The following is a 57671-nucleotide window of genomic DNA, read 5'->3' on the forward strand; positions in this document are numbered from 1 at the left end:
TAATAACAAACCAGAGTATGCACGAAATGCATGCGAGGCATCTCTGCGACGTTTGGGAGTTGATTATATTGATCTTTACTATGTCCACCGGATCAATCCTGAACAACCAATCGAGGAAACCATAGGCGAGCTTTCCCGGTTAGTTGAAGACGGCAAAATCGGAAATATCGGCCTTTGTGAAGTCAACGCGAAAACGCTGCGCCGCGCTCATTCTGTCTATCCGATAACCGCAGTGCAAACAGAATATTCTTTGTGGTCTCGCCATGTGGAAGAGGAAATTCTGCCAGTTTGTCGCGAGTTGAATATTGGTTTTGTACCTTATTCCCCCTTGGGGAGAGGGTTTTTAACTGGCCGCTTTAACTCAAAACAGGAATATGAAAATAGCGATTTCCGGTCCCATCTTCCTCGTTTTGCAGAGGCAGCAGTGCCAGTTAATCGTCGCATTTCAGAGGTCATTACTAAATTTGCAACCAAAAAGAATTGCACACCCGCCCAGCTCTCTCTTGCATGGCTACTTGCAAAGGGAAACGACATCGTTCCGATTCCGGGAACAAAAAGGTTGACTTATCTGGAAGAAAACACCGCTGCCACCAACATCAACTTGCCCCTTGAGGATGTTAAAGCGTTGGAGTCTGAAATCGAATGCCTTCCCGTTATAGGCGAGCGTTACACTCCAGAAGGGATGAAAGGCGTGAATGTATGAACAGGCAACCATCATCCTATTTTTTGGGCGGCGCTCTCTCGTTCTGTTAAATCCAAACTGTAAGCGGACTTGATGTCTGCACAAAACCGTGTGGGCTTTTTATTAGCCTTGTTGCAGAAAGAAAGTTCAGCTTACAGCTCGGCCTTACCCGCTCAACTCAGGTCGCATTGACGCGTTCGAACGTCGGCCGTTCAAGGTCTGTCATCCGATTGAGGACAGAGACATTGATTTTGGCCTCCGTCTTCTGGTTCGCAAACTTACGGGACTTCAAACTTGTCCCGATGATTTGTTTATAGCGCGCCATCAAGGTCTCGCCTCTTGAACGCCGCCCATACTCTTTCTGCTTCTGCCACCCTATTCTACCATGTTTCTCAATGAGAAGAATTTCTCGGTCACGGGCCGTAGGAGCGGTCGCAGCCTCTGGGCTGGGGATTGCTGTTTTGGGCGGCGGTATGATGACCTCAACGCCGTCAAAACGGTCAGCTATTTCCTGGCGTGTCGGAGTGCCATCATAAGCTCCATCACCGAGAACCGTGCCAACCGATCCCTCTATCTGGTCCAGAAAATCCGGCACAACAGTTGGATCGCCAACGGTATCTTCCGTCAGTTCAGAACAGATAATTTTGCCGGTATCCAGGTCCAAACCAAGGTGAAGTTTGCGCTGTTTTCTGCGTTTCTTCTTGGTTCCGTGTTTGTTTTCCTGCCACTCACCAGCCCCAAACATCTTTATACCCGTGCTATCGATCACAAGAGTTGTCGGGCCAGTATCCTTTTCAGATTTGACTTTGGAAGGGTACAACCCACCAGCTCTACGTGACAGGGTGCTATAGTCAGGAACAGCCAAATCAAGCCCCATCAAAGCGAACATTGACTGAACAAATCATTGTGTCTGCCGCAAAGCTAAACCAAACACGGATTTGACACTCAAACAGGTTTCAATGGCAAGATCTAAATACTTGGCGGGTCTCCCGCTACGGTTGCTCACTGGTGCGAGCCAGGCACGGCAACGCTGTCTTTAACCCAGACTGTGATGTCTCCACGCCGACGCAGGCTTTCATTACACCCCGACCAGTTCGTCACCTTATATTCGATTTTCGCGACCTTGTGACGACGGTCGGCATTGTGTTCAAACGGCATAAAGGAAGTCTTCAAGTAAGCGTCCGGCGAACCCGATTTATTTAACTTGAGCCGCTTCAGTTACGCTGGTTTACCAACGTAACACCAAGGCATGAGGTCGTTGATGCGGTTGATCTTGTGGTCGGCAATTTGAGCCAGCACCCAGGTGAGCCACGCTTGTGGGTCGACGTTATTGAGCTTGGCAGTTTGTATGAGTGTGTTGGCGATTGCAGCAGCCTCTCCCCCGCCTTGTGATCCCATGAAGAGATAATTTTTTCTTCCCAATGCTATCGGCTTCATCGCGCGCTCGGCTGCGTTGTTGTCCAGCTCCAGATGGCCATTATCAAGATAGGACCGTGCTTTTGGCAGGCGGGTGAGTGCATAACGGATTGCTCCTGCCAGTGGGGACTTGCCGGATATTCTGGAAAGCTGAGTATGCAGCCAGTTCTCCATATCGTCGAAGACAGGTTTGGCGCATGTCTGCCGGAGGTTCACTCGCTCCGGGGGCGGCTTCCCGCGGAACTGCTTCTCGATTTCATAAAGTTTTGCGATCCTCTGAATGGCCTCACCGGCAATGCTTGACCCTTAAGAGGCGTGGACATCAACGAATTTGCGCCGAATGTGTGCCATACAAGCTATTTCGCTGGCCTAGTCTTCTCCAAACAGTCCTTTAAAGCCAGCATAACCATCGGCGTAGATCCAGCCTTTGTAGCCCTTCAAGTGACCTCGCGGATGCTCGCCTTCGCGATCAACGGTGAGCTGGCACCAGCCAGAGGCGGCGTTTTTCCTGCCCAAGGTCGCTCATCTCTCACATAAGCCCAGATGCGAGCGGTTTTGGTCTTCTTATTGCCCGGAGCCTGAAGTTTGACTGGCGTGTCATCGGCAAAACCCGCGTTTGCCTGCCGCACCATTCGGCCAATGGCATCAACCAGTGGCTCAAGCAAAGCCGTGGAGCGGCCAACCCAGTCGCTCAAGGTGGAGCGGCCCAGATCAATGCCTTCCCGGTCATAAATCTAGGACTGGCGGTACAGCGGTAAGTGATCACAGAACTTCCCTACCAGAACATGAGCCAGCAGACCTGATCCAGGACGCCCGCGCTCAATTGGCCGGGAGGGAAGCGGGGCTTGAACAACCTTCTCACAGCATGAGCACGACAAGCGCGGGCGAATGATCCGGTTCACCACAAACCGTCCCGGCATATACTCAAGTTCCTCGGCGACATCCTCCCCAAGCTGTTTCAGTGCACCGTCAACGCAGCGTCAATTGTCGCCTGGAACAAGCACTGTATCAGTGCGCTCCAGATGTGCTGGTAACGGTTTGCGGCTGTGCTGGCGCTTCTCACTTTTGTCTCCTGAGCACGCTGGATTGCACTGGTCCTCAGCAGCCTCAGCAATGGCTTTGTCCTCAGCAAGATTAAGGTTGAACTGATCGAGGGCTTCTGATGTGGAGCCAAACCGATGCCGATTGGCCCATGCAGCTGGTGCTAGAGTTGCTCAACCTTCAAACTCAAAGCCTTCACTTCTTCCGCTAGAAGCTTGTTCACGGCTTTCAGTTCAACCGGATTGTCCGGGGTGATATTCAGGTCCTTGAACATGACCATTTTATACAAGAATTCCCTCATAAAGGTAAAAAGAAAGCATCTTAAACTATTGCGACCATTCACCTATCCAGAAGTCAGAGGCGTCCATGTCTTAATCGGCGTACGCCAGTCGATCCCCTCGGCGACCACGAAAGACAAACAGGTGGCCTGAGTAAGGATCTTCAGCCAAAATCTGTTCTGTTTGAGCGGCCAAAATATTGAAGCCCCGGCGCATGTCGCTAACACCTGCCGCTAGCCAAACACGGGTATTACTGGGAACCGGGATCATGTGCGCAGCTCCCGTAAGATTTACCCGATCAGATCAGGGCTAACCCGACCACTTAGATTGATGTGATGACCACCCGCAAGCCGGATTTCAAGACAAACTGGACCGGTGTTGCCAACGGCTTGCTCCGCACTCACCACAACGGGCTTTGACACGCTCTCCTCGACAACGCAGGCAGGAACAAAACTTGGCTCTGACGTGTATGCTGAGTTCCCTTCAAGAGTAGAGTTGAAACGCCGGTCTTTCAGCCAGTAATACAGCCGTGCTTTTCTTATGCCATGCTGCCTGGCCACATGAGAGATCGGTAAACTTCCTTCCAGCGCTTCTTGACATACCGCCCGCTTGTCGGCCTCACTCCAGCGTCGTTCTTCACTGTCCTTCATCACCTAAATCCATGCTGACAAAACTGCTCGCAGGATAGATGAGCAAACAAATAACCGTTAGGTCACCTTCACCGGACGCTCACACAATGACAATAAGTGTTAGTTTGATCTAACACTGTTCCTATCTGGCAGGCTGATGCTTTGTGCCTGCCAGATCACTTCAATCAAGATTTGTTGGAAAAGCCAAGCGCTTAAAACAACTCCCTGAGGATCTCGTCAGGGTGAACGGGTAAGCTATGTCTAATGTACTCATAATGAAGCTTATGGAACCTTTATCTCAGAGCTACAACGATCCTTACGTTGTTGAGCTGCGCATGAAGCGTCCGGAGCTGTTGTTTTAGAACAGCGCAAAGCAGATCTTCTGGAGGTTGAAGCCGCTGATCTGGGCTTCAATCAGTTGCGCCGGATCTGTCAAGCACTGGCCAATTTCAATGGTCTGAGTTTTTCCGAGGATGCACACCCAAAATTCTCTGTCACGCTGCCAGAACGACACCGCTTTGAATGCTCGCTTGGACCAAGCACGCTCACCGGTGTGTCGATGGCTGTCCGCTGTAAACATCGCTACCAGATCAATTTTAAGGATATGGGCCTTTGCGATGTAATGGTGGACCGCGGATCGTAGTCACGGACAAATTGCGGAGCTATACCAACCCCGTCCAGACCCTGACTCCTGATGCAGATCACCGGGCTCGCAATGGATTGAACAACAGGATCGAAAACTCTCACCGTCTGACGAGAAAGCGGGAGAAAATAATGGGAGGGTTCAAATCGCCCCGGCAGGCACAACGGTTCTTGTCTGCCCACGATCACATCAACACCATCTTCCGTCCCCGCCGCTACAAACTTTCCTCTCATTCCTACCGCCACGCAAGGGTTGATGCCTTCGCCCTTTGGACGGATTACACGGCAGAAATGACCGCCTGAAATTTGACTGAACGCGGCCTTTGCAACTCACCTCAAACAACTTGGCAATACCGTTTGTACTCAGCTCCTTTGCATGAAGACGCAAATTTCCCTCGCTAGGCACATATAAAGCGTGAGTTACAAATAAGGGGTTGATGAAGAAGACACCCACAGAACTCTAACGCGGCTCAGTGGGGTTAAACAAAGAGAGTGCGAAAATAATTTCATAAACTTACAGCGCTTGTAAGTAAAAGCCATTGACTGGGATTTTTCCGTAGCTTAAGGCGGAAGTGTACTTATGCTTCGTTAGAGATTGCTGTGAAATTCGCAAAAGCCAAAGCAACGATTTTAGCTGCGCTATTTATTTTGATGCAGCTTGTTGCCCCTCCCGGCATGATGGTGTCCGGAGGTGAGGACGGCTTTGAGATTGTCATTTGTAGTTCTCAAGGAATGAAAACCATTCTCATTGACGAGAATGGTAACGAACTCCCTCAGGTCGATAAAGCCAGCGATAGTAATTGTGGTTTTGCACATTCGGTTGCCAAGGCGATCAAGGTTTCGCCAGAAACCACATTTGCCCGCTCTGGCGTAAGCTCGCTGTCCGTTTCAATTCCGCAAAGCGTAACGTTATTTGAAACGACCTTGCGTACCGGTGCGCCTAGAGCCCCTCCCGTCTAATTAGAATCTGAGCTCATCCCTTTTCTGATCCATCTATTCCACAGCTCCGCTCAATTGGTGGAACTCACAGGATCAGTATATCGGCTATTTGATCAAATAGCGTTGCTCAGTGCATTCAAAATTCCCCTATGAATACATATAGATACTAATAGAAAGAGGGAACCATGCGATTTCCTATGGTTCAACGTATTGGCTTTGTCCTTTCGCCAAGCTTCAGGGCCGCTGATATCATTGGTGTACAAGCTGTGTTGGGCGCAATTCCGCTGCATCGTTGCTACTACATCTCGAAGGTACTTGAGCCTGTAAAGGGCAGAGCAAATTTCCCAATAGTACCCAACACGACTTTCGAGGACTGTCCTCAACTGGACGTTTTGGTTATTGGAGAAATGTCTGAACATGCACTTAATGATGCAAACTTACTGGCATTCATTCAGGTGAGAGCAAAAACTGCTCAGCATATAATCGGCATTTCCAACGGCGTATTAGCCCTTGCAAAAGCTGGTGTACTCAATGGAAAAAGAGCAACAGCAGATGCTTTGACGTATCCTAAGCTCTCAATCTATGATGCTATCCCAGACGGACTGGGGAAGCCGGTAGAAGACGGAAATATCATAACTGCCGGACCATCAACAGGCGCTACCGAAGCTGCTTTTTTGACTATGAAAAAGCTGGTCGGTAATCGCATTACACAATTGCTTGAGTTGACCCTTGAATACGATCCAGAAAAGCAATTCAAAAAATCAGACAAAAGCGACAACCTAGCAAACGTATTCCAAAACACATCAAAAGCACTCAAGGTTGGAGTGCTTACGCCACCTGGAATATATGCGCCGGATATCGTTGGAGCCGTCGATGTATTTGGCTGCCTGCCTAACGTGGAATTTCATTATCTTTGGAAAGAGAAACAAGAGGTATTTGGCCTTTTGTGTCCGTCTCTTGTAGCCGATACAACTTTTGACGATTGTCCTCAGCTGGATGTTCTCATCATGGGAGCCTCAATTCCAAAACATTGTGCGGATTTGGACGTGTTGAAATTTATCCAGAGGCAGCAAGATGGGCTTTCAGCGGCAGTTACGATATGTGCAGGTGCTCTCATTGCTGGAGCTGCTGGTCTTCTGATCGGCAAGAATACCACATCAAACTTCCACCATACCAAGTACCTTTCTGAACTAAAGGCAATTCCAAGCCAAAAATCGGTTGAATCTGATGGGATAATCTACAGCGCTGGACCGGCGATTGGTTCTTACGAAGCTGCGTTACGTGCGGTCCGCGACATCTATGGCGAGTTGGCCGCAGAATATATTGAGAATGTCCATTTGGAGTACTCACCTCACCCTGTTTACGGACAAGGCTCACCTGAGAAGGCAGGGAAGCTGAAAACTGCAGTGAGCAAAGCCATTTTGTCCCCTCTCAACCCTTTCTTCAGGTCCGCAATTCGACGTGGATTTAAAGCTGCTAACAAAGCTTAAGGCTCTGATTTTGTCCTGCAAACCGTCCTCATTATTGGCCTACTTAGTCGCAATTGTGTTTGTGATCCTGCAGCTTATTGCGCCTCCAGGCATGATGCCTCGGGCCAGTGAAGATGGTTTCGAGATCACGATTTGCACGTCACAAGGCCTACAAAAATTCTTCATCACAACATCAGATGAGCAGGAACAAGGTACAGAAAAAACAAACACTCAATTCTGTGCTTTCTCGTTCGCCTCCTTTATGTTTCCGGAAGCTGTAATACCCGGTAATTTTGTGGTGGAAGCCCACATATCCCAGCTAAGCTTCTTCCAAAATATCGCTGTAAACTACAATTTCCGGCGAAAAAGCCATACGCCAAGGGCTCCTCCTTTCTTTGTCTGATCTTTCCCTTTTGAAGACAATGATTGGAAATAGAATGAACAAGATCAAGCAACTACTCAGTGCCAGCAGCATTCTGGCAGTGTCTCTTCCTGTGCTTGCGGCAGGGGTAACCTCAGCCAGTGCTGAGGACATCCAGAACCTTCGCATTGCTGTGAAGAAAGATCGCTACAGCGTTGATGCGAAGAAGTTTAACTTCACAACCCGACGCCCCGCAGCTCAGATTGTAGAGACTGCAGTAAAGCCAGATGAGAACTTTAAGCCTCAGGGCCTGTTGTTTGAAACATGGGATTACAAAGACGGCGTTTACAACATCAAACTACGTGAAGGCATTAAGTTTCACGATGGGCAAACCTTCGATGCGAAAACAGCAATCGATGCCTTGAAACTTTATGATCAGGGCCGTTCTGATTTTCTACAGATCGATCAAAACAGCTTTTCCCAAACCGAGGCCTATGAGTTTTCGTTCAAATCTGAGATCAACTCCTCGCTTGTTATAGAGAACATGACGCACAGAGGCGCATCATTATTCTCGCTTAATGGTGATCGAGCTGAAAACCCAATTGGTACAGGTCCATACCTGCTGGATGAATACAAGCCTAAGCAATCAATCAGCCTGAAACGAAATGATGCATATTGGGGAGAGAAACCAAAGGTTGAAAATATCAGCTATCACTTCGTCCCTGATGATCAGGTGAGATTACTGGCTCTCCAAAACAACGAAGTTGATATTGTTGCTGAAGTAACGCCGCAGATGCTGCTTTCTCTACCCAAAGATGGCTCCGTCGTTATTCATCAGTCCCGCCCAATTCGTTATGTTGCTCTGTTGACCAACCTTCACGGCAAGGCACCCTACGACAAGCTAAAAGATCTACGTGTAAGGCAGGCTCTGGCCTATGCAATCAACCGTGAGCAGCTGGCTGAGGTTTTATTTGACGGTAAAGGCGTTGTTGCAAAAGGTATTCTACCAGATTGGATGTTCGGACTTGGCGATGACCATGTCGACGGATTTGACTACAACATCCAAAAAGCTAGCGCTCTTCTCGATGAAGCCGGTTGGACAAAAGGCAGCGACGGTATGCGGAGCAAAGACGGTGAACCGCTCAAGCTTCGTCTTGTTGCAGCCTACCCAAATGTTTCCAGTGTGAGACCAATGCCAGAATTGCTCGAACAAATGTTCCGCAACATCGGCATTGAAATCGATCTGGTTCAGGTTGATGATTCAGGCGTATATGACGACACCTATCTGGCGACAGGTGAAGCGGATCTTTACATGGAGTTTGCCTCCAACAACAATACAGATCCAACCTACCTTCTTTACAATCTATTCCATTCAAAAACGCCTTGGGGCTACCAGTACACAGCACCCGGCGGAGCGCTGGATACGATCCTGGACAAAGCGCGTCAGGGCCAAAATCGTGAGGAAGTCATTGAGCTTGTTCGCGAAGCACACCGCGAAATTGTTCAGACACAACTTGCTGCAATTCCGATCTTGATGGTGCCAAACTTCAATCTTTCTCGTCCGGGCTTGAACATCCCTATGTTCGAACATGCTGACTGGATTGACTACGGTCAGGTCACCCAAACCAAATAGATACCGTGCCGCACAAGCCACTCTTTGGTTTGTGCGGCCTTCTATGAAAGAAAAACAAATGAAGCTATTTGTTTTCAGGCGCACGCTTTCTGGAATACCAACACTATTTGGCATGACCCTGATTGGCTTTTTAATCATCGGGCTGACACCTGGTGACCCCATTGAGATGGAGCTGCGCCGATTAGGCGTCACTTTTTCAATAGAACAGATTGAAGCATTAAGGGGTGAGTATGGTTTAGATAAGCCTCTGCTCCAACGTTACTTCATTTGGCTGGGGGATCTATTCCGACTGGATCTCGGTGTATCCATCGCTTCTGGAAGGCCTGTTCTGGACCTGTTCAAAGAGCATTTTCCCATCACCGCTACCCTGTCCATATTGGCGTTTGTCAACGCAGCGTGGATTTCACTTGTGCTGGGTGGGATTACCGCTCTGTCTCAACGCACCTCAGTGTCATCGAGCCTCTATATCCTGACTGTCGTTCTCGTATCCGTCCCCTCATTCTGGCTTGCCCTCTTTCTGCTTGGCATTTTTGCTTTAGGGTTGGGTTGGTTCAAACTTCTGCAGTTTGGTAATATGCAGGATCTGATCCTACCAGTAACGACATTGGCGTTGGGTAGCGCTGCTGCAATGAGTCGACTGGTTCGCGAGCGTATTTTAGCCGTGATGAGCGAAGACTACATCCGGCTGGCAATTGCAAAGGGGCTGTCCCGCAAAGTCATACTGGGTCGCCATGTTCTTAAATCTATCCTCCCGCCACTTATTACCAATTGGGCAATCTCATTTGGAGCATTGCTGGGTGGCTCTGTCATTGTCGAAAATATATTCAACCTACCCGGTCTTGGCCAATTAGCCCTGCAAGCAATTGCTGAACGGGATTTTGCAATACTACAAGCCTATCTGCTCTTCATGGGACTTGTCTTTTTCATCACAAACTTTGCTGCGGATCTGGCAAATTACTGGCTCATGCCGCAAGTTATAAAGGGTGAACATGGCTTACGTTGACACCTCATCACCCTTCTCCATATCACGCGTAACACGACTGATCAGGGGCAAAACAAGCTTCATTTTTGGATGCATACTCTTATGCGTCTTTATCACCATTGCGATTGGCGGAGACGCATTTGCTCCAAACCCACCCAATCAAATTGACCTTCTCCATCGGCTAGGCTCCCCAAGCCTAACTTATCCGTTGGGAACGGATCATCTAGGCCGTTGCATTCTTTCTCGCCTGATATCTGGCACTGCCTTATCCCTAGGAACGGCGTTGGCAACAGCAGGTCTCATACTGTCTCTCGCACTTCCTGTGGGATTGGTCAGTGCGCTCATGGGCGGTTGGATTGATGCGATTTTGATGCGTGTGGCGGACATATTTTTAGCATTCCCGACGCTTGTCTTCGCCTTGGCGATTATTGGATATCTTGGCGCATCCTTAACCTCAGCGGTTATAGGGGTCGCTCTTGCATGGTGGCCTAGTCTTGCCCGTCTCATTCGCACACTGACCTTAGATGCTGCATCAAAGGATTACGTGCTTGCATCCCGCCAGTGCGGACAGAAGCCCATGAGTATTGTTATCCGGCACATCTTTCCACAAATCTTGCCTCCTCTACTTGTCGTTATCAGTCTGGAAATGGCGTCCTTATTGCTTGTCTTAGCATCCCTGAGCTTTTTGGGCCTTGGTGCCCAGCCACCCGCCGCTGAATGGGGCGCGATGCTCAATGAGGCAAGACCATTTTTCGCAGAGCGACCGGGAGTGGTTCTGGCTCCCGGGCTCGTCATCATTCTTGCAGTGCTGAGCTTTAATCTGGTTGGAGAAGGAATTCGCTTTCAGCTGGACAAAAGGAAGCCCTACCAATGGTGATCGATAAACTTCTTCAAGTTCAAAATTTGACGGTTTCAACCAATGCCAGTCAAATGACCAATCTGATTGAGAACATTAGCTTCGATCTACATGTTGGCCAGAGGCTGGGGTTGATCGGGAAATCTGGCTGCGGAAAGTCTGTTACCTGCCATGCCATAACAGGGGCCTTGCGGGCACCACTAAAAGTATCCTCTGGCTCAATTCAGTTCTGTGATCAGAGCCTTTTGGATTTATCTCCTCGCGAGAGGTTGAAGACCCGAGGAACTGGGATTTTCTGCATTTTCCAGAGCCCCGGCAGTGCTTTACATCCAAGTTTGATGATAGAGACACAATTGTTGGAAATTACTAAAAAAGCATTCCTATCAAGACAAGAAGCTCATCAGGTCATTTCCCAGTCTCTTGATGCTTTGAGCCTCCCAAAACGTTGCCTGAACCAATACCCCAGCGCTTTGAGTGGAGGTATGAAGCAACGGGTTATGATGGCTATGGCTCTTATCATGAAGCCGACCGTATTGATTGCCGATGAACCAACCACAGGGCTTGATGTAATCACGGAATATGAAACGCTGGAAGCATTGGATGTGGTTCTGCAAGAAACGGGTTCTGCTCTCCTTTTCGTAAGCCATGACCTTCGGATTGTTCGGCAAACATGTTCGTCTGTTCTGGTGATGGATGGGGGACATATTGTCGATACATGCGATTTGAACCAACCGTTCGTTCATGGGTGCCATGAGGTCACCACAGAAATTACGCAGGCTATGGAGAGGCTTCAACTATGACCATTCGTGTTAAGAACCTGTCCATTGCATTTGGCGCCGCTCAAATCCTGTCCAACGTGAATTTGGTACTTCATCCCTCCAAAGTAACCGGTCTGATCGGCCGTTCCGGGTGTGGTAAATCTACTCTGGCCAAAGCCATGACGGGTATAATCCCTGTACCCAAGAACAGTCTGTTTATGAATGGGCAGAATTTTCAACCACAGCTGAGCAAAACCGGGCATCTGATCCATTATATGTGGCAGGATCCTTTTGCAGCTTTAAGCCCCTTTCTTAATGCTCTGGATATTATCTGCGAACCCTTGAAGGCCATCCACAAACTGCCACGCGCAGAACGGTTGGAAGCGGCTCAAAACCTGCTTCAGATGGTGGGATTAGAACAGCATTGTGAGAAAAAGCGACCTCATCAGCTGTCAGGAGGTCAATGTCAACGTATAGCACTCGCTCGTGCCTTGGCCGTAAAGCCGAAATATCTGATTCTAGATGAGCCATTATCAGCTCTTGATTTAGTAACGCAGGAAAAGGTTGTCTCGCTCATCCGTGATATTCGTAAAAAGCTTAACCTAGGCATATTGATCATTTCCCACGACTTACAGACTCTGGCACAACTGGCAGATGAGATCGTCGTTATGGACAACGGCGAAGTCGTTGAGCATCAACCAGCAAAAGATTTTTTTGATACACCTCAGCATGCTCTTTCAAAAAAGTTCGTTGAAATTTCACGGTCTACCTCACGGTCTTCGTAGCTTGCGGACGTCAGACGTGATGATTTGTGTACTCACTTTTGATCCTATCTATGCATTGATAGGACGGTGGAACTTTCCTTCTCAACTAAATATCACTTGCAATCATTTTGCGCACTCTACATTATCCGCGCCGATGGTTCCTGAATGCCAAAGGCAATAATTCAGGATGAAAAGGGAACACGGTGAGGTGTAGCCAACAGGCGCTGATTCCGTGACTGCCCCCGCAACTGTAAGCGGTGAGCATAACCAACAAAGCCACTGAGTGCGTGCACTTGGGAAGGCTGGTGACGCTTCGACCCGCAAGTCAGGAGACCTGCCATCTTAATGTCAACCCAACCCGGGCGGGGTATCCCGGAAGGAGACCAAGATGTTTGCAGTGGCTTTTGCCGTTTATAAGACTGGTTCCCTTGTGCCCCCGCATATACGCGGAGCAAAACGTGAACCAATACGTCCTTCCATATCAAACAGTCCCATCGTTATTCAGGCGGTGGATTAAAATCCACGCTTATAATCTGCATATTTGTAGAGATTACACATGATGGTCGCTGCCGATTTGCGGGTAGAAAACGCCAGCTGGGCGCCGCGCAAAGGGGCCCCTCTCCTTCTGCATCCTCTCAGTTTTGAGGTGGGGGCTGGACGTGTGCTGGGCGTTGTTGGGGCCAATGGCGCAGGCAAATCTACACTGCTGCGCATGTTGTACCGCTTCAACCGTCCTGTCTCGGGCCGTGTGTTCATAGGTGATGAAGATATCTGGTCCCTGTCACCTCGTGTGGCAGCGCAACGCGTTGCTGCAGTGCTACAGGAGCAGCCAACGGATTTCTCACTCAATGTGCGGGAGATCGTCAGTTTAGGCCGCAATCCTTACCGTGTCGGACTGGTCAACAACGGTGCCAAGGATGCGCAGATCATTTCCAACGCTCTGAACAGGCTGGACCTACAGGATTTAGCAGGTAGACGCTTTGGTACGCTCTCTGGTGGAGAGCGCCAGCGGGTAATGGTCGCCCGTGCGTTAACACAGGAACCGCAGGTGCTGGTGTTGGATGAACCCACCAATCACCTCGATATCCGTCATCAGTTGGAGATTATAGAGCTGATCAGATCGCTGAACCTCACCATTGTTACCAGCCTGCATGATCTCAACATAGCAGCACTGGTGTGTGATGACATTCTGGTTTTAAAAAAAGGGCATGCACTCTGTTTCGGTCCTCCAACACAGGTGCTTACAGAAACCGTCGTTTCTCAGGCGTTTCAAGTTGATGCCAGTTTTGAGCAGCTCTCCAAGTCAGGGCTTCCTCATTTTACTTACAAATTGAATTCCCAAGGATAATCACGATGAAACGCTTTGTACTTGCTCTTTCTCTCTTGCTGGCGCCTTCAGTAGCAATGGCAGAAACAACCGTAAAGAGCTGTAGCCGGGAAGTAACGTTTGAAGCTCCTCCGCAGCGTGCTGTTTCCAATGATGTAAACCTCACCGAGATGATGCTGGTACTGGGTCTGAGAGACCGTATGGTCGGTTACACTGGCATTTCAGGCTGGAAAACGCTGGATGAAGAAATGCGGGAGAATGTGACTGAGTTGCCTGAGCTTTCTGAACGTTACCCAACCAAAGAAGTTCTGATTGGCGCAGATGCCGATTTTTACTTTGCAGGTTGGAACTACGGAATGAAGGTTGGCGGCGAAGTCACGCCAAAAACCCTCGCCCCCTTTGGCATCAAAGTTTATGAGCTGACCGAAAGCTGCATCCATATTGGTAAGAAGCCCAAGGTCAGCATTGATGACATGTACAACGACATCCGCAATCTGGGCCGTATTTTCGGGGTAGAGGAAAAAGCAGAAGAGCTGGTTGCTGGTTACCGTGCAGATCTTGCTCAGTTCAATGTTAGTTTAAAAACCGGTGATACTCCAATCAACGTCTTCGTTTACGACAGTGGAGAGGATTCTCCTTTTACAGCAGGCCGTTACGCCATGCCAACAGCACTCATTGAAGCTGCCGGTGGGCGCAATGTTATGGACACACTGGACAAAAGTTGGGCCAAGGTCACTTGGGAAGCTGTGGTGGATGCCAATCCAGAAGTAATCGTAATCGTCAACTACGGTGAAGTAACAGCTGCGCAAAAGCGTGAGTTCATGATGATCAACCCAGCCTTCGCAAACCTCGATGCCGTGAGGAACGACCGCTTTGTTGTGCTGGAATATGTTGAGGCCACGCCAGGACCACGCAACATCAAAGCAATCAAAAAGCTCGCAACTGCTTTTTGGGGAGAATAAGCATGACGGTGGGGCTGATTTCGCCAACTCAGCATGTTGATACACCGCATAGGGGTATGAAGTCCGTCTTGCTAGGTGGAGTGCTGCTGCTCGTCCTCTCTATCTCTTTTGCAGTCAGTGTTGGGGCAATCTCCATTCCCATTGGTACCGTTTGGGGTGTTCTGGCAAACAAGATCAGTCCTGAACTGATTGACGCAAGTTGGTCCAAAGGGCGTGAGGCTATTCTCTGGGAAATACGTTTTCCCAGAGCGTTGCTTGCAGCAATGGTCGGGGCTGGGCTGGCAATGGTTGGGGCTTGTCTTCAGGCTGTGACCCGTAATCCGCTGGCAGACCCGCATTTACTGGGCATTTCAGCAGGGGGAGCATTCGGGGCCATTTTGGCACTGTTGCATACTGGCCTTTTTATTGGCTTGCTGACCGTCCCACTCTTTGCCTTTCTTGGTTCACTCCTTGCAACACTTATTGTGCTTGCCGTCGCACAACTTGCCAGCGCCACGAGCGCAGACCGTTTGGTACTCACCGGTGTGGCGGTTTCCTTTGTCGTTATGGCTCTGGCGAATATCCTGATCATGCTCGGGGACCCGCGCGCTACTCATACAGTTGTATTCTGGATGCTAGGGGGATTGGGGTTGGCTCAATGGTCCCACCTTGCTTATCCGCTGGTTATTCTTGTCGTCTGCGGGGCTTGGCTGTGGAGTAGGGCCAGTGATTTTAACGCAATGACTGTGGGAGATGAGACAGCAACAACCCTCGGCATTCCCGTTGCCCGCTTTCGGTTAATGACCTTTGTTGCTGGCGCGTTGATAACGGGCGTGATGGTGGCATTTTCCGGTATGATCGGGTTCGTCGGGCTGATGGTCCCTCATCTCGTACGCATGGTTGTTGGTGGAGATTACAGACGTGTTTTGCCAGCCTCCGCACTGTTTGGAGCCGTCTTCCTTTTGTGGGCAGATATCATTGCGCGCACCATCATGAAACCAGAAGACATGCCCATCGGTATCGTCACCGGCCTTATCGGCGGGTTGTTCTTCATCTGGATGCTCAGCAAAAGGCAGAGCTCTTAGGGCGCGGTTACTTAGAGAGGCTTGGTCCTTTGGTCTTTATAGTGAAATTCCCGCCTGAGATTTCGTTTTGGTGGTTGCAGGGGCGGTGTTGCAGAATACCTCTTTTGGCATTTATGTTTCCTGATATCTTCTTTTTCAAAGACCTGTTTTCATGCCATTCAAAAGAACGGTCGAATGTCTTGGCAGAAGCAAACCGGTTACGGCCGAAGGTCCCGAGGTGAAACTTTAGTGGGTTGCTTCAAACAGGTGATCTGGACCACGCTAATGTCACGAAAGTTGAACAATCAGAGAACGGAGGCGAAAGTCGGCGTCACCGTTCCCAACAAGATGACAGCGCTTGGACGCACCGCATTCGAGCGTGCTTTATGACGACCAAGTTCATGGGGTTGGGCAAGCTGCATGCGCAAATCGAATATTGCAACACCGCCGTGCAGCACCACCTGTCTTGGTCTATGGCGCCAGGCAGATAGAAAGGCGCCATAGATCTGAACTAAAGTGATTTAGCAAAGAGGGCTTTTACCTCTTCCCGTGTCGGGATACGGGGATTGCCCGGCAAGCATGGATCTTCCATGGCTTTACCTGCCCAACTGTCAATCACATCCACTTCGATCCCCAAAGCAGCGAAGCCTTTTGGAATCCCAACAGTCTCAGAAAGCTCGCGAATAAGCGTTAAACACAACGCCGCGCCTTGCTCCGCTGAAAGGTCGGTCACATCACCGCCAAGGGCTGCTGCAACATCTTTATATCGTTGAGGCACTTGCTCTGCGTTGAATTCACAAACCAGAGGCAGTAGGATCGCATTACACACACCATGCGGCAGATTGTGAGTTGCACCGGGTTGGTGCGCCATTGCATGAACCAAACCAAGGCCAGCGCTGTTAAAGGCCATTCCCGCAAGGAACTGACCGTATGCCATGTTGGAGCGGGCCTCGATATTTTTGCCTTCTTTCACCGCAACCGGAAGCCATTTTCCGATCAACCGGATAGACTCCAACGCACTGTGATCTGTTAACGGGTGCGCACCCGGAGTAACATAGGCCTCAACTGCGTGGGTCAACGCATCCATACCAGTCGCGGCAGTCACGTCCGCAGGCAGACCAGTCATCAGCAGCGGGTCATTCACTGCGATATCAGGGATCTGGGTGTTATCGATGATCACCATTTTGACTTGGTTTTCTTCATCAATGATCACCGAATTGGAGGTCATTTCTGCGGCTGTACCTGCCGTTGTACCGATGGCTACAAATGGAGTGCCGGGATTTTGAACCTTTTCCACGCCGCTATAATCAGTAATATCGCCCGGATTTGCAGCCATGATGCGGATTGCTTTGGCCGCATCAATAGAGCTGCCGCCGCCAATTGCAACAAAGCAATCACAACCCTGCGCTTTGTAGACTGCTGTTCCTTCACGAACCTGCGTGGCAGTCGGATTTGGAGTCAGCTTGTCAAAGATAACGTAGTCAATGCCGTTTTCTTTCAGAGCAGCTTCCAGGCTGCCCAACAAACCAAGCTTGACCAACGCACCATCAGAAACAACCAGTGCCTTTTTTACAGCAAACTTCGTCAGGTGAACTATTGATTCCGCAACAGCACCTTCACCCATTAAGGTGATGCGAGGGAGTTTGAGGGCAAATACCATGATCTTCTCCTATTATTATTTGATTTTGGAAATTTATTGAAAACCGGACTTGGGGCCGGCTTTAACCGTTAGGAAAATTTGTGCAGGCCCTTCCTTCAGTCAGAAGAGCCTGCCGCGGCCTCAGTATTTTCAGCCGCGCTTCAACAGCACGTCCTTTTCGTAGGTCTCAACTTTATCCAGCCATTCAATACCGCCTGACATTCCATTCTGCTGGCAATAGTAATCCCACACAGCACTCCAAGGCATGACCTTGAGATCTTCCATGAGTGCCAACCGCTTGGTATTGTTGCCGGAAAGCTCAGCATCTTTCAGCAGTTTGGTTGGTTCAAGGAACGCCTTCAGCAGTGCCTTGCGCATGTTGCGAGTGCCGATCACCCAAGCGCCAATGCGGTTCACCGATGCATCAAAGAAGTCCAGACCGATGTTGACCCGCTGACCCAAACCACAACGGACAATCTCACTGGCGATCGCTTGTGTTTCATCATCAAGTAATACGATGTGATCACTGTCCCAGCGCATCGGACGACTGACATGCAGAAGCATTTCATCAACGAAAAGCGAAACAGCGGAGATCTTGTCTGAGATAACCTCAGTTGGATGGAAGTGCCCGGCATCAAGACACAAAAGCAGATTTCGTGTAGCCGCGTAGGCGAGATAAAATTCAGAGGAACCTGCCGTATATGCTTCAGCACCAATGCCGAAAAGCTTACTCTCTACAGCGTCCTTGTGAAACTCACGGGAGATATCCTCCTTCAAGATCTCATCAAGCGACTCCATCAAACGGCGACGTGGACCAAGCCGATCTGCGGGAAAATCCTTGGACCCATCCGGAATCCAGATATTCATAACAGATGGGGTGCCAAGCTCGCGCCCGAAGTATTCCGAGACTTTCCGGCTCCGCTTACAATGCTCAATCCAGAACTCACGGATCTCCGCGTCAGGATGGCTAAGTGTCATGCCCTGAGCGCTTTTCTCATGTGAGAACAGAGAGGGATTGAAGTCCAGACCGATGCCCTTCGCTTTAGCCCATTTCACCCAATTCGCGAAGTGCTTTGGTTCCAACTGATCGCGGTCAACATATTGATCGCTCTCAAGATAAAGCGCATGCAGATTAAGCCGTTGCTTGCCCGGTATGAGGCTCATGGCGAAATCAAGATCAGCTCTCAGCTCAGCCGGGTTGGTGGCCTTGCCCGGATGACACCCTGTGACCTGAATACCACCGGAAAGTTCTCCATCTGGGTTTTCGAAACCTGCAACATCATCGCCCTGCCAGCAATGCAAGGAAATAGGGGTTTCATCCGCCGCTTTGATGGCTGCGTCAACATCCACACCCAGTTCTTTGTAGCGTTCTTTAGCGATCACAAAGGCATCTTCAACTGCCTGTTTTTTGGAGGTCATAGGTATCTCCCTAGGTCTTTGCTTATTTTTTGAATGTCATTTGCACGAACAGCGAAGGCGTCGAAGCAATTGTTTGATTGAGGTGAAAAATGCGTACTGCTGAAGCTCTGGGATATAAGTTGGCGTCCAGCGGGCAAATCCTTGACCGCGCCAAGTGCAATAAGCTGACACATCAGGTTGCCCGTGGCAGAGGCCTCAGCCGGACCGGCAATCACTGGAATCTCGCATGCATCTGCACATAGTTGATTGAGGAACAAATTTTGACTTCCGCCACCAACCACATGGATGGCTGGAATAGGATGACCGCGCAGGTCTGCCATATCGTTCAACACACTGCGATACAGTACAGCCAGGCTTTCAAAAATCGTTCTTGCAAGGGCACCAGCGGTCTGAGGAACGTCTTGATTGGTCTCCACACAGTAGGCCTTGATTTCATCAATCATCGACGCCGGGTTCAGGAAACGTGGTTCATTGGTGTCAATAAAACACCGGAACACAGGAGCCGCTTCCGCCAGTTTGACCAGTTCAGCAAAGCTCGCGATCCCAAGTTCCTCACGGAGCATTTGGGCGAACCAAAGTCCCGATACGTTCTTGAGAACTCTGAACTTTTCTACCCCACCCTCATTTGCAACATTGAGCAAACGCGCTGCATCGGAAGTCAAAGCTTCAGGCTCTTCAATCCCAATGAGGGACCACGTTCCCGAGCTGATGAAAGCTGAATCTGGTTCACTCATAGCAACAGCGGCAACGGCAGCAGCGGTATCATGACTTGCTATTGAGATCACGGGTATGGAATGCCCCCTCACCTCGTAATTGCCGATGACGTGATTGGGCTGCGAGACCGGTAAAAACCAATGCCGAGGGATCCCAAGCGCTTCAATCAGATTGGCATCCCACATCTTGGTTTTGCAGTTGAGCAGCTGAGAGGTGCTGGCGAAGGTGTACTCGCAGTTTGTCTCTCCGGTCAGAAGGTATCCCAAATAGTCAGGTATAAACTGAAGGTTAGATACGTCTCCCAGCCACGCAGGCTTTGAATTCAACAAGGCCTTTAGCTGATAAATCGTGTTAAACGGCAGAAACTGAATGCCTGTGGCGGCATAAATAAATTCTTCACCTAGGTCCGCAACGACCTCTTCCATAACACCGGCGCTACGAGCATCCCGGTAGGAGACCGCTTTTCCCAGACGGTTCCCCAATGCATCAGTAAGAACGAAATCAACGCCCCAAGTATCGATGCCTATTCCATCAGGTGTAATCCCAGAATCTAAAATAAGATCAATGCCATGACAGATCTCTTGGTGAATTCTGTCGATGTCCCATTCGCATCTATCACCGGACACCAGATGATACCCATCAAACCGATGCCATTCTTTCAAACTGATGTGTTCCCCATCAAAACTGCCAAGAATGACACGTCCGCTGGAGGCACCTAGATCAACCGTAACTAATTGTTTTAACATGCACACTTCCTCCCGATGCGTGCGCCTCCTATGAGGCTTCTTCTCATCGAGGCCGAGGCCTTATGTGGAGTGGAGGGGTAGCGAGATAGCTTCCCCCGCGGGCAGCAATCACAAATTAAAGGTCTCTTTCAAAAGCAGCATGTCTGCTTCTGAAACACCTTGTGGCTCAAACCCTGCGGAAAGGCACATGAGGTAAAGCTTGGCACCCTTGTTTGCCACGTCCATAAAATCAAAGGCTTCTGCTACATCAACACCAGTTGCCACAGCGCCGTGTTTCTCCCAAATTGCAACGTCGTGGTTGCGCAATTTTTCCATGGTTCCCACTGCAATATCCTGACTTCCCGGCATGCAGTAGGGCACAATACCAATACCCTGAGGTACAAATGCCCGGACTTCCGGCAGCATCTGCCAACACACTTCAGTGAAGTTATTCTCATTACTAGAGCATTTTGGTAGGTGAGAAAGCGCAATTAATTCAAGTGGATGAGAGTGAACTACACAACGGTGGTTAGAACCGGACCGCTGCTTGTCCATCATTATTTCCACATGAGATATGAACTCACTGGTTGGCTTGAAGTGTGGATCCCCACGACCACCCCAAAGCAGGTGATAGCCTTCAGCAGTCTCATCAATTTTTAAAATACAGCCGGCCAGATGGGGCTCGCGTAATTCACGGATGCGTTCGCCTGTTCCCTTCACGAAAAACACATGGCCCGCACTGTCTTTTGGAAAGCCTGCACCGTCACCAACAATGGTCAAAGGATTGTGTGCGAACTGTGAAAGCTCAAGCTCAACTCCTTCAAAATACTCAGTTAAATCCAGCGAGATATTGCCGCCATTGCGTTCAGCCCACTCCCGTTGCCATAGGTACCCAGCAACTTCGACCACTTTTTTAATTTCTCGCTCAGCCTCTACGGGTAGCGTTTCGATGTACATTATTTTTCCTTCACATCTGACCGGTTAAGGTCAATCGTTGGTTGGTGAACAACCGTTATTTCAGGTGAAAAACTTGCTTCAGCGGTGTTGTGACAGGCGAACCATCTGGGTAGGTTTCCATGATATCTGCCATGAAGGCCCACCATTTTTGAACAATGGGATAGCTACCCAGATCCTGGGCACTCAACTCACCGGAGACGCTGTGAACGGCGAGTAACTCATTGGTGGAACTATCAAAATGGATGGTGAAGTCGCTGATCCCATGAGAGGCGAATAGCTCTTTTAACTCAGGCCAGAGGTCTTCATGCCGCTTTTTGTAATCATCTAAATACCCCGGCTTTAGTTTCATCTTGAAAGCGATTTTCTGTGACATTTTTTTGCGTTCTTTTGTGCGTTGCTTTGCGTTTTCTTGCGTTATTGAGTAGGAGCAACCGGCAACTGAGCTGCCAATTGCACACTTTTGCGCGCGGTCAGCGCAGTGCCATCTGAGCCATGATGAATTTGGTAATTCGGGGCAGGACGATGACCCCGATCAGAAGGCAACCCGTGAAGATCGTCATCACGATGCCGGGCACGTTGAGCAGGCCAAGCCCGAAGGTCACGAGCCCCATCAGCAGAGCTGCCAGCGTGACACCAAGAATGGTTCCTGAACCACCCAAAATGTTGACACCGCCGAGCACAACCATGGTCACAATCTCAAGCTCCCAACCCTGCGCAATGGAAGGCCGTGTTGATCCGAGCCGCGAGGTGAGAAGAACCGCTGCGATCCCACTTGCCAGCCCGCTGAGCAGGAACAGGTTGAACTTGACCTGACTGACTTTGATGCCGGAGAAGGCTGCACACGTCTTGTTGTTGCCGATCACAAAGATATTGCGACCAAAAGTGGTTTTGTGCAGCAAGACCCAGAAGAACAGACCAATGATGAGGAAGAAAATCATCTCGACGGTGAAAGCGCCAAACAGATAGCCCTGTCCGAACCACGCAAAGCTTTCGGGGTAGTTTTTGTAAACCGTGTCGCCCAGAATAATGTAGCTGATGCCACGGAACAGGCTCATGGTCGCAATCGTCACGATAATGGAATGCAATCCAATTTTGGCAACCAGAAACCCGTTGAAGGCTCCGCACCCAAGACTGGTCAGCAATCCAGCAGCGATGATCACCGGAGTGCCAAAACCTGCCGTGGCCACAGCCCCCATCATTGTAGAGGACAATGCAATGTTGGCTGCAACTGATAGATCAATCTCGCCGGAGATGATTACCAGCGCCACGGCAAACGCTATTATCGATTTCTCGATAAAGTTGTAGGTCGCATCTGATAGGTTCCAGACATCCAAGAAGTATGGAGATGCGAGCGTGTTAAGGAAGAAAACGAGCAGGACAACACAAACCAGCAGGGTTTCCCATCTGGCCATCTTCCCGACCAAACTCGTTTCCAAAGTGTTCGGAATTTCGGCGCCGCGACGGCGAACGTTTGAGACGTTCATGATCATGCCTCCGCTCCCTTATTCTTGAGAATAGTCCGTCCTTGCTTGCGTTCAGACTGCGCATTGAACACCACAGCAAGGATGATCACGGTGCCTGAAATTGCCATTTGCCAGAACGGTGAGATATTGATGACCGGAAGAGCATTGTTGACCACACCAAGGAACAAAGCCCCCAGAACAGCGCCGCCCACGGTGCCAATGGCACCAGCGATGGAAATGCCGCCAATCACACAGGCTGCAACCGTTTGCAGTTCAAACCCGGCTGCAATATCTACATAGGCCACAGCATATCGACTCACCCAGAAGTACCCGCAAAGACCAGCGACCATTCCAGAAAGGCAGAAGGCTTTGAACTTCACCTTGCCCACAGTGATACCCATGTAGACAGCAGCGCTTGGATTATCGCCAATCGCATAGAACTGGCGTCCAAGGCGGGTGTAACGAGACAGCACATACATCCCAGCCACCGCTGCCAGACCAAACCAGGTCAGCAATTGCATGCCCAAAACCTCAGTTCGTGGGAAGGCGAGGAAACTCTCAGACATCTGGTGAGAATTGATCCAGCTGCCGCCAGCAAGCACAAACACCAGCCCGCGATAGATTGCCATGGTGCCAAGGGTCACCACGATGGGCGGAATATCGAACTTCCACACAAAGAAGCCGTTGATAGCGCCCAGAAACAGACCCAGAGCGAGTGCGATCACCAGTAATGCGACAATGGGAAGTCCGGGATAGGCCGCATTCAAACTCGCGACGACCATTCCAGTCAGCGCGATATTTGCCCCGACGGACAGATCGATACAGCGAGTTAGGATGACGAACATCTGCGCACAGGCGAGCATCATCAGAATTGAAGTATCGTTGAGGGTCCCGAGCACATTTTTCAGGTAGATGAAGCTTGGGGAGCGGAATGAGATTGCCAGCACCATCACCATAATGATCGCTGCCAATAAGTATTCACGCCTTTTGAAAATTGAATTCAGCATAAGATTAATCCAGCCCGATCAGTTGATGTTGCCTGTTGCCAGGTTGACCAGTTTTTCCGGTGTGGCATCTGCCTGATCAAATTCGCCAACGATCAGACCTTCACGCATCACGAGAACGCGGTCAGACATTCCCAACACCTCGGGGATTTCAGAGGAAATCATAAGAACTGAGAGGCCTTCTTCAGCCAGTTCGCTCATGAAGCTGTGCACCGCTGCCTTGGACCCGATATCAATGCCCTTGGTTGGTTCATCCAAGATGATGACCTTAGGCAAGGTCGCCAGCCATTTGCCGATGACAACTTTTTGCTGGTTGCCGCCAGACAGCGAACCCACGGACTGGTTGAGGGCCGAAGCTCGCAGATCAAGCCGGTCGGCATATTTGCGCGCCACGTCATATTCATGAGCAAGATCCAGAAAGCCTTGTTTGCTTGTGGCTTTGAGCGAGGACATGCCGATATTCTCAGCAATGCTCATTTCCAACGTAACGCCCTGCTTGCCGCGATCTTCGGGCACATACACCAAACCGGCTGCAATAGCCTGATCTGGCGAGCGGATGGTGATCTCCTGACCTTCGATGTGAAGCTTGCCATGAGAGGGGTGAGTTGCGCCAAAAAGGGACTGCGCCACTTCTGTTCGTCCAGCACCCACCAACCCGTAGACACCCAGAATTTCGCCACGCTTCAGCTCAAAATCAATGGAGTCAAACTCTGTCGGGTGGCAGTAGTTCTCAACCTTCAGCACCACTTCAGTGCCGGGCCTGTTGTTTTTTGGGAAGGCGCGATCCACCGAGCGACCAACCATCTTCTTAACCAGATCAGCACGTTCCACATCTGCCAGCATTCCAGCGCCAACCAACTGTCCGTCACGGAAAACGGTGTAGCGGTCAGCAATGCGGAAAACATCCTCGAATTTATGCGAGATAAAGAGGATCGCTTTGCCTTCGCTCTTCAGCCAATCAACGATGTCGTAGAGCTCTTCAGCTTCCTTGTTGCTAAGCGCCGCTGTTGGCTCATCCATGATGACGATCCGCGCATCAGTTGAGAGCGCCCGGGCAATTGCCACCATGTGTTTGTGGCCGATGGTGAGGTCTTTTAGGATTGTCCTCGGGCTCATTTGTGTGCCGAGTTTTTGCAGAACTTTGGCAGCATTGGCTTCCATACAGCCCCAGTCGATCAAACCAAGTTTTGTGCGTGGTTCCTGACCAAGGAAGATATTTTCGGCAACGCTGAGCTCGTCAAACAGAACAGTTTCCTGGTGAATGGCGGTGACCCCTACCCGAGTTGCATCGAGAGCATCAATGAATTTGATTGGTTCATTATTGAGAAGGATTTGGCCTTCATCGCTCTGATAAACACCGGTGAGGATTTTAACGAGTGTTGACTTGCCTGCTCCATTTTCGCCGATCAGGGCGGTAACAGAACCTGGATACAATTTCAGCGACACATCATCGAGTGCTTTGACCCCCGGAAACGTTTTGGAAATACCGCGCATCTCTAAAACACAATCGGCTTGGCCCCGGTTATCGGTGCTGGCATTAGACCGCACTTCGCCGATGGCTGCCTGCAACCCGCTATTTGCAGAGGGTGCACCAACATCCTTATTTATCGACATCGATCGATACTTTCTTTTTTATTTTGAAGGAGATCGGGCAGGTGAACACCCGCCCGATGGTGCGAAGGATCAGAAGATTTTCGCGAACTCTTCCACATTAGAAGCATCGTAGATGAATGGGTCAGACATGCCAGCGGCGCGGGTTCCATCCAACTTGATTTTGCCAACACGGCCGATTGAGATTTCGGCACCTGGTTCCGCTTTCGCAGTCCCTTTTACCAAATTGTAGGCGATGTATGCAGTTGAGTAGCCCAGATCGATTGGGTTCCAGATTGCAAAGCTTTGAGATGCGCCAGATTTTACGTGACCAGCCATTTCGGAGGGCAAGCCCAGACCGGTAACAAAGATTTCGCCAATTTTGCCTTCATCAGCAACAGCTTGAGCTGCTGCAACAATGCCGACTGAGCTCGGTGAAACAATCACATTCAAATCTTTGTAGCTGCGGATAAGGCCTTTTGCTTCGCGGTAACTTTTTTCCGCAAGATCATCGCCATAAGCGATGGTCAGCAACTCCATCCCAGGGTATTGCGGCAGTACCTTTTTCATCTCCTCAATCCAGATATTCTGGTTGGTGGATGTTGTTGTTGCGGAAAGGATTGCAAACTTGCCTTTGCCGTCTTTCATGGCATCGCTTGCAAGCTTCACATTCATCCAGCCGATGAGATCATTTGAGGATGGGTTCAAATGAACGTCACGTCCGTCAACAGCAACTCCAGAATCCCAGCTAACAACCTTGATGCCACGCTTCATGGCGCGTTTCAGGGCTGGAACCAGTGCATCTGTATCATTCGCGGAAATTGCAATGGCATCAACACGTTGCGCAATAAGAGCATTGATGACGTTGATTTGACCGACGGCTGTTGTATCTGTAGGCCCGGTATAGATAATTTCCAGATCGCCAAGTTCGGCCGCGGCTTCCTGAGCCCCCCGGTTTGCTGCTTCAAAGAAGCCGTTTCCGAGCACTTTTGCGACAAGACCGACGCGTATTGTCTCTGCATAAGCGCCGGAGGCGCTGAGCATGGCTACACCGGTTATTGCCGTGACCAAAAACTTGTTTAACTTAGACATTTAACACTCCCAATTGTATGTCTAGTACCTGAATTTTCTACACATCTGTCAGGTGTCAGTGATCCTCATGGATCACTACAGTTATCAGTCTCACCCCGGCTTCCTCCACAAGCCGAGCTGCCTGATCACTCACCTTCTCATCTGTGATGACGGTGTTAATCTGCTCCAACGCGCATTGCACCATACTGGAGCGTTTCAGGAATTTGGAACTGTCGACACACAGGATAGTATCCTCTGCGCGTTCCATGAGCCGGCGCTCTTCCTGAATAATGAGAGGGTCAGATTCCATCACCCCGAGGGGTCCAACACCCTTAGCGCCGATAAACATGCGCCGGGCGGAGAAATTACGAATTACATCGCTTTCAAAAGGTGACAGAATGAGACCCTGATCTCGGTAAACCACACCACCCACAATAATGACGGTGTTTGTTGTTTCTTTAATAAGAAATTCCGCTATCGGAAATGAATTTGAGAGCACCCGTAGGTTACTGTGACGCAGATAGTGCGCCATATAAGAGGTGGTAGAACCGCCGTTTATTATGATGGAGTCGCCGTCATCGCACAGCCGCGCCGCTTCCCGCGCAATGGCCTTTTTCTCAGCAACGTTTTCAATAACGCTTTCATTAAACAAGCCGGTTTCCAATGGAAGCACCGCATCAGCGTTCATTGCTTCCACACCACCATGTACCCGGTTAATCTTCCCATCCGAACATAGTTTGGAAATGTCACGCCTAATTGTCGCTTCTGATGCGCCAAGTCGGCCAACAAGGCTTTGAACGGTTACAACGGGACCCGCTCTTGTAGCCTCCACTATGAAACGATGTCTTTCTTTCTCGTGCATGTGCGCTCCTATAGATCCATAGTCGTGTCATTTCCTTGCGGAGTCAATCATATTAATTCAATTTCAGTCATATTCAGTCAAAATTTTATCATAAACGTTCCATTCATACGAGGAGGGATCTTGTGAGACGTGTTGAATAATTCGGGCAGCTCAGCTTACAAGATTAACTTTTTGGGTTAAATTGAGCAGTTTAATGCCGCATAAGTTTAATGCTGAGTGCCGTGACAATATCCCCAAAGTGCTCTACCACGGGACGAACTGGCATGACTACAATGAGAGCCCGCGTAAGCATAGTGATGTCACTGTATGGCCTAACAGACCCCAAGCTGCAAAAGTGGCCAAAATTCAGGACAATTAAAGAACATGCTGAGCAGAGCGAGCAAAAATTTGCTCTTTGGACGAACGGGCCAATAGCGGCCATCCGAGGGCTTCCATCAAGGCTTGTTGCTATTCGCGTAAGAAGATTTTCTGAGTGCTTTCCTGTGCAGTCATTTATGGATCTACGCATTCACTTAAAGGCGACGTGAAGCGGGAGTACAGAACCTATTCTTGCCGGCCATGATTACAAGTTTGTTGTTCGGAGCTATTAACGCGTATCTCAAGCAGATAAGCGCTGCTTATTTCGACACTAATGCATGCTTCCGCCTGAACTTTTTTTCAGGATGTCTGCCAGAACGTGGGATGGGACGGGCAGCATGACCTGCCCGAGGGACTTGAGCGTTTCAGCGAAATTTGCGGCAGCTTGTTCAACTTCTTCGCATCTTTGTGGGCAAGTGATGTGCTGCAGACAGAGGTCCACTGTATCGACACCGTGCTGCAAGCCAGCGATTAGACCCATGGTCAAACATTCTTCGACACAAAGATGCTGAGAATCGTAAGGGTAAGAGCGAAGCGGACATGCTGCGCAGCGCTTCAGTGTGCGCACGTATTGAGATAGGCTGGCAAGCACTACTCCGGCATTTTGAAGACCGAGCACTTCGCTGTAGAGTTCCCAAGCCATCTCCCAGGGCGTGATGGAACCTGTCTCAAAACCGGATGACCAACGGCGATACCCCTCCAAAACCAGTCTTTCTGGTTGGCGTTCTAGGTAAACATCATTTGCCCCAACATCCATGGGTAGCGCCTCTTTTGTGCATCTGGCGGTTGCTTCACTCGGCCAGTAATTTAAATATGAGTATCACAGTATAGTTTATTAGAGTATGAGTGTTCAAGCGGCAGTTTCATCTTGTGGAGCATTTTGCGATTTATCTGGCACTGATACACGGCCAGTGCGATCAGGCAGTCGTGGGCTGGGAACGGCCCTTCTTTCAGTTCCATCAAGGGCTGAACTAGCTGGATACTGTAGGCACATTTTGTGAGTGCTCTTTGATTACTTATCTCAGACTGATTCAATCATTGCTACAAGACGCAACGAAGGCTCGTAGAGCCCATGACGGCCATTCATGAGGCAGCCGGCCCTCGCTAGCGCCGTGCGTTAAGCCTCCTTGAAAGGTAACAGATTGGATGGAAAAGCCTAAATAGGACGCAGTTAAAGAAAGTAACAGAAGGTTTTTTACCCCGCGCGCGGGGTAAACAGTCGTTGTATACATGCTGCGGAGGGCGACTTCTATTGCCGATTGCCAGCAGTATAAAACAGCTGCCCTAGGATAGAAAACCCTATGAGTTTAGTAAAATATTCCTTCTACATAATATAGTTGTATAGAAATATGAATCATAGATAAATTCTCAATAGTAGAGATGTAAAGTAATCAAAGCATAATACCAAAATGGACAAGTCGAAAGAATCATTGTATTTATAGTTAAATTTAATCATGCAAATTTTATATTACATATGGAGGCCGCTTCATGGAAAACAACAGGAAGGATATGTTTATCGTAGATTTAAGAGGGATGCATCTTTCAGATGAACAGGCCAAACGCTTCAATGAAGCAATGCAGGCTACTGTTTAAAAAGAAATTGTAGAAATAGATGACCTTGAATCTGTAAGCATTGATGAGCATGGGCCCAAATTACTTGGGGTGGTCTTACGCCAAGGGCGTTAGATTGAGAGTGAGCAGGTCTGAGGAAATAAAATCCCAAGTGCGCCCTGTAAAGAAGGTAATGTTCTGTTTGGGCGAGTTTTGGCCGACACCGCTATTTCTTACCTGAGGAACCTATTGGGGTGACGGGTGCTTTTGTTGAAGCATCAAAATCGACGACCTCAAGAGCAACGCTTCCGATTTACCGCTCCTTGCGCCCAAAGCAGCTGTAAGAATTGGAAAGACGAGCAGTGTGGCTTGATTGATGAGATTGAGCACGCACTGAGACCTCAACGCAGGCGAATCCTGAGGTTAGGGCGTGTAGTTTGCGATCCACCTGTCGTTGGTTTTTGCAAAAACAAGAGGCGGCATGTGTTGCCTGCAAATTTGTGCAACGGGAGAGTTTCAGTGAAATCTGTCGACAATCGAGGACTTGACCGCTCAGTAGGTCAGATTTTCAGAGCAGAAAAAGAACAGCTTTTCATTGAGCTACCAAGAGAGACGTTACAATCGAAACTGCTTGGCGGCACAAATGATCTGGTAAAGGCTACTGAACCTTTTCCTTTAGTGGATGTGATTGCTGTTTCAAAGCAAGAGCTGGAGAGTAAAGGAAACTCTGTTGCATTTGGTGCGCAGGGAACTCAACCGCCCGATAAAATCTATCCCAGTTATCTGAATCAATATGGTGAGCGCGTTGCTATTGATGATGGGTCGCTGATTATTGGCTTCAAGCCAGCGGCAGATTTAAATCTGGATGCTTTTACCAAACGGTATGAGCTGGATCGCATATGGTATGATGAAATCGGGAGCTTTGGCCTCTTCCGCAGCCGGCGTCAAAAGGTTGATGAGCTACTGCCAAGACTTCGGGATGACGCGTGGCTTCTTTATGCGGAGCCAAATCTGCTTTTGACCGAAGAAGATGATGATGAGCCTCTTGATGATATGGAGGCTGTTTATCATTTTGAATATGATGGTTCTGCGCTTTGGAATCATAAATTAATCGGTTTACGTGAAGCGCAGGAGCAAACCACAGGTGCTGGTACTTTAATCGCCGTGGTGGATAGTGCTGCTGATCTTGAGCATCCTGAAATTGCAGACCGTGTCATAACCAGATCGCCTGCATTCAACTTTGCGCCAGACCTGCCGCCGCGCCGACATGGTACCGGTGTAATGAGTATCGCAGTTGGAAAAGGTATCGGCATTGCTAGTCAAGCTCGGTTGCTACCTGTTGCGATCCATACCAGCGGGTTAAAAGACTACGTAACGCGAGCACGTGCTATAAACGTGCTTACCAAGATTTGCCGTGAAAAAAGAATTTGGGTCGATGAGCTGCAACGGTTTGAACCAGTCAACAAGCTCATTGTAAACTGTAGCTGGAAACTCAAAAAGCGTTACAATCTCATTGCTGTTGAAGAGGCCTTTCGGAGGCTTCACGAGGCAGGTGCAATTATAATCTGTTCTGCTGGTAACAATGGCACTGAAGAGGCGCATTTTCCCTCAGATTACGAATATTGTCTATCTGTTGCTGGCACAACACCGGGTGATGAGAAAACCGAGACTTCAAACTATGGCGTGCAGGTCGATATTTGTGCTCCTGGGGGGACAGGGTATCCATTTTCTGAAGACGACATAGTTGTGGCTACGTTAGATGCGCAAGAATGCGCCTATACGGCTGGTACATCTTTTGCTGCCCCTCATGTCGCGGGAGCTGCCGCATTGATCTGGGAGCGTATGGGAGATGTCCCTGCGTCTGCTGTCATCGAAAAATTGCTCTCTGAGGGCATAGAGACAATAGAAGCCGCATTAGGTTCCTTTGGGAATGTGATGGGAAGCGGCCGACTAAACATCGCTGCTGCGATTTCCCCCATAACCACTAACGAGAGGTGACAAGAATGACCACTGCAACCGCAGAAACCAAAGACATTAGCATCACGCTTGATGATGTTGTTGCAACGGGTGAACGAATTATCGTTATAGAGAATGAAGCTCTGGCAAAAGAAATCGCTAAAGCATCCACTGATGATATGGAAGGCATTATTCCTAAAGTGACTGTGACCGTTAAGGTTGAATGGAAATAACTATTTGCAGGCGCTGTGGCTACATCATCACGGCGCCTTTGTCCCCTCTGGATATATGGCCCGAGCTTAAGCAAATTGCCTTTCCCATCACAGGGTCTGTTGGGGACAAATACAACTAAAAATTGCAAGAACGTTCCGGCAGTCTGAGCCCTGTATCTGGGAGGGCCCTGTTGCAAATATTGTTTTGAGTTAAATATTTTCCTCAGCGTCGTTTTTCAAGCGGCCCATGCCTCAATTTCGGCACGGTGATGGTCAAAGAGCTCCGAAAACATGTCTGCCCCTAAGCCAAATGTACGCTCGATAAGACGGACCTCACCCTTGATCCCAGGTTGGATCTGGAACGCTTTGGCCTGGCCTTTTTTGAGGGCGCGCATCACCTCAAAACCCTTGATCGTAGCGTAAGCTGTTTTGCGCGATTTGAAGCCAAGTGTGGGCTTTATCAGCCGCTTCAGCTTGCCATGATCGGCCTCAATCACGTTGTTGAGATACTTAACGGCGGTGTTCTGTGTTCGTTGGACATTTGTCCTCGGCTTATAATGCCCCTATCGCCGGTCCGTATGTCGGGGCCTTGTCGGTATTGATCACGCGTGGTTTTTCGTAATCCTTCAAACCCTTTAACGCTTTACCCAGAAAGGTTTTTGCGGCCTTTGTGTTGCGCCTCAGTGAGAGGTAGAAGTCGATTGTATCGCTCTGTTTTGTGACCGCGCGATACAATCGACATCCACACCGCGCTCCTCAAGCATTGCTTCCAAATCACGATAGCTAATCCCGTAGCGACAATACCACCGAACAGCCCACAGAATGACTTCACCACGATAATGCCGCCATTTGAAATCACCGCTCATTGGAATACCTCTCGTTTTGCCCAAAACCAGACATGCGAAGATTATTTGCAACAGGGTCTGTTTGGCCTTAGCTGAGCTTAAACGCGAAGGGAAAGCTCCCGATTACGTGAAGCTGCGACAGGTAAAGTATCTAAATAACCGATTTGAAAGCGATCATGGCAAGCTCAAACGGCTGATTAAACCATTGCTCGGCTTCCAGTCGATGCGAACAGCGGCTGCAACCATTAAAGGCTTTGAGGTTATGCGGATGTTCAAGAAATGACAGTTTGGCAGCTGGATCAGCTCTGTCGGAGGTGGGACCGAGGTTTCCTTTATCAACCGCTTGTTTGGAATTTATGCCTGAATTGCGCTTGAGGAAGGCTATTTGTGTCTTAACTCAAAAGATGCAACAGAGCCTCTTCGACGATATGGAGAACTGGCTGCATACTCAGCTTTCCAGAATATCCGACAAGTCCCCACTGGCAAGAGCAATCCGTTATGCACTCACCCGCCTGCCAAAAGCACAGTCCTATCTTGATAATGGCCATCTGGAGATGAACAACAACGCAGCCGAGCGCGCGATGAAGCCGATAGCATTGGGAAGAAAAATTATCTCTTCATGGGATCACAAGGCGGGGAAAGGCTGCTGCAATCGCCTACACACTCATACAAACTGCCAAGCTCAATAACGTCGACCCACAAGCATGGCTCACCTGGGTGCTGGCTCAAATTGCCGACCACAAGATCAACCGCATCAACGACCTCATGCCTTGGTGTTACGTTGGTAAACCAGCGTAACTGAAGCGGCTCAAGCTAAATAGGTCGGGTTCGCCGGACGCTTACATAGGCCCGCGGGGTTTTGAAGAAAGAACTGCAGAGACATCTGCGGACCAAACGCGCGGTACGCCGCTCCAAACACGCAAGTCTCAAACGCAATGGACTGGGCCAAATCAAAGATGCAGTCTCGATTAGCGAAAGACCTGCTTGTGTTGAAGACCGGGCAGTACCGGGACATTGGGAAGGCGATCTGATCGGAGGTTCTAGGAACAGTTATATTGCCACTCTTGTTGAGAGACAAACACGCTATGTTATGTTGATCAAGGTTGCTAACAAAGACACCAACCGTTTGTTACGCCAGTATTTACCACGTGGCACTGATTTGTCTGTGCATTCTCAGGCAGAACTTGATGCAATCGCAAGGCAGCTCAACGAGCGACCACGCAAGACCTTGCAATATCAAACCCCAGCTAAGAAGTTTGCTGAGTGTGTTGCAGCGATCAGTTGAATCCACCGCCCGATCTCACGACTATTTGCTGCCGTTCATGGCCTGGATGCAAATGGCAGCTTCACAAGAGTTTCATGGCTACCGAGAGTCTTGTCGGCATTATAGGTCTTCGTCAGTTTGCCACCTGCCTTTTCAATAACCCTAACCGATCCGGGGTTTCTTGGACTTGTTGTGATTTCAACATACTTCAACCCTATGGTTTTTGCCTCTGGCAGAATTGCACAAAGAGCTGCAGTGGCAAGTCCTTCCCCTTGTCTCCAAGGCACAACTGCATAGCCGATGTGACCGGAACATGTAGCAGGCAATTCTTCTGTTCCTTGCATCCATCTCAAGCCAATATGGCCGCAAAACTCATTGTCCCATATCCAACGCCGAATGCTCGGCAAGCGGGGCTCTTGAGAACCGTCCGGCAGTGTTATAGGCCCTGCTTTGGCAGTAGGGTCATCCAGACTTTATACAAAGGATGCTGCATCTTATCAAATACGGCTATTTGGACCCATAGGGGCTGACGTCAGACAATCTGCCATTGGCCCAGATCTGGGGCCAAGCTGATCACACCTCTTCTGATGGGCAATTCTTTGCCTCTGCTCGTAACTCAGGTGAAATTAACGCCAAATATGGACCTAATCCAGGTTTGAAAATCTAGTCTTTTTGACAGGCCAATACGCGTCTTTCCATTCAAACGTAATCGGAGCCACGTCCGGGGAAGCTCCGTTTGTGCTGGATGGGCTGATGGGGAATGCGGCTCAGTTCAATCCGCTTGTGCACTACGTTGATACCGGCGGCGTATCGGATCACGTCTTTGCTATGTTCCATCTGCTCGGGCATAAACTTGTCCCTCAATTGAGCTGTTTTGGAAAACCAAGCGCATGGAAAGGCCTGTCTTCTATCATCGAGAAACCGATAAACGAGGAAGCTATTCTGAGGCCTAGGGGAGACATTGTCCGCTTGGCAGCGAGCGTCAAAAGTGGGTCCGTAAAACCCTCAACACTATTGCGAAAACTAGGAGCCTACCGTCAACAAAACCGGCTTTATCTTGCTCTGGGAGAAATTGGACGGATCGAGCGCACCCTGTTCATGCTGGATTGGACGCAAAATCCGAAATTACGGCAAGAGTGTCAGGCAGGTCTGAATAAGGGGAGGCACGTCATACTCTGGCAAAAGCTGTATTTGCTCATTCCCAGGGGCGTATTTATGATCGATCCCCAGACGCTCAACAAAAGCGGGCAATGGCCCTTAATCTTGTTATTGCAGCGATTATTTACTGGAATACGCGCTACATCAATAAGGCGGCGAACCATCTCCGACAAAGCGATAATCTACCAGATCCAAACCTACTAAAACACGTATCACCCTTAGGTTGGGTTCATGTCAGCCTCACGAGTGATTATGTTTGGGATTCTGGCGCGGCAGAGCGAGAAGGTGGGCGTAAACTTATGAAGATGAGAAGGTTCACCAAATGTTCGCCCTTAGCGTTATCCAGCGTACAAACCTTGCGATGACGCCAACACTGACTCAACAGATCCTTGCATCTGCCGCAAAGCTAAACCAAACACGGATTTGACACTCAAACAGGTTTCAATGGCAAGATCTAAATACTTGGCGGGTCTCCCGCGCGGTTGCTCGCTGGTGCGAGCCAGGCACCGACAACGCTGTCTTCAACCCAGACTGTGATGTCTCCACGCCGACGCAGGCTTTCATTATACTCCGACTAGTTCGTCACACCTTATATTTGGTTTTCGCGACCTTGTGACGACGGTCGGCATTGTGTTTAAACAGCATAATGGAAGTCTTCAAAAAAGGAATTTTCAGAGAAGACACACTTCATCAGGGGAATATTGCAACAACGCCCTTATTGAAATGTGTATGTTACATATCCTACTAAGGTGGCGAGGCCGAGAACTAAGAAAATCACCACAATTGGTGCGATTAGTCCTGCGAGCAAACCCAGGTTTTCGAGCCAGATAATAGGTGATTTAATTGCAATTTGATCTTGTTTGATATCTGCGAAGTTAGGCGTTTCTGCGTCATTTACAATCTTGTTTCTCCAATGGGGGCTTAAATGTGAAGCTATTGTAAATAGTAAGGCCAACCCGGCTGTGGCAAAAATGATCGGACCGACTAAACCGGGCTGCGCTCCTTCTCGGAACAGGATAACAGCCCAAAAGGTCAATACCAAAAGTCCAACTGTGATTAGCTGGCCTATACTTGCAAGTGGTATGACTTCCACCTGGTTGGAACAGATTTCACATTGATAGGTATAGGCGCTGTTATAAATTTGCATATGGCGTGCGATAGGTTTCAATGTAGGTCCGCCGCACTTATTACAGTACCGAACTTTAGGCATTATGCGTTACTCATTGTTTTTGCTGATTAGAAAATGATCGCTAATGATTAGATCAGGCCGATCGCACATTGCCTGCGAATTGCATCCACACCCAATGACATGCCTTTTGTTGGCAATAGAAACAATAGTGTGCCTTCGGGGTTGAGTAATTCAATGATGAGTGCGTTTGCAAAAACATTCAGTGTTGTGTAACTAGCAGGGAAGGTGCCCTGCCATGCTTGATCGCCGGGACCACCATCGAAGTAGTAAACTGAGATACTATCCTCGTATTCACCGCCGCCCGGTAATGAAAAACGTAGTTTCAGGTTAGCAGTCATCCCATCCTGCGCAAATAGATGGGGCAAAGAAGCCACCATCAACTGAAAAAATACCCGACTGTCTTCCCGTGCATCACAGCTTAAACTGAGATTGTAATCAGCATCCATGACCCTAATATTTACGTAATCACGCCCATTGCGGTCCGAACCGGTTTCCGTCAACCATTCGCTGGACAAAGCAGGGCCAGAAATAACCAGTAAAGAGGACAAACTGATAAGCAAACGACTTATAGCTTTCATTTTTCAGTTCCGTAAACTTGCCATTCAAAATCCGAAATCAGCTACCAATTGGCTCAAGCAGGTATCTTGATATTTTTGCCCCGGGTAGATTTCAAGAATGGTGATCAGAATGCCTCTTGGACGAATTTCTTCACCTAGCAAAACTTCCTGTGGCCCGGTCTCATCTCGCAAAGTGCGGACCCAAGTTCTTCCGCTGTCTGTCTTGATTTCGATTTTCTTGACGCGTGAATTGTTCAGATACGTTTTAGTTGATTTGTCATATCCGTTTGCGATGAGCAACCGATCGTATGCTGGCGGCCCGGTATCACCTTCGAAGGGCTCATAGGATAGTTCGATGGCCTCTCCAATCCCATTTCCTTTGACGCCTTCGCACCACGCACCTTCCTGAAACAGGTTTTGCGGGCCGTAGAGATTGGCCTCTTGTGAGGGTAAGGCACTTGAAACACACCACGAGATACTCTTAGCAATCTGCGTTTCCTGAGCAAGTTTATGGCATATGGAGTACGTTGTTTTAGATGCCCCAACAACGTTCTGCGGGGTGGCTAAAACAATGAAGAAACCGAGTAACGCAAGGGTATAATTTTTAAGTTGGGTCATTCTCGTGTCGCCTGTGGCTTACAAGTAGGTGTGACGGGGCATGTGCTTTAAATGATTAAGGCTTCAGGATGCAAATATGGTCCACGAAACGACCGTTGGATACCGTGTTGATATCGACTTGTTTGCCGTCATTGTAGGCCCACGCGATTTGTTTTCCGATAGCTTTAGTCGTGTATATTTTCCAACCACAGGCATTGTGGTGTAGTTGAAAGCAACCTTGCCCAGAACGCTCGGCAGTACATTCACCTTTGGTCGACCATGCGGGAAAGTTCCCTCCTTTAACCGCTAGGTCTAATTTTGTAGCTGCCGAAGGTGACGCGGATGCAAAAGCTATCAAAACTCCCAAGCTAATCGACTTTATTAGTGTACTGACCATGGTTCTTCCTCGCTGCAAGCGCGGTACTCAGAGCATACCTGCTTGTGGTTTATTCATAGAGTTTTATACTTGGTTGATTTTGATTGGAACGCAATTGGTACAGATGTACTAATGCAACCTAACTCTGCGGCATCGCAGGTAGTCAACTTGAAGGCGAACACGACTTTGACGAAGAAGCTTCCAATGTTAGCCGTAGATTTTCAAACTGATCGTGCTCGATTGTTTTCTAGAGCTCCGACTAAGATTTTTATGGGTCACATCGCATCGGCAAGTACATTAATTTATTTGGCGTGGGATGTACTTGAGCTTCATTGGCTTGTTGCATGGGGCGGCTGGGAGATTCTGGTTACTCCTGTGCTGCTTTATAAGCTTGGAAAGCAGGTTGATGACCTCGTTGCCAATCCAAACGACCTGCAAAAGTGGCAGTTAAGATTATATGGCTTGTTTTTTTCGATTGGACTGAGCTGGGGGACGTTTGTATTTTTTAGCCTGGACACTGAAAATCCGGCTCATTTTTCTATTCAGATGGCAATCGTTGCGGGGGCCTCTGCAGCGGCTTCCCGATCCCTCAGCATCTTCAAATTGTCGTTTTATCTTTACGAAGTTCCGTTTGCGGGATTGCTCGCCACTCGTGTTTTCATGCTCGGAGGTGATTTTATGCTTCTCAGCGTCCTAGTAATTATCTTTATAGTCATGATGTGCGGTCTTGCACACGACACTAGTGAAGAGCTCTCCGAATATTTAGCCACCAAACTAGAAAACCTTGATCTTGCAAAAAGATTTGAAGCCATAGCGCATGAAGCTCATCGCGCAAATGTGTCAAAAACTCAATTTTTAGCGCAGGCAAACCATGATTTGAGACAACCTATTCATGCCATCGGATTGTTGGTCGAATGCCTTCGCGATCAAAAGCTCGATAAAGAAGGGTACGAGATATTAGAAACTATAAACGGTTCAATTGACAATCTCGCTAAGTTGTTCAAAACACTACTGAACATTGCGACCATCGATGCGGGCGGTTTGACGCCAGAATTAACTAGCTTCCCTCTAAATGAAGTATTGGCGCAAACTACTCGGCAGGCTCTGCTAAGTACGAACGGTAATAGATGCAATCTCAAATATGTCAAAACCTCTACATGGGTAAATACCGATAAAGCTCTCTTGGCATCAATCGTTCAAAATTTGGTGTTCAATGCTGTCAAGCATGCGCCTGGGGCGAAGATTTTACTGTGTGCTCGGGTAAGGGGGAATGATGTTGAGATACATATTCTGGATCAAGGGCAAGGCGTTCCCGATGATCAACAGGAGAACATTTTCAGGGAATTTTTCCGTGGTAAATCAGAGAATACAGAGGGGTTCGGGCTTGGATTGTCGATTGTAAAGCGCACAGCGAACCTTTTGGATCTAAACGTGAAATTCTTATCAACTTTCGGTAAGGGCACACATGTCACTGTGGGCGGCATTATGCGTGCTGTCCCTTGTAACCAAAAGGCGAAGATTGAACATGTAGGGTCTGATGGAGCCACAAATGATGTTGCGGTTCTTGTCATAGATGACGATGAGGAGGTGCGTCGGAGTGTTGAAAAACTTCTCGTGAAGTGGGGTTATAAGGCAACCGTGCAGGCACCTTCAACGCAACTCCCCGAAAAGTTTGATGTACTATTAATGGATTTCCAGCTTGGCATTGAACAAGACGGTATCGAATTTGCGAAATCCATATCCAGACAGCACGACAAGTTCATACCAACTGCAATCGTAAGCGGTTTCCTAACCAGCGAAAACGAAGCAAGTGCTCTTGAAGCAGGGTTCTGGATTCTGCAAAAACCTGTCACCCCACTGCAACTGAGGTCAGTACTTCTGGCGTTAGGTGCCAGCCAAAAAGAAAACTGCAAACGGACTGAGGAACCTGGGTGAGCCTAAACCAGACCATGCTGAGCGGCAAGTGCAGAGGCTGCCGATCGTGTATTCACACCTAGTGATCTGAATAGACCTGAAATGTGTGTCCGGACCGTATAGGGGGAGATGTCGAGATCTCGTGCAATCTCCTTGTTGGTTTTACCTTTCCCAATACGTACCAGCACTTCAAATTGCCGATCCGGTAAATAGGCAAGAGGACTTAAGCTTGGTACAGGCGCGCTTTCTGGGGCCTCAAGACAAACAACAGTTTCTCCAGTCATGATCTGACTAATCATTGATGACATATTGTCAGCGGATATAGATTTTGAAAGATAGCCGTTGGCGCCTGCAGACATAATCTTGTCCGCAGTGTTTCTATCGTCAGTCATTGAAACAACAATTATGGCAGTTTTAGGGTATGTAATGCGCAATTGCATTATGCTATGCGCACCGTCAAACCCCGGAAAACTAAGGTCCAGAAGCATTAGTATCGGGCTAGTTCCTGACTGTGCCTCCTGAAGTAACATATGATAATCTGAGACTTCGATAGTCCTTCCCGGAGTCAATTGTTGAACAATTCGGCGTAGGCTTTCGCGAAATAAAGGATGATCGTCGGCAATGATTATTCTATCCATTATATCTACTTCCAAATTCTCAAATAGTATTTGACCTTCGGTTTTATGAAACCGAGCCAAATACTATTATCAAGCAACATTTATTTGCGCAACTTTAACTACGCATATAGAATTTTGTAGTTCGTGTAAACTTGCAGTAGCATGGTCGGGTTGTGTCGCAAAGTTTGGTCGATTTGAAGATTCCTCCTCTTCAGTTTAAAAGAGTTCGGCCCAATTTCACGATCCAAGGTTTCCTGCTTTGAGCAACGTTGGAGAGCACCCAAAAGTGTGGGCCAATCAGGTATTGCCAAATTGTTTGAAGTGAGTTGCAAAGGCCCCATTCAATCAAATCTCAGGTGATCATTTCTGCTGGGCAATCCTTCCAAAGGGCGAAGGCATCAACCCTTGCGTAGCGGTAGGAATGAGAGGAAAGTTTGTAACGGCGAGGACGGAAGATGGCGTTGATTTGATCGTGGGCAGACAAGAGCCGTTGTGTTTGCCGGGGCGATTTGAACCCTCCCATTATGTTCTCCCGCTTTCTCGTCGAACGGTGAGAGTTTTTGATCCTGTTGTTCAATCCCTTGTGAGCCCGGTGATCTGCATCAGGAGCTAGAGTCTGGACGGGTTTGGTATCTTCATTGCAAGCAATTAACCAAAAAATCCAACTTCAAACAACTTCGCAATACCGCCCTTACTCCCCCTTCTCATTACTCAGGTTATTAAGGATTGGGCAGTCGGGGGAGCTATTACTGAATCTGGTGTATGGGGCTTTTAAGATAGCAGCGTATCGGTTTGACTGATTGATGACCAATTCAACATTGCAACCACTTGGAGATACGCCACCATGGCAAAAGATAATGTTCTGGAGCTTGCTCGTCAAAACGGCCTTTTGGGCGATCCGCTTACACAGTTGATAAGAGAAGGGGCAAGGGAGCTGGTGCACCGGGCTGTTACATCAGAACTTCAGTCTTTACTTTCGCTGTATGAAGATGAGGTTGATGAGGCTGGCCGTGCGCGTGTGGTGCGCAATGGTTATCATCCGGAGCGCGAGATCCAGACTGGCATCGGGCCTGTGACTGTGAAAGTGCCCAAAGTGCGGGCGCGCTCAGGTGAGCCAGTCACGTTTCACTCCGCGCTTGTTCCTCCTTATGTTCGTAAGGCCAAAAGCTTAGAAGCAGCTTTGCCCTGGCTTTATCTGAAAGGCGTGTCGAGCGGTGAGATGGAAGACGCTTTGAAAGTTTTGGTGGGACCTGAGGCAACAGGGCTTTCTGCGAACACAGTTTCGAGGTTGAAGAAGGAATGGGCTGGCGAATATGATAGCTGGCGTCAGTTCCGCCTCGACACGGATGAGTGGGTGTATATCTGGGCTGATGGCATTTACAGCGGCTTACGAGCAGAAGACGTGAAGCTGTGCACGCTTGTTGTAATAGGAGTTAACTCACTGGGACGGAAGAAGTTTCTTGCCATTGAAGACGGGGTGCGGGAGAGCACGCAGAGCTGGCGCGAGGTGCTTGTGAAGTTGAAGAGCCGTGGTATGAACACGCCTAAACTGGCAGTCGGCGATGGGGCCATGGGCTTCTGGGCAGCGCTTGATGAGGTATTCAGCCAAACCCGCCATCAGCGCTGCTGGGTGCACAAGACAAACAACATAGTGGGTTACTTGCCCAAGTCCCTACAGGACAAAGCAAGGGCATGCCTCAAGGATATCTGGATGGCGCCGACAAAAGCAAAAGCAGAAGTGGCTTTTGACCTGTTTGTGGAACAGTTTGAGGGCAAGTATCCCAAAGCAGTGGAATGCCTTCTCAAAGACCAGCACGATCTGCTCTCGTTCTACGACTTTCCGCAGATGCACTGGCAGTCAATCCGCACCTCCAACCCGATTGAATCTACATTCGCGACCATCAGGCACCGAACCAAACGCTCAAAGGGATGTCTGAAACGGGACGGCATGCTTCACATGATGTTCAAACTCAGCCAATGCGCGCAAGGCAGCTGGCAAAAATTACGCGGTTTTGCCGATCTTGGCAAAGTCATCACAGGCATCAATTTCAAAGACGGTATCGAACAAGCAGAAGCCGTGCAAAACGCTGCTTAAGAAAATGCTCATACACCAGAATTGACAATACCTCCAGTCGGGGCGGTGGTCGCCGGCGCAGGCGGTTATGAGATGGGTGAGTGTGTCGCGCATGGCGATGAGGTCGGCGATTTTGGCTTCGATCTCCTGCACATGTTGCTGGGCGATCTTTTTGACGTCAGAGCTGCCGCGTTCTTTGTCTTCGTAGAGTGCCAGCAAGGCCCGGCACTCTTCTATGTTAAACCCGAGCGAACGGGCGCGGCCAATGAATGTCAGCTTATGCAGCTCTGTTTCCTCAAAGATCCGGTATCCGTTATCATTCCGCTTGGGATGAAGAAAACCGATATCCTCGTAATAACGGATGGTCTTGGTCGGGATGCCAGAGCGTTCTGCAACTTCACCAATATTCATCGTGGTTTCATCCCTGTTACTGTGCCGTTGTCGCTTTGATCCAGCGTAACCGCAAAGCGTTGGTTAAAACAAACACGCTTGAGAGTGCCATAGCGCCAGCTGCCAGAACAGGAGACAGAAGCGGGCCTCCGAATGGATATAACACACCTGCAGCAACCGGGATCAGTAGTGTGTTGTAACTGAATGCCCAGAAGAGGTTCTGGCGGATGTTGCGCATGGTTTGCTGGCTTATGTGGAAGGCATTGACCACACCGTTTAGGTCTCCAGCCATCAGAACAACATCTGCTGCTTCAATTGCTACATCAGTACCGGTGCCGATGGCGATGCCAACATCTGCTGCTGCAAGTGCAGGCGCGTCATTTATGCCATCGCCAACGAAAGCCAATTTGCCGGAAGCATTCTTCCGCAGATCTTCCAGTGCCCGGACTTTGCCGTCTGGCAGAACCTCTGCCACCACGCTATCGATACCAAGCTCCGCTGCAATGGCGTTTGCTGTCTTCTTGTTATCGCCTGTGATCATGACAACCTTCAAGCCAAGCGCATGAAGTGACTTGATCGCATCTGGTGTCGTTTTCTTGATGGGGTCGGCAACGGCAATCACCCCTGCAATTTCCCCATCAATCGCGACGTAAATCGGGGTTTTTCCGCGGGTTGCAAGCACAGTTGCATCAACAGAAAGCTGTTCTAGTGCAATGCCTTCGCGGTCCATCAGACGGTCAGCACCAACCAGAACATCTTGCCCCTGCACAACTGCACTTATGCCAAATCCTGTCAGGGAGTTAAAGCTCTCTGGTTTTGGAAATGCAATGCCACGCTCTTGGGCGGCCTGCACGATTGCCTTTGCAATGGGGTGTTCGGAGCTTTGTTCAACGGAAGCGACCAATCGCAGAACATCTACCTCCTCGAAATTCTCGCGCAGAATGATGTCTGTCAGTTCCGGATGTCCGGCGGTGAGTGTGCCAGTCTTATCCAAGGCAACCACCTTGGTTTCCTGAAGCATCTGTAGTGCATCGCCCTTACGGAACAGAACGCCGAGTTCGGCGGCGCGGCCTGTGCCGACCATAATGGAGGTTGGCGTCGCCAGCCCCATGGCACATGGGCAAGCGATGATAAGCACAGCAACACCAGCCACCAAAGCAAGACTAAGCGCAGGATCAGGACCAAACAGGAACCACACAGCGACGGTGAGGATCGCAATAGTGATCACAGCTGGCACAAACCACGACGTGATTTTGTCGACCAATCCCTGAATTGGCAGCTTGGCGCCCTGAGCCTGCTCCACCATCTGAATGATTTGAGAAAGAACCGTGTCGTTGCCAACTTTGCTCGCCTGTACACTCAAAGCGCCTGTGCCATTGATCGTTGCACCAACAACTTCATCGCCTGAAGCTTTTTCAACCGGGATTGGCTCACCTGTAATCATGCTCTCATCCACGTAGGAGAAACCTGAGACAACGGCACCGTCCACGGCGATCTTCTCACCCGGGCGCACTTGAATGACATCACCAACAATGATCTCTTCAATTGGGACTTCCACCGTCAGACCATCGCGCTCAACACGCGCGGTTTTAGCCTGCATGCCAATGAGCTTTTGAATTGCCTCTCCGGTCCGCCCTTTAGCGCGGGCCTCCAGAAAGCGGCCCAGCAATATGAGGACGACAATCACAGCGGCGGCCTCATAATAAACGTTAACGGTCCCCGCCGGGAGCAGTTGCGGCGCAAAAGTTGAGACGAGAGAGAATAAGTAAGCAGCTGCCGTTCCCAATGCGACCAGGGAGTTCATGTCTGGCGCGCCTTTCAAGAGCGACGGGAATCCCTTGGTATAAAAATGGCGGCCCGGGCCAAAGAGCACGACGGTCGTCAGGACAAACTGCAAATAATAACTGTTCTGCAAACCAAGAGAGTTCTCAGTCAAAATAAGGACGCCGGGGATGAAGTGGCTTCCCATTTCGATCAGAAAAACGGGAAGTGCCAGCACGGCGGCGAGCAACAGCTTGCTCTTGAGCTGCCGGATTTCATCTGTTTTACGGTGAGTTGTTTTTGCGGGCTCGGTCTTTTCTAATGTGGCAGGATACCCAGCTGCAGTGACCAGCTCAGCAATCGCGGATGGTGTTATTGCGCCCACTACATAGCGCACGGTTGCGCTTTCTGTTGCTAGATTGACATTCGCTTCCAGCACACCATTTCCGGCTCGTAAAGCCTTTTCCGCTCTTCCCACACAAGACGCGCAGTTCAGGTTCCCAACACCAAAGGTGATGCTTTCTGATAGCGCTGGATAGCCAGCCTTCTGAAGCGCATTGGCCACATCCTGCGGCGTGAGGGTTTCATCGTAATTAACCTGCACACTTTCCATCGCAAGATTGACAGAAGCGCTGGCCACGCCGGAAATATTCTTGAGGGCCTTCTCGATACGACCGACGCAAGACGCACAATTCATGCCTTCGACTTGCATTTTCAGTGTTGAACTGTGGGACATAATTTCACCATTTCATTGTCTGTTGAAGGCAACCTAAGGCTTCCAGTTACTGGAAGGTCAAGAGTGAAATCATCAGGTAAATGAAAAGAGTTTGGGCATCAGGTAAGTGACGACCAAACATCACTTATCCTTTGTTTTCTCAAGATTTTCACAGATCTCCTCTTCTCCAGAGACCTTATTTAGGGCAGACAATTGAGCTTTTTTCCAAAGCACATAAATTGCCGGAATGACGAAGAGTGTGAGTAGTGTGGCGGTGATCATGCCGCCAACCATTGGAGCTGCAATCCGCTTCATGATCTCTGAACCTGTTGCACTGCCCAGCATGATGGGTATCAGTCCAGCAAAAATAGCTGCCACGGTCATCACCTTTGGCCGCAGGCGTAACAGAGCCCCCTCGACGACAGCCTCAAGAATATCTTTTACGGTGAGAACCTTATGTTCTTTCCGGGCATACGCCACGCGCTTGTCCCAGGAGAGGTTCAGATACAGCAACATGACGATAGCTGTCTCAACAGCAACACCTGCCAGGGCGATGAAGCCGACCAGCACGGCAACCGACAAGTCAAATCCCAAAGTGTAGATAAACCAGATACCGCCCGTGAGCGCTACTGGCAAAGAGGTCAGAATGATCGCCACTTCTCCCACACGGTTGAACGCAAGGAAGAGCATCAGCGTGATGATCAGCAGTGTTACGGGCGCAACCAGCTGCAAGCGTTCCTGAACCCGCTCGATATACTCATACTGCCCTGACCATGTGACCGAGTAACCAGCCGGGATATTAACTTCAGAAGCAACGAGTTGCTGCGCTTCACTCACATAACCGCCTAGATCTCGTCCCTCGATATCAATAAAAACAAACCCAGTTGGCCGTGCATTCTCTGAGCGGATCATACCTGGGCCATCGACAATGTTGATATCAGAGACGGCTCCAAGCGGAATATGCGCACCGGATGGAGTCACAACGGGGAGTTTTTCAAGCTGATCTGGGCTGCTTCTCCAATCCTGAGGATAGCGCAGATTAATGGGGTAGCGCTCCAAACCTTCGACACTTTCGGCGATATCCATTCCGCCAATCGCGGTTTGCACTACATCCTGAACGTCTTTGATATTCAGCATATAACGAGCCGCCGCATTACGATTGATATCGATTTCGATAAAGCGTGCACCCTTTGGCCGTTCTGCGTAGGAGGATAAAGTCCCCTCGATGTCTTTCACGAGGCCTTCAATCTTTACAGCAATGTCTTGAATGACCTGCAAGTCCGGTCCGGACACCTTAACTCCAACAGGCGTTTTGATGCCAGTCGCAAGCATATCAATGCGGTTCTTGATCGGTTGGATCCAGACGTTCGTAAGGCCGGGAACCTGTACTGACTTGTCTAATTCCTGACGGATTTTTTCAAGCGTCATCCCTTCGCGCCACTGGTCTTGCGGTTTGAGTTGAATGGTGGTCTCAAACATAGTCAAAGGAGCTGGATCTGTTGCCGTTTCAGCACGCCCAAGCTTACCATGAACAGTCTTTACCTCAGGCACTTGCATGATCATACGATCCGTTTGCTGGAGCACCTCCCGTGCCTTACCAATGGAGACACCGGTGTACAGCGAAGGCATATAAAGGAAATCACCTTCCTTCAACTCCGGCATGAACTCAGATCCAATCCGATTCAGCGGCACAAGAATGGACGCGACCAGAACCAGCGCAAAAATGATCGTTGTTTTGGGCCATGCGATAACGGTTGAGAGTGCAGGACGATACAAGGCTATGCATAACCGATTGACCGGGTTCTTGGCCTCAGGATGAATGCGTCCTCGCACGAAGTAACCCATCAACACTGGCACAAGCGTGATGCTGAGAATGGACGCCGCCGCCATGGCATAAGTTTTGGTGAACGCAAGCGGTTTGAACAGACGGCCTTCCTGCGCCTCCAGTACAAACACCGGTAGAAAACTGATAGTGATAATCGCCAGTGAATAAAACAGAGCCGGTCCAACCTCGGAACAGCACTCGGCGACAATCTTCCAACGGTTTTTGTCGGGGTTCGGTTCCTTCTCAAGGCGTCGATGCATGGCCTCGATCATCACAATGGCTGCATCAACCATCGCTCCAATGGCGATGGCAATCCCGCCAAGGGACATGATATTCGCATTCACCCCTTGCATGCGCATCACCAGCAATGCCGTCAAAATGCCAAGAGGGAGGGAAATCAGGATGACCAACGAAGACCTGAGGTGCAGAAGAAACACTGCACACACCAGAACCACAACCAGAAACTCCTCTGAGAGTTTGGTGGTCAGGTTGGTGATGGCGCGCTCAATCACACCAGAGCGATCGTAGGTGGTAACAATCTCCACTCCCTCTGGCAGGTTTGGCTTCAACTCGTCCAACTTGGCGTGCACGCCCTCAAGTGTTCTCAGCGGGTTCTCGCCCCAGCGCATGATGACAACGGCACCAACGGTGTCGCCTTCGCCGTTCAAGTCAGCCACACCACGGCGCATTTGAGGGCCAAGGCGGATATCTGCGACACCGCTCAAAGTGAGAGCTGCGCCGCGCTCATTCACCTTGATCGGGATTTGCTGGAGATCTTCAATGGATTGGATGTACCCGGTTGCACGAACCATGTACTCCGCTTCTGCCATCTCAATCACACTGCCGCTAGTCTCACGGTTTGCGTTTTGGATCGTGCTCATGAGAGCAGGTAATGTCACGCCATAGGCCCGCAGTTTGTTGGGGTCTACGACCACCTGATACTGCTTGACCATGCCGCCGATGGTTGCCACTTCCGATACGCCGCTGACAGTTTGAAGTTCGTACTTCAACCACCAGTCCTGTAAGGAACGCAGCTGTGCCAGATCGTGTTGGCCACTTCGGTCAATCAGGGCGTATTGATAGATCCAGCCCACACCAGTCGCATCTGGTCCCAGTTCAGGCGTAACTCCATCGGGCAGTCGGGCACCAACCTGAGCAAGGTATTCCAACACCCGGCTTCGGGCCCAATAAAGGTCTGTGTTGTCTTTGAAGACCACATAGACATAGGAATCGCCATAAAACGAAAACCCGCGCACGTCGATCACGTCCGGCACCGACAGCATGGCCGTGGCGATAGGATAGGTTACCTGATCCTCAATGACCTGAGGGGCCTGCCCGGCGTAAGGCGTTTTGATAATGACCTGTACATCAGACAAATCCGGAATTGCATCAACCGGTGTTTCTTTCAGCGCCCAGATGCCGCCAAGAGCCAGCATCACAGCAGCCATGAGCACGATCACCCGGTTCTTGATGGATGCACGTATGATGGAGCCAATCATTTTTCGTCGGCCTCCACCGCATCAGCAGGTGGTGACTGTGAAGCCTGATCCTTGGCATCTCGCAGATCGACAAGGCTGAAGCGCTTGTCAGATCCTTTTGTGATGGCAAACTCAATAGGCTTTTCATATTGGAACCTATGGTTCTTCAGGTTTGCACGGACCGCAAACGTCGTTTCCATCGCTGGCCACTGCAATTCCTCAATGGCGTCATGACGAATGGTGACGGAGTTCATCTCAGCATCGAAACTGGTCACTGTGCCATTAATCCAGATGGCGCTGTCTTGCGCAGGAGACATGCGAGCCACACCTGCTGAAAGCGAGCTTTCGCTATCAATAAGAAACTGAGCAGAGGTTACAACTTCCTCCCCCGCTTCCAGGCCCTGTAAGATCTCGGTCCTGCTTCCGCCTCCAAACCGACCCGTCAGGCCCGGCGTCACCACGCGTGGCTGAAACGCGCCATCTTCAGTTTGCAGGATAACCCGATCAGACGAACCTGTTCGGATCAGTGCGCTGGCGGGGATCGTCACTGCGTATCGCGTTTCCGATGGGATAATGGTCGCACGGCCAAACATGTTCGGACGCAATACACCCTCTGAGTTGTCAAACAGCAGACGGACCGGCAGTGTGCGCGTCACCGCATCCAGTTCTGGGTAAATGTAGTCGATGTGGCCCTCAAGCACTTGCCCGGGCAGATGTTCAAAACTTGCGAGCACATCGCTGTTTTTGCTCAGGCGTGCGATATCCTGCTCAAACACATCCACCATCAACCAGACAGAAGACATGTCAGACAGAGTAAGGGCTATGGAATTCGGCTGCAGATACATGCCATCTGCTGCTTCCAACGTGGTCACGACGCCAGATTGAGGGGCGTATACCTTAAAGATCTTAACTGGGGTACTCGCACGGGCCATTTCATCAATCTGCGCGCTATCAATGCCGTAGTTCTGAAGCTGGATCCTGATGTTCTGCTCGACCTGCATATCATTCCGGCGCACTGCCCGGATCAGATCAGCACTCGCCACCGTCACCGCCGGCGCATAAACAGTGAAAAGCAGGTCACCTTTTTCAACGGGATCACCAATCGCACGAATATTGAGCTTCTTGATCCACCCTTCCGTTCGTAAATGAACCTGACTGGAGCGATGCTCGTCATAGCCAACAAACCCAACGCTTTCGATTTTCTCTGAGATAGGTTCAACGCTGGCGGTGGCAGTGCGTACGCCGATGTTGTTAATCACACTTGGAGACAGCACGACAGCATTCCCAGATTGCTCTGCTTCCTGCCCTGCATAAACTGGAACAAGCTCCATCCCCATGGGAGATTTGCCGGGTGCGTCACGCCGGAAACTCGGGTCCATCGGCGCAACCCAGTATAAGATTTCGCTTTCAGCACTGCCTGATCCACCAGAAGTCCAGTCCATCGAACTTCCAACAAAGATCCCTAGCCCAGCCGAAACACTGGCAACCACTGCAAGTCCAGCCACAACCGCATATCCACGACGCATCGATCCTGTCCTGATTTACCAAATACCATTCAGACTTGAGGTTACTTTGCTACCGTTGAGATACTCACCCTCCCAACCGCATCCCTCAAAGCCCTTACAACAGCGCCATTTTTTCTTGATTCTTCTGGCACTGCAAAACTTAGTGTCAACACTCTAATCCTTCCAGGGACTGGAAGGTCAAGGCCATTCCATCTAACCTACTGGATCTCGCGCGATGAGTTTCTTGCACTCACAAAGAATAGAGCTCTTTTGTGCGCGAACTACTCTGCGCCATCTTGAATAGCCCAAGGAGATCCAGACAAAGCTGTTTTCCCGGCAGTTATAGTGAATGGTTGCTATTGAGCTAACGTCGTGAATCTTGTGTCCAAGACTTTCAGGTGATCCTCTGGGGCATCGCCCTCCGAGATAGAGAGCGCAACGCGGTCAAAAAGCGCAGAAAGTTGTACGGCTAGTGCTTCAATCGGAAGGGTTTTGATCTGCTTGGTTTTCATTGCTTCGGCGAGGCCCAAGCGCAAGGCGTTGCTGCATTAACCGGCCTTTGACGTGTATGTAGGCTAAACACTTTTCAGCTAAGCTGCTTTTTCATGCCATTCAAACACAATGCCGATCGTCGCCACCAATTGGTCGGAGTATACTGAAAGCCTGCGTCGGCGTGGAGACATCACAGTCTGGGTTGAAGACAGCGTTGTCGGTGCCTGGCTCGCACCAGTGAGCAACCGCAGCGGGAGACCCGCCAAGTATTTAGATCTTGCCATTGAAACCTGTTTGAGTGCCAAATCCGTGTTTGGTTTAGCTTTGCGGCAGACACAAGGATTTGTTCAGTCAATGTTCGCTTTGATGGGGCTTGATTTGGCTGTTCCTGACTATAGCACCCTGTCACGTAGAGCTGGTGGGTTGTACCCTTCCAAAGTCAAATCTGAAAAGGATACTGGCCCGACAACTCTTGTGATCGATAGCACGGGTATAAAGATGTTTGGGGCTGGTGAGTGGCAGGAAAACAAACACGGAACCAAGAAGAAACGCAGAAAACAGCGCAAACTTCACCTTGGTTTGGACCTGGATACCGGCAAAATTATCTGTTCTGTTCTGAACTGACAGAAGATACCGATGGAGATCCGACTGTGGTGCCGCATTTTCTGGACCAGATAGAGGGATCGGTTGGCACGGCTCTCGGTGATGGAGCTTATGATGGCACTCCGACACGCCAGGAAATAGCTGACCGTTTTGACGGCGTTGAGGTCATCATACCGCCGCCCAAAACAGCAGTCCCCAGCCCAAAGGCTGCGACCGCTCCTACGGCCCGTGACCGAGAAATTCTTCTCATTGAGAAACATGGCAGAATAGGGTGGCAGAAGCAGACGGAGTATGGGCGGCGTTCAAGAGGCGAGACCTTGATGGGGCGCTATAAACAAATCATCGGGACAAGTTTGAAGTCCCGTAAGTTTGCGAACCAGAAGACGGAGGCCAAAATCAATGTCTCTGTCCTCAATCGGATGACAGACCTTGAACGGCCGACGTTCGAGCGCGTCATTGCGACCTGAGTTAAGCGGGTAAGGCCGAGCTGTAAGCTGAACTTTCTTTCTGCAACAAGGCCTGGGGGGATTACCCTGGGACCGATTTTTCGTCTTGAGCAAAGGCTCTCACGTTGCCGCAAGAGCCTTCTTTTTGTTACACGAGCATTTCGTTGTTTGCTCCGAGGTCCAGACCAATGATCAACGGATCATGATCTGACGCAGCATACTGATCGTCTGTGTAGTAACCAGCGTCTGTAAAGCCGCTGTTGTAGCTGAGCAGATCTGGCTCATCCGCGTTGATGTGCCATTCCGCAAGGCCGGTTACCTGACCCGCAAGACCGTCTGTTGCAAGAGCGTGATCCAGAGACCCACGCTGACCATCAAACACGAAGCTGTAAGCTTCATCACCAAGGTACTGAGAGAGAAGATCTGTCAGACCACCACCATTTTTGAATTCCTGAACAGAGTCACCTTTTGCATAGGTGTTCAGGTCACCAATGATGAGGAAGTCTGGGTCAAGATCTGCGCCGGCGTAGTCTGTTTTGAGCCATGTGTGCAGTTCTTGTGCCGCATCTTCACGTGCCTGAGCCCAGAAGCCCTGTCCATCACCCTGATCGTAGTTAGGGTCAGCTTTCAGTGCGTCCAGATCTGCCTGTACCTGAGCAACATCTGCTGCCGGAATGGTACCTGCGTCCAGCTTCGCCTGAATGTCTTCCACCAGATCACTCAAGCCGCTTGGGCCTTTGGATTTAAAGTGGTTGACTGCAAGAGTGAACTTCTCGCCATTTACATCTTCAAACGTAGTTGCCACTGTTGGGCGGTTACGCTGGAAGTCACCTACATAATCACGATTCGCATACTCGTGCAGACGGTCTGCAATCGTGTAGGTCTCATCAGAGCTACTTTCCTGATAGGTGTAGGTTTCTGTCTCAACAACAGTCAACTTGCCAGGGCGGTAGATCATGCCAGTGGTGATAGAGTCAGATCCAATCGGAGCCCCATCGGTTGGGTTTACGAAGGTGTAGAGTTCATCCGTGCGGCCTTGCTCTGTCAGTTCTTCGTTAAGAGCATCCACTAGGGCCTGAATGGCTGAAGCATCATCAAAGCCGTTGTTTTCCAGCTCTTGAAGACCGAACACATCCGCATCGATTTCCAGCATTGCATTGACGATCTTGTCCGTCTGGCGCGCAAGATCTGCTTCTGTGCTGGCACCACGTTCACCCAGAGTGGTGAAGTAGTTGAGCACGTTGAAGCTGGAGACTTTCAGCTCACCACCAACATCTGCTGGCTGTTCCGGACGAGCCCCAGAGTTGGTGCTTTCGTCAATGGAAATCTGACCATCAACAATCAAAGTATGCCCATCAAAGCCTTCTGCCAGGATACCTTCAATTGGAGCATCAATTTCTGCACCAAGACGCAAAGTTGCACCAGCTGAGAAGTCGTCACCGCTGTCCAGATAACCATTACCGTTATCGCCATTTTCAGCGGAAACAGGAACGTATTTGAACTCGTCAGGGTTTTGAGTGGTCGAACCATCATCGATAAGGATGCGGTTGTTCTGGTTCATTTCCTGATGTTCGATGATCTGGTCCAGCTCGTCCTGCGGATCATACAGGTGCGCTGCCTGATACTGGGTGCCAGCGGAAACTGTAATCTGACCGTAGCGGTCAAAGTTGAAGTTTTCGATGACAGTCAGAGCCTCTTCAGTACCGGAAGCAACGCTGACGCGCATTCCTTCGAGGCTTTCCAGGTTTTGCTGACTTGTTGGTGAGAGTTCCACCTGAGCGTGTTCAGGCAGTTCGTTGCCAGATGACAGAACAGTCAGATCACCGATGTTGGTCAACTGGGTCTGGCTTGCAAATTCAGCGACTGTTCCACCAAACTCAACAGCATCACCGGCTGTCACAGTTGGCGCAAAACCGGTGTAGACGAAGATGCCTTCAGAAGTTGCTGCATTGCCATCAGAGTCAGAGACTTGTTCCTGCAGATAGAAGCCGTTGTCTGCAACACGTGTTACCAGCGCGCTGACATAAACAAACTCACCAACCATACTGGATGCATCACCTTCACCTTGAATGGTAGAGATAAGTGTTGCTTCCGTATCATCGTTTTGAACCGTGCTGGTGGCGTTGCCAGTTGTGATCCGACCACCAGTTGGGTTGCTCAGCGTAACAGTCAACGCTTCGCTTGGCTCGGTGGTTACATCACCAGTGATGTCGACTGTGATGGTCTTTGTGGACTGACCGGCGTCAAACTGAACGCTGCCAGATGGCAAAGTACCGCCAAAGTCTGCTGCATCAACATCGCCGCCAACAGCAAAGTCAACAGATCCTGCCTCGGAAAGATCACCATCACGGGTAACGGTGAATTCAAAGGTTGCAGTTCCGCTATCGCCTTCTGCCTGCGCATCGGTTTCCGCTACAATGGCATAGGTTGTTGTGGTTCCACCACCACCGGTGGTGTCACCTTCCAGTTGCAAATTTTGAAGAACGAACGCTTCGTTGCTGCCGTTTGCGGACCCTTCAACAACGATGGTCAGCTCAGAACCGGTGCCTTCCAGATCTGCAATAAGGCTTTGCAGTTCGTTGTTGAGCACAAGGCCGGAGTTGGTTTCAACCATCGGATCATCCAGATCGACAGTCTTGCCGCTGGCAAGGGTGTAAGTCTGGGACCCGTCATTGTCAGAGGTGAAGGCGAACAGTGTTTGTTCTTCACCACCGTCAATGGAGTAACGGATAGAGACTGTATCGTCAGACTCAAAGTCACCCATTGCCCCCGCATCCAATGACAGGCTGATGTTGCTGTAATCGGAAATATCAAAACGCCAGGTCGCAATAAGTGGATCTGTGTTGTCGTTGTTGACTGTATCCGTCAAACCGAAGAACTCATCGGTGTTGGCGGAGCTGTCAATCACGCCAATGGCGTCATTCGGGAAGCTGTTGGTGTCGTCCAGCAGAGAAAATGGTGCTGTGCCAACTGCGTACTTACCAAAGCCGTCAGCCGGGCTGCTGAAATCTGGAGCAGAGTTAGTAAACTCAAGCAGGCGCTCATTCTGAGATCCGACCATATCAAACGCGAAGGTTTCGCGCACAACAGCAGGAGTACCCAGAATCTTGAGGTTCTGCATTGCGAATGCTTCAGAGCTTCCGTCTGACTTACCTTCAAGTGTGATGGTGAGTTCAGAACCAGAGCCTTCCAGATCAGAAATCAGGGTTTGCAATGCATTGGAAAGCACCACACCAGATTCTGTGTCTGTCAGCGGGTCATCAAGTTCAACTGTTTTGCCGCTCGCAAGGGTGTATGTCTGAGTGTCGTCATCATCGCTGGTGAAGGAGTACAGAACCTGCTCTTCGCCACCATCAATGGAGTAACGGATCGCAAATGTGTCGGTGCTCTCAAAATCACCCATAGCCCCAAGATCAAGGGAAAGACCCAAATCTTTGTAGCCAGTAATATTGAATGTCCAGGATGCAGACAGCAGACCAGTGTTATCCGCATTGATGCTGTCAGTCACACCGAAGAATTCACCTGTATTGGTGGTTTCGTCGATGATGCCCAGAGCGTCATTCTCAAAACTACCCGCGGTTGAATCAACCAGAGAAAACGGAGCATTACTCGCGGATGTTTTACCGAAAGCATCAGCCGGGCTGGCAAAATCTGGAGCTGTGTTGGTGAAGCTGACGAGACCCTGATTCTGAGAATCGACCATATCAAAAGCGATAACGTCGCGCTGATCTTCATTCACGTCAGAAACGTTTACAGAAACACTCTGTGTGTCAGTGCCACCATCCCCATCGGTTACAGTAACCTCCACCTGATAAACGTTATCACCGTCAGCATCAGCGGGGGTTTCAAAGTCAGGAGCTGTGTTGAAGCTCAGTTGGCCAGTTTCGCTGTCGATCTCAAAGAGGTCGGCATCAGTTCCGGAAACTGAGTAAGACAGGTCTGCATTATCAACGTCAGTTGCTTCTGCATCTGCAACTTCCGTGGTGTTTTCAGCTACAGTCACTTCAGATGCCAGAGACAGCACAGGTGCCTGATTAGACCCGGTGACAGTTACTGTCACAGTCACATCCTGCGTGCTGCCGTTGCCGTCTGTTACAGTGTAGGTGAAGGTGTCTTCAGCTGTTTCGCCTTCGCGAAGGCTATCGAACACAGCACCTGGATTGTAAGAGATACTGCCGTTCTCGATGGAGACGGTTGCGCCGGAGGCGCTGGTCGCAGAAACGCCAGTGATCACAAGTGTATCACCGTCGTAATCCTTGTCATTTTCCAGCAATGTTACTGCATCAATGACCAAGCCATCGTCACTGGATGCCACAGCATCTTCGCCAGCTAGCACTTCATTGTTGCGACCATCCAGATAGTAGGTGTAGTCGTCAGCAGCAAAGTGCACCGCTTCTACGTTAGACAGCGTGTCCTTCTCAGAGCCATCATTTGCGATGACTTTCGTGTACGTATTCCAGAAGCCACTGCGTGTTTTGAAGGTGTAATCTTCAATAGAGCCGCTGTAGAGCGCTGTATCGAAACCACGACCACCGTTGATGGAGTCACTCCCGGTACCACCGGCTATGACATCGTCACCAGCGCCTGCGTTAATGCGATCATTGCCAGCTCCGGCATCAATCACATCATTACCTGCACTTGCGCGGATGTAATCACTCGCTCCTCCGGTCGTGATTACATCGTTGCCGTAACTACTCCAAACCCAATCACGGCCTTCAGTGCCGGAGATTATGTCATCCCACCACGTGCCGAAGATTACATTGACCGAATAGAAGTTAAATCGAGGAAAGAAATTGAACATGTATCAACCCCGTTACAGTTCATATTATGCAAGATCCCCAGTTCCCCTCCCAATTCATGCGAGGAGCCGATGCGAACCCACTATTGCTATCTGCCCGAATGTATTTCTGCAGAATGCATTATTAGTTTTCTTGATGCTGCACCTTACGTAAAGGAGTCCATGATCACTTTTTTACGTTTTGCATATTTAATTGAAAAATATTTTAGGATATGAAATATTTTTCTACTCAGCGTTGCATCATCGGGGTTTATTGTTCAAGACTGTGCGTAACTAGGGGTATTTTTGTACCAAAAAAACGGGTGCACCACGCATGATTCATCGATGAACCTGCGAATCCATAGGTCTAATTAAAATATAATTATCAAGATTGCATTTTTCTGAGGCAGGTACTTTCTCAACGAAAGGTAGATTGAGCTACCTCCTGGTCAGGTGATCTCACGTTAACATTGGCACCAGTCTGCGTGTGGCGTTGTTGCATTACTCTCAATGTCGACCGTCGCCACAAGTTCGACAAAGCCCAATACAAGGTGACGAACTGGTCTGAGTATAATGATAGCCTGCACCGGTGCGGTAACATCACAGTCTGGGTTGATGGGAGTGTTGCCGATGCGTGGTTCGGGTCGGCGAGCAAACGCCGACCCAGTGTCTACTTCTCTTTGAGAGCATGGGCGATCTGATCGCGGAGGGGTTTGATGAAGTAGGAGAGGACTGTGCGTTCTCCGGTTTGGATGAAGCCTTCTACTGGCATACCGGGGACGAGGGTCTGTCCGCCGAGTTTGGGCAGTTCGCTTTCCAGGATCTTCAACCGGGCCAGGTAGAACTGTTCGCCAGTGACCTGATCGCGTGTCAGGTCTGGTGCGACGTTAAGCACGATCGCTCCAAGTTCCGGTGTGGTGCGCTGGTCAAAGGCAGCAAGGCGCACATAAGCGCTTTGTCCCGGCAGCAACTGGTCCACATCTGTTGGAACCACTCGGGTCTCTACGATGAGCTTGCCGTCTTCCGGCACCACCAGCATGAGGATGTCACCGGGTGCAATTACGCCGCCAACCGTATGCACGTTAAGTTGATGCACATAGCCCGATTGCGGGCTGCGGATATCAATGCGCTTCAGTCTATCTTCTGCGGTGATTTCTTGTTCTTCTAGCTCGGCAATCTGAGCGCGTATCTCCTGAAGATCAGAGAGTACCTTTTCGAGGAACTCTTCATCCAACTGCAGAACCTGAATGCGCTTCTCGCTAATGGCTTCCTTGGTTTGAGCAACCTGCGAGATTAACCCGCCGCGCTGTCCCACAAGCTCCGCTCGTTCACGTTTGATGGCCGTCACTTGCGAGGCGTTGATCAAGCGCTTTTCCAATAGGGTGGAGAAGTCCGAGAGCTGTTGGGTAACCAGATCAATGCTTTCCGCCTTCGCGTCGCGCTGCACCGTTAGCCCGACAATCTGCTGCTCCAGCTGAGAAATTTGTTCGCCAAGCTGCATCTTGCGCCCTTTGATGCCTTGCTGGCGGGCGGCAAACAGAGCCTGCTCTCCTTCAAGGGTGGCAGATGTGATGGCATCGGTTTTCGCAAGGATCGTAAGCTTGTTCGGGAAGGTGACTTTGAGTTTACTGCGCCATTCAGCAGATAGCCGCGCTTCCTGCGCCTGCATCTGGTAAAGCCGTTTGCGGGTGATTGACAGATTGGCTTTGACCACCGTCTCATCCAGACGGAATAGGACATCGCCAGCTTTGACCCTATCGCCATCCTTAACGAGGATCTCACCGAT

The 57671-nt window shown here is 49.8% G+C and carries 50 protein-coding genes, 10 pseudogenes and 1 riboswitch (2 of these 61 cut by a window edge); of the genes and pseudogenes, 25 read left to right on the forward strand and 35 right to left on the reverse strand.

The annotated features are described in order from the left end of the window. Positions 1–703: the 3' portion of an aldo/keto reductase gene (locus tag BLS62_RS00260; RefSeq protein WP_093174942.1), read on the forward strand. The gene continues 281 nt to the left of window position 1, outside the view; 703 of the gene's 984 nt are visible here — the last part of the coding sequence; its start codon lies off the left edge, out of view; its stop codon occupies positions 701–703. Between the two features lie 157 nt (positions 704–860). Here BLS62_RS00260 and BLS62_RS00265 read toward each other — a convergent pair. From BLS62_RS00265 to BLS62_RS00290, 9 genes and pseudogenes are all read right to left on the reverse strand, one after another. Then, positions 861–1840: pseudogene (locus tag BLS62_RS00265) on the reverse strand (IS5 family transposase). Positions 1841–1900: 60 nt separating this feature from the next. Next, positions 1901–2119 carry a transposase domain-containing protein gene (locus BLS62_RS31920; RefSeq protein WP_348271857.1) on the reverse strand — a complete coding sequence of 73 codons (219 nt, stop codon included), beginning with the start codon at positions 2117–2119 and terminating at the stop codon, positions 1901–1903. Continuing rightward, a pseudogene (locus BLS62_RS32465) lies at positions 2117–2614 on the reverse strand (IS66 family transposase); the annotation flags it as partial. The pseudogene BLS62_RS32465 and the gene BLS62_RS31920, both read right to left, overlap by 3 nt. Further along, positions 2536–3018 (reverse strand): annotated as a pseudogene (locus tag BLS62_RS32720) (transposase). The pseudogenes BLS62_RS32465 and BLS62_RS32720, both read right to left, overlap by 79 nt. Positions 3019–3078: 60 nt before the next feature. Then, positions 3079–3234: pseudogene (locus BLS62_RS31520) on the reverse strand (hypothetical protein); the annotation flags it as partial. A 68-nt stretch (positions 3235–3302) separates the two neighbouring features. Then, positions 3303–3428, reverse strand: coding sequence for a hypothetical protein (locus BLS62_RS32475; protein WP_280141808.1), 126 nt, complete (start codon positions 3426–3428; stop codon positions 3303–3305). A gap of 82 nt (positions 3429–3510) precedes the next feature. Then, on the reverse strand, positions 3511–3687 hold the full coding sequence (gene tnpB / locus BLS62_RS00280; protein WP_102063720.1) for an IS66 family insertion sequence element accessory protein TnpB: 177 nt from the start codon (positions 3685–3687) through the stop codon (positions 3511–3513). A gap of 20 nt (positions 3688–3707) precedes the next feature. Further along, on the reverse strand, positions 3708–4067 hold the full coding sequence (locus tag BLS62_RS00285; RefSeq protein ID WP_093174947.1) for a transposase: 360 nt from the start codon (positions 4065–4067) through the stop codon (positions 3708–3710). Between the two features lie 337 nt (positions 4068–4404). Further along, on the reverse strand, positions 4405–4626 hold the full coding sequence (locus BLS62_RS00290) for a hypothetical protein (protein ID WP_093174951.1): 222 nt from the start codon (positions 4624–4626) through the stop codon (positions 4405–4407). A gap of 44 nt (positions 4627–4670) precedes the next feature. On the opposite strand from BLS62_RS00290, the pseudogene BLS62_RS00295 reads away from it, so the two are divergent. From BLS62_RS00295 to BLS62_RS00350, 12 genes and pseudogenes are all read left to right on the forward strand, one after another. Continuing rightward, a pseudogene (locus BLS62_RS00295) lies at positions 4671–4991 on the forward strand (DDE-type integrase/transposase/recombinase); the annotation flags it as partial. Between the two features lie 297 nt (positions 4992–5288). Beyond that, positions 5289–5648 (forward strand): DUF2946 family protein, encoded by a 360-nt coding sequence (locus BLS62_RS00300; protein ID WP_093174955.1) that lies wholly within the window; start codon positions 5289–5291, stop codon positions 5646–5648. A 164-nt stretch (positions 5649–5812) separates the two neighbouring features. Continuing rightward, a complete protein-coding gene (locus BLS62_RS00305; protein WP_093174961.1) occupies positions 5813–7117 on the forward strand; it encodes a DJ-1/PfpI family protein in 1305 nt (434 codons plus the stop codon). Beyond that, positions 7089–7499 (forward strand): hypothetical protein, encoded by a 411-nt coding sequence (locus BLS62_RS00310; RefSeq protein ID WP_093174965.1) that lies wholly within the window; start codon positions 7089–7091, stop codon positions 7497–7499. Before BLS62_RS00305 ends, BLS62_RS00310 begins: the two co-directional genes overlap by 29 nt. Before the next feature lie 34 nt (positions 7500–7533). After that, positions 7534–9090 (forward strand): ABC transporter substrate-binding protein, encoded by a 1557-nt coding sequence (locus BLS62_RS00315; RefSeq protein WP_093174969.1) that lies wholly within the window; start codon positions 7534–7536, stop codon positions 9088–9090. A 58-nt stretch (positions 9091–9148) separates the two neighbouring features. Next, the gene (locus tag BLS62_RS00320; protein WP_093176851.1) at positions 9149–10093 is read left to right on the forward strand and encodes an ABC transporter permease; all 945 of its coding nucleotides are present in this window, start codon (positions 9149–9151) and stop codon (positions 10091–10093) included. Continuing rightward, positions 10080–10949 (forward strand): ABC transporter permease, encoded by an 870-nt coding sequence (locus BLS62_RS00325; protein ID WP_093174974.1) that lies wholly within the window; start codon positions 10080–10082, stop codon positions 10947–10949. Before BLS62_RS00320 ends, BLS62_RS00325 begins: the two co-directional genes overlap by 14 nt. Continuing rightward, positions 10943–11728 carry an ABC transporter ATP-binding protein gene (locus BLS62_RS00330; protein WP_093174978.1) on the forward strand — a complete coding sequence of 262 codons (786 nt, stop codon included), beginning with the start codon at positions 10943–10945 and terminating at the stop codon, positions 11726–11728. The genes BLS62_RS00325 and BLS62_RS00330 overlap by 7 nt, the downstream gene beginning before the upstream one ends. Next, the gene (locus BLS62_RS00335; protein WP_093174982.1) at positions 11725–12471 is read left to right on the forward strand and encodes an ABC transporter ATP-binding protein; all 747 of its coding nucleotides are present in this window, start codon (positions 11725–11727) and stop codon (positions 12469–12471) included. The genes BLS62_RS00330 and BLS62_RS00335 overlap by 4 nt, the downstream gene beginning before the upstream one ends. 117 nt (positions 12472–12588) lie before the next feature. Continuing rightward, a riboswitch (cobalamin riboswitch) is annotated at positions 12589–12807 on the forward strand. A 202-nt stretch (positions 12808–13009) separates the two neighbouring features. Further along, a complete protein-coding gene (locus BLS62_RS00340; protein WP_093176854.1) occupies positions 13010–13798 on the forward strand; it encodes an ABC transporter ATP-binding protein in 789 nt (262 codons plus the stop codon). Between the two features lie 5 nt (positions 13799–13803). Next, the gene (locus BLS62_RS00345) at positions 13804–14739 is read left to right on the forward strand and encodes an ABC transporter substrate-binding protein (protein ID WP_093174985.1); all 936 of its coding nucleotides are present in this window, start codon (positions 13804–13806) and stop codon (positions 14737–14739) included. A gap of 56 nt (positions 14740–14795) precedes the next feature. Continuing rightward, positions 14796–15803 (forward strand): FecCD family ABC transporter permease, encoded by a 1008-nt coding sequence (locus tag BLS62_RS00350; protein ID WP_208990659.1) that lies wholly within the window; start codon positions 14796–14798, stop codon positions 15801–15803. A gap of 490 nt (positions 15804–16293) precedes the next feature. Here the strand turns inward: BLS62_RS00350 and BLS62_RS00360 are convergent, their stop codons facing one another. The 10 genes from BLS62_RS00360 to BLS62_RS00405 form a co-directional block, all read right to left on the reverse strand. After that, a complete protein-coding gene (locus tag BLS62_RS00360) occupies positions 16294–17442 on the reverse strand; it encodes an iron-containing alcohol dehydrogenase (RefSeq protein WP_093175001.1) in 1149 nt (382 codons plus the stop codon). A gap of 129 nt (positions 17443–17571) precedes the next feature. After that, entirely contained in the window at positions 17572–18840 is a 1269-nt protein-coding gene (locus tag BLS62_RS00365) for an L-rhamnose isomerase (RefSeq protein ID WP_093175007.1), read from the reverse strand. Continuing rightward, the gene (rhaB, locus tag BLS62_RS00370) at positions 18837–20300 is read right to left on the reverse strand and encodes a rhamnulokinase (protein ID WP_093175011.1); all 1464 of its coding nucleotides are present in this window, start codon (positions 20298–20300) and stop codon (positions 18837–18839) included. The genes BLS62_RS00365 and rhaB overlap by 4 nt, the downstream gene beginning before the upstream one ends. Before the next feature lie 108 nt (positions 20301–20408). Further along, positions 20409–21236: a rhamnulose-1-phosphate aldolase gene (rhaD, locus tag BLS62_RS00375; RefSeq protein WP_093175017.1), complete on the reverse strand. Its 828-nt coding sequence runs from the start codon at positions 21234–21236 to the stop codon at positions 20409–20411. Positions 21237–21291: 55 nt separating this feature from the next. Then, positions 21292–21609 carry an L-rhamnose mutarotase gene (locus BLS62_RS00380; protein WP_093175020.1) on the reverse strand — a complete coding sequence of 106 codons (318 nt, stop codon included), beginning with the start codon at positions 21607–21609 and terminating at the stop codon, positions 21292–21294. Between the two features lie 97 nt (positions 21610–21706). Then, entirely contained in the window at positions 21707–22720 is a 1014-nt protein-coding gene (locus BLS62_RS00385; protein ID WP_093176857.1) for an ABC transporter permease, read from the reverse strand. A gap of 2 nt (positions 22721–22722) precedes the next feature. Then, a complete protein-coding gene (locus BLS62_RS00390; RefSeq protein ID WP_093176860.1) occupies positions 22723–23703 on the reverse strand; it encodes an ABC transporter permease in 981 nt (326 codons plus the stop codon). 21 nt (positions 23704–23724) lie between these two features. Further along, complete coding sequence (locus tag BLS62_RS00395) at positions 23725–25197, reverse strand: sugar ABC transporter ATP-binding protein (protein ID WP_244283466.1); 1473 nt, start codon at positions 25195–25197, stop codon at positions 23725–23727. Between the two features lie 189 nt (positions 25198–25386). Continuing rightward, on the reverse strand, positions 25387–26385 hold the full coding sequence (gene rhaS, locus BLS62_RS00400) for a rhamnose ABC transporter substrate-binding protein (RefSeq protein WP_093175029.1): 999 nt from the start codon (positions 26383–26385) through the stop codon (positions 25387–25389). Between the two features lie 55 nt (positions 26386–26440). Next, complete coding sequence (locus tag BLS62_RS00405; protein ID WP_093175032.1) at positions 26441–27226, reverse strand: DeoR/GlpR family DNA-binding transcription regulator; 786 nt, start codon at positions 27224–27226, stop codon at positions 26441–26443. Between the two features lie 193 nt (positions 27227–27419). On the opposite strand from BLS62_RS00405, the gene BLS62_RS30920 reads away from it, so the two are divergent. After that, the gene (locus BLS62_RS30920) at positions 27420–27584 is read left to right on the forward strand and encodes a hypothetical protein (RefSeq protein ID WP_159436442.1); all 165 of its coding nucleotides are present in this window, start codon (positions 27420–27422) and stop codon (positions 27582–27584) included. Between the two features lie 270 nt (positions 27585–27854). On the opposite strand, the gene BLS62_RS00415 is transcribed toward BLS62_RS30920, so the two are convergent. Beyond that, the gene (locus BLS62_RS00415; protein WP_093175040.1) at positions 27855–28340 is read right to left on the reverse strand and encodes a hypothetical protein; all 486 of its coding nucleotides are present in this window, start codon (positions 28338–28340) and stop codon (positions 27855–27857) included. A gap of 1313 nt (positions 28341–29653) precedes the next feature. On the opposite strand from BLS62_RS00415, the gene BLS62_RS00420 reads away from it, so the two are divergent. Together BLS62_RS00420 and BLS62_RS00425 are read left to right on the forward strand one after the other, a co-directional pair. Then, positions 29654–31132, forward strand: a complete 1479-nt coding sequence (locus tag BLS62_RS00420) for a S8 family peptidase (RefSeq protein WP_093175044.1) — start codon at positions 29654–29656, stop codon at positions 31130–31132. Between the two features lie 5 nt (positions 31133–31137). After that, positions 31138–31323: a hypothetical protein gene (locus tag BLS62_RS00425; RefSeq protein ID WP_093175047.1), complete on the forward strand. Its 186-nt coding sequence runs from the start codon at positions 31138–31140 to the stop codon at positions 31321–31323. A gap of 215 nt (positions 31324–31538) precedes the next feature. Here the strand turns inward: BLS62_RS00425 and BLS62_RS32480 are convergent. The 3 genes and pseudogenes from BLS62_RS32480 to BLS62_RS31930 form a co-directional block, all read right to left on the reverse strand. After that, positions 31539–31826: pseudogene (locus tag BLS62_RS32480) on the reverse strand (DDE-type integrase/transposase/recombinase); the annotation flags it as partial. Between the two features lie 28 nt (positions 31827–31854). Beyond that, positions 31855–32037, reverse strand: coding sequence for a DDE-type integrase/transposase/recombinase (locus BLS62_RS32485; protein ID WP_280141810.1), 183 nt, complete (start codon positions 32035–32037; stop codon positions 31855–31857). Continuing rightward, entirely contained in the window at positions 31983–32168 is a 186-nt protein-coding gene (locus BLS62_RS31930) for a hypothetical protein (RefSeq protein WP_244283479.1), read from the reverse strand. Before BLS62_RS31930 ends, BLS62_RS32485 begins: the two co-directional genes overlap by 55 nt. Before the next feature lie 64 nt (positions 32169–32232). Here BLS62_RS31930 and BLS62_RS00435 point away from each other — a divergent pair. The 4 genes and pseudogenes from BLS62_RS00435 to BLS62_RS00445 all read left to right on the forward strand — a co-directional run. Beyond that, positions 32233–32430: pseudogene (locus BLS62_RS00435) on the forward strand (DDE-type integrase/transposase/recombinase); the annotation flags it as partial. Between the two features lie 4 nt (positions 32431–32434). Continuing rightward, positions 32435–32836: an IS66 family transposase gene (locus tag BLS62_RS31525; RefSeq protein WP_208990617.1), complete on the forward strand. Its 402-nt coding sequence runs from the start codon at positions 32435–32437 to the stop codon at positions 32834–32836. Further along, on the forward strand, positions 32814–32945 hold the full coding sequence (locus BLS62_RS31530; RefSeq protein ID WP_244283468.1) for a transposase domain-containing protein: 132 nt from the start codon (positions 32814–32816) through the stop codon (positions 32943–32945). Before BLS62_RS31525 ends, BLS62_RS31530 begins: the two co-directional genes overlap by 23 nt. Before the next feature lie 52 nt (positions 32946–32997). Then, positions 32998–33432, forward strand: a pseudogene (locus BLS62_RS00445) (IS30 family transposase); the annotation flags it as partial. Positions 33433–33467: 35 nt separating this feature from the next. Here the strand turns inward: BLS62_RS00445 and BLS62_RS00450 are convergent. Beyond that, positions 33468–33818, reverse strand: a complete 351-nt coding sequence (locus BLS62_RS00450) for a GNAT family N-acetyltransferase (RefSeq protein WP_200798421.1) — start codon at positions 33816–33818, stop codon at positions 33468–33470. Between the two features lie 265 nt (positions 33819–34083). Here BLS62_RS00450 and BLS62_RS00455 point away from each other — a divergent pair, with 265 nt between their 5' ends. Continuing rightward, positions 34084–34773: a Tn3 family transposase gene (locus BLS62_RS00455; RefSeq protein ID WP_208990620.1), complete on the forward strand. Its 690-nt coding sequence runs from the start codon at positions 34084–34086 to the stop codon at positions 34771–34773. Positions 34774–35284: 511 nt separating this feature from the next. Here BLS62_RS00455 and BLS62_RS00465 read toward each other — a convergent pair. The 3 genes from BLS62_RS00465 to BLS62_RS00475 form a co-directional block, all read right to left on the reverse strand. Continuing rightward, entirely contained in the window at positions 35285–35737 is a 453-nt protein-coding gene (locus tag BLS62_RS00465; RefSeq protein WP_143521460.1) for a hypothetical protein, read from the reverse strand. An 89-nt stretch (positions 35738–35826) separates the two neighbouring features. Next, a complete protein-coding gene (locus BLS62_RS00470) occupies positions 35827–36336 on the reverse strand; it encodes a hypothetical protein (protein WP_093175062.1) in 510 nt (169 codons plus the stop codon). Between the two features lie 24 nt (positions 36337–36360). After that, on the reverse strand, positions 36361–36933 hold the full coding sequence (locus BLS62_RS00475) for an NADase-type glycan-binding domain-containing protein (protein ID WP_093175067.1): 573 nt from the start codon (positions 36931–36933) through the stop codon (positions 36361–36363). A gap of 76 nt (positions 36934–37009) precedes the next feature. Here BLS62_RS00475 and BLS62_RS32490 point away from each other — a divergent pair, with 76 nt between their 5' ends. Continuing rightward, a complete protein-coding gene (locus tag BLS62_RS32490) occupies positions 37010–37138 on the forward strand; it encodes a hypothetical protein (RefSeq protein ID WP_280141811.1) in 129 nt (42 codons plus the stop codon). A 240-nt stretch (positions 37139–37378) separates the two neighbouring features. Continuing rightward, positions 37379–39223 (forward strand): ATP-binding response regulator, encoded by a 1845-nt coding sequence (locus BLS62_RS00485; protein ID WP_143521461.1) that lies wholly within the window; start codon positions 37379–37381, stop codon positions 39221–39223. Between the two features lie 2 nt (positions 39224–39225). Here BLS62_RS00485 and BLS62_RS00490 read toward each other — a convergent pair whose 3' ends face one another. Both BLS62_RS00490 and BLS62_RS00500 read right to left on the reverse strand, forming a co-directional pair. Beyond that, on the reverse strand, positions 39226–39840 hold the full coding sequence (locus tag BLS62_RS00490; protein WP_093175081.1) for a response regulator: 615 nt from the start codon (positions 39838–39840) through the stop codon (positions 39226–39228). 331 nt (positions 39841–40171) lie between these two features. Continuing rightward, positions 40172–40447: pseudogene (locus tag BLS62_RS00500) on the reverse strand (DDE-type integrase/transposase/recombinase); the annotation flags it as partial. A gap of 216 nt (positions 40448–40663) precedes the next feature. On the opposite strand from BLS62_RS00500, the gene BLS62_RS00505 reads away from it, so the two are divergent. Further along, entirely contained in the window at positions 40664–41914 is a 1251-nt protein-coding gene (locus BLS62_RS00505) for an IS256 family transposase (protein WP_093175092.1), read from the forward strand. Here BLS62_RS00505 and BLS62_RS00510 read toward each other — a convergent pair. From BLS62_RS00510 to BLS62_RS00525, 4 genes are all read right to left on the reverse strand, one after another. Next, positions 41822–42304 carry a Cu(I)-responsive transcriptional regulator gene (locus BLS62_RS00510; RefSeq protein WP_208990621.1) on the reverse strand — a complete coding sequence of 161 codons (483 nt, stop codon included), beginning with the start codon at positions 42302–42304 and terminating at the stop codon, positions 41822–41824. The genes BLS62_RS00505 and BLS62_RS00510 overlap by 93 nt on opposite strands. A 16-nt stretch (positions 42305–42320) precedes the next feature. Next, positions 42321–44780 (reverse strand): heavy metal translocating P-type ATPase, encoded by a 2460-nt coding sequence (locus BLS62_RS00515; protein ID WP_208990622.1) that lies wholly within the window; start codon positions 44778–44780, stop codon positions 42321–42323. A gap of 120 nt (positions 44781–44900) precedes the next feature. After that, positions 44901–48083, reverse strand: coding sequence for an efflux RND transporter permease subunit (locus tag BLS62_RS00520; protein WP_093175096.1), 3183 nt, complete (start codon positions 48081–48083; stop codon positions 44901–44903). Continuing rightward, the gene (locus tag BLS62_RS00525) at positions 48080–49588 is read right to left on the reverse strand and encodes an efflux RND transporter periplasmic adaptor subunit (RefSeq protein WP_093175100.1); all 1509 of its coding nucleotides are present in this window, start codon (positions 49586–49588) and stop codon (positions 48080–48082) included. The genes BLS62_RS00520 and BLS62_RS00525 overlap by 4 nt, the downstream gene beginning before the upstream one ends. Positions 49589–50172: 584 nt before the next feature. Between BLS62_RS00525 and BLS62_RS00535 the strand changes: the two are divergent. Beyond that, positions 50173–51129, forward strand: a pseudogene (locus BLS62_RS00535) (IS5 family transposase). 127 nt (positions 51130–51256) lie between these two features. Here the strand turns inward: BLS62_RS00535 and BLS62_RS00540 are convergent. Beyond that, the gene (locus BLS62_RS00540) at positions 51257–55909 is read right to left on the reverse strand and encodes an ExeM/NucH family extracellular endonuclease (RefSeq protein ID WP_093175109.1); all 4653 of its coding nucleotides are present in this window, start codon (positions 55907–55909) and stop codon (positions 51257–51259) included. 646 nt (positions 55910–56555) lie between these two features. Beyond that, on the reverse strand, positions 56556–57671 hold the 3' portion of the coding sequence (locus BLS62_RS00545; RefSeq protein ID WP_093175114.1) for an HlyD family type I secretion periplasmic adaptor subunit. It continues 201 nt past the right edge of the window; the window shows 1116 of its 1317 coding nt (coding positions 202–1317); its start codon lies beyond the right edge, outside the window — the gene reads right to left on this strand; the stop codon is at positions 56556–56558.

The organism is Pseudovibrio sp. Tun.PSC04-5.I4, assembly GCF_900104145.1.
Classification (GTDB): Bacteria; Pseudomonadota; Alphaproteobacteria; order Rhizobiales; family Stappiaceae; genus Pseudovibrio.

Coding starts and splice junctions, on each gene's coding strand:
- rhaS (WP_093175029.1), bottom strand. CDS start 26,385: ATGTCTAAGTTAAACAAGTTTTTGGTCACGGCAATAACCGGTGTAGCC.
- BLS62_RS00520 (WP_093175096.1), bottom strand. CDS start 48,083: ATGATTGGCTCCATCATACGTGCATCCATCAAGAACCGGGTGATCGTG.
- BLS62_RS00360 (WP_093175001.1), bottom strand. CDS start 17,442: ATGGTATTTGCCCTCAAACTCCCTCGCATCACCTTAATGGGTGAAGGT.
- BLS62_RS31930 (WP_244283479.1), bottom strand. CDS start 32,168: ATGAGCGGTGATTTCAAATGGCGGCATTATCGTGGTGAAGTCATTCTG.
- BLS62_RS00395 (WP_244283466.1), bottom strand. CDS start 25,197: ATGCGCGGTATTTCCAAAACGTTTCCGGGGGTCAAAGCACTCGATGAT.
- BLS62_RS00330 (WP_093174978.1), top strand. CDS start 10,943: ATGGTGATCGATAAACTTCTTCAAGTTCAAAATTTGACGGTTTCAACC.
- rhaD (WP_093175017.1), bottom strand. CDS start 21,236: ATGTACATCGAAACGCTACCCGTAGAGGCTGAGCGAGAAATTAAAAAA.
- BLS62_RS00510 (WP_208990621.1), bottom strand. CDS start 42,304: ATGAATATTGGTGAAGTTGCAGAACGCTCTGGCATCCCGACCAAGACC.
- BLS62_RS00365 (WP_093175007.1), bottom strand. CDS start 18,840: ATGACCTCCAAAAAACAGGCAGTTGAAGATGCCTTTGTGATCGCTAAA.
- BLS62_RS00505 (WP_093175092.1), top strand. CDS start 40,664: ATGGCAAAAGATAATGTTCTGGAGCTTGCTCGTCAAAACGGCCTTTTG.
- BLS62_RS32490 (WP_280141811.1), top strand. CDS start 37,010: ATGGTCCACGAAACGACCGTTGGATACCGTGTTGATATCGACTTGTTT.
- BLS62_RS00345 (WP_093174985.1), top strand. CDS start 13,804: ATGAAACGCTTTGTACTTGCTCTTTCTCTCTTGCTGGCGCCTTCAGTA.
- rhaB (WP_093175011.1), bottom strand. CDS start 20,300: ATGTTAAAACAATTAGTTACGGTTGATCTAGGTGCCTCCAGCGGACGT.
- BLS62_RS30920 (WP_159436442.1), top strand. CDS start 27,420: ATGCCGCATAAGTTTAATGCTGAGTGCCGTGACAATATCCCCAAAGTG.
- BLS62_RS00340 (WP_093176854.1), top strand. CDS start 13,010: ATGGTCGCTGCCGATTTGCGGGTAGAAAACGCCAGCTGGGCGCCGCGC.
- BLS62_RS00425 (WP_093175047.1), top strand. CDS start 31,138: ATGACCACTGCAACCGCAGAAACCAAAGACATTAGCATCACGCTTGAT.
- BLS62_RS00405 (WP_093175032.1), bottom strand. CDS start 27,226: ATGCACGAGAAAGAAAGACATCGTTTCATAGTGGAGGCTACAAGAGCG.
- BLS62_RS00380 (WP_093175020.1), bottom strand. CDS start 21,609: ATGTCACAGAAAATCGCTTTCAAGATGAAACTAAAGCCGGGGTATTTA.
- BLS62_RS00415 (WP_093175040.1), bottom strand. CDS start 28,340: ATGGATGTTGGGGCAAATGATGTTTACCTAGAACGCCAACCAGAAAGA.
- BLS62_RS31920 (WP_348271857.1), bottom strand. CDS start 2,119: ATGAAGCCGATAGCATTGGGAAGAAAAAATTATCTCTTCATGGGATCA.
- BLS62_RS00490 (WP_093175081.1), bottom strand. CDS start 39,840: ATGGATAGAATAATCATTGCCGACGATCATCCTTTATTTCGCGAAAGC.
- BLS62_RS00385 (WP_093176857.1), bottom strand. CDS start 22,720: ATGAACGTCTCAAACGTTCGCCGTCGCGGCGCCGAAATTCCGAACACT.
- BLS62_RS00320 (WP_093176851.1), top strand. CDS start 9,149: ATGAAGCTATTTGTTTTCAGGCGCACGCTTTCTGGAATACCAACACTA.
- BLS62_RS00335 (WP_093174982.1), top strand. CDS start 11,725: ATGACCATTCGTGTTAAGAACCTGTCCATTGCATTTGGCGCCGCTCAA.
- BLS62_RS00540 (WP_093175109.1), bottom strand. CDS start 55,909: ATGTTCAATTTCTTTCCTCGATTTAACTTCTATTCGGTCAATGTAATC.
- BLS62_RS00350 (WP_208990659.1), top strand. CDS start 14,796: ATGAAGTCCGTCTTGCTAGGTGGAGTGCTGCTGCTCGTCCTCTCTATC.
- BLS62_RS00525 (WP_093175100.1), bottom strand. CDS start 49,588: ATGCGTCGTGGATATGCGGTTGTGGCTGGACTTGCAGTGGTTGCCAGT.
- BLS62_RS00470 (WP_093175062.1), bottom strand. CDS start 36,336: ATGAAAGCTATAAGTCGTTTGCTTATCAGTTTGTCCTCTTTACTGGTT.
- BLS62_RS00285 (WP_093174947.1), bottom strand. CDS start 4,067: ATGAAGGACAGTGAAGAACGACGCTGGAGTGAGGCCGACAAGCGGGCG.
- BLS62_RS00325 (WP_093174974.1), top strand. CDS start 10,080: ATGGCTTACGTTGACACCTCATCACCCTTCTCCATATCACGCGTAACA.
- BLS62_RS00315 (WP_093174969.1), top strand. CDS start 7,534: ATGAACAAGATCAAGCAACTACTCAGTGCCAGCAGCATTCTGGCAGTG.
- BLS62_RS00475 (WP_093175067.1), bottom strand. CDS start 36,933: ATGACCCAACTTAAAAATTATACCCTTGCGTTACTCGGTTTCTTCATT.
- BLS62_RS00305 (WP_093174961.1), top strand. CDS start 5,813: ATGCGATTTCCTATGGTTCAACGTATTGGCTTTGTCCTTTCGCCAAGC.
- tnpB (WP_102063720.1), bottom strand. CDS start 3,687: ATGATCCCGGTTCCCAGTAATACCCGTGTTTGGCTAGCGGCAGGTGTT.
- BLS62_RS00290 (WP_093174951.1), bottom strand. CDS start 4,626: ATGTTTACAGCGGACAGCCATCGACACACCGGTGAGCGTGCTTGGTCC.
- BLS62_RS00515 (WP_208990622.1), bottom strand. CDS start 44,780: ATGTCCCACAGTTCAACACTGAAAATGCAAGTCGAAGGCATGAATTGT.